General features: G+C 58.8%; 52 protein-coding genes, 1 tRNA gene and 1 pseudogene (1 of these 54 running past the window's edge). 17 read left to right on the forward strand and 37 right to left on the reverse strand.

What is annotated here, in order from left to right:
• Positions 1-146: 146 nt before the first annotated feature.
• A complete protein-coding gene (gene queD, locus AO065_RS18155) occupies positions 147-503 on the reverse strand; it encodes a 6-carboxytetrahydropterin synthase QueD (protein ID WP_004884620.1) in 357 nt (118 codons plus the stop codon).
• Positions 504-719: 216 nt separating this feature from the next.
• On the opposite strand from queD, the gene AO065_RS18160 reads away from it, so the two are divergent.
• The 6 genes from AO065_RS18160 (at position 720) to AO065_RS18185 (ending at position 6,274) form a co-directional block, all read left to right on the forward strand.
• A complete protein-coding gene (locus AO065_RS18160) occupies positions 720-1,028 on the forward strand; it encodes a PepSY domain-containing protein (protein WP_004884622.1) in 309 nt (102 codons plus the stop codon).
• Positions 1,028-1,333, forward strand: a complete 306-nt coding sequence (locus AO065_RS18165) for a PepSY domain-containing protein (RefSeq protein ID WP_004884624.1) — start codon at positions 1,028-1,030, stop codon at positions 1,331-1,333. The genes AO065_RS18160 and AO065_RS18165 overlap by 1 nt, the downstream gene beginning before the upstream one ends.
• On the forward strand, positions 1,333-2,001 hold the full coding sequence (locus AO065_RS18170) for a response regulator transcription factor (RefSeq protein ID WP_004884625.1): 669 nt from the start codon (positions 1,333-1,335) through the stop codon (positions 1,999-2,001). The genes AO065_RS18165 and AO065_RS18170 overlap by 1 nt, the downstream gene beginning before the upstream one ends.
• Positions 1,998-3,320 (forward strand): sensor histidine kinase, encoded by a 1,323-nt coding sequence (locus AO065_RS18175; RefSeq protein WP_004884631.1) that lies wholly within the window; start codon positions 1,998-2,000, stop codon positions 3,318-3,320. The genes AO065_RS18170 and AO065_RS18175 overlap by 4 nt, the downstream gene beginning before the upstream one ends.
• A gap of 114 nt (positions 3,321-3,434) precedes the next feature.
• Entirely contained in the window at positions 3,435-5,114 is a 1,680-nt protein-coding gene (locus AO065_RS18180; protein ID WP_004884633.1) for a methyl-accepting chemotaxis protein, read from the forward strand.
• A gap of 95 nt (positions 5,115-5,209) precedes the next feature.
• Positions 5,210-6,274 (forward strand): AI-2E family transporter, encoded by a 1,065-nt coding sequence (locus tag AO065_RS18185; protein WP_004884636.1) that lies wholly within the window; start codon positions 5,210-5,212, stop codon positions 6,272-6,274.
• 57 nt (positions 6,275-6,331) lie between these two features.
• On the opposite strand, the gene nuoN is transcribed toward AO065_RS18185, so the two are convergent.
• From nuoN to AO065_RS18295, 22 genes are all read right to left on the reverse strand, one after another.
• Entirely contained in the window at positions 6,332-7,801 is a 1,470-nt protein-coding gene (nuoN, locus tag AO065_RS18190; protein WP_004884637.1) for an NADH-quinone oxidoreductase subunit NuoN, read from the reverse strand.
• 7 nt (positions 7,802-7,808) lie between these two features.
• A complete protein-coding gene (nuoM, locus tag AO065_RS18195; protein WP_004884638.1) occupies positions 7,809-9,341 on the reverse strand; it encodes an NADH-quinone oxidoreductase subunit M in 1,533 nt (510 codons plus the stop codon).
• Positions 9,342-9,380: 39 nt separating this feature from the next.
• Positions 9,381-11,234, reverse strand: coding sequence for an NADH-quinone oxidoreductase subunit L (nuoL, locus tag AO065_RS18200; RefSeq protein ID WP_004884639.1), 1,854 nt, complete (start codon positions 11,232-11,234; stop codon positions 9,381-9,383).
• Positions 11,231-11,539 carry an NADH-quinone oxidoreductase subunit NuoK gene (gene nuoK / locus AO065_RS18205; RefSeq protein ID WP_002554020.1) on the reverse strand — a complete coding sequence of 103 codons (309 nt, stop codon included), beginning with the start codon at positions 11,537-11,539 and terminating at the stop codon, positions 11,231-11,233. The genes nuoL and nuoK overlap by 4 nt, the downstream gene beginning before the upstream one ends.
• A complete protein-coding gene (gene nuoJ, locus AO065_RS18210; RefSeq protein WP_004884640.1) occupies positions 11,536-12,045 on the reverse strand; it encodes an NADH-quinone oxidoreductase subunit J in 510 nt (169 codons plus the stop codon). Before nuoJ ends, nuoK begins: the two co-directional genes overlap by 4 nt.
• A gap of 10 nt (positions 12,046-12,055) precedes the next feature.
• Positions 12,056-12,604, reverse strand: a complete 549-nt coding sequence (gene nuoI, locus AO065_RS18215) for an NADH-quinone oxidoreductase subunit NuoI (RefSeq protein ID WP_004884641.1) — start codon at positions 12,602-12,604, stop codon at positions 12,056-12,058.
• Positions 12,605-12,615: 11 nt separating this feature from the next.
• Complete coding sequence (gene nuoH, locus AO065_RS18220) at positions 12,616-13,623, reverse strand: NADH-quinone oxidoreductase subunit NuoH (protein WP_004884642.1); 1,008 nt, start codon at positions 13,621-13,623, stop codon at positions 12,616-12,618.
• Positions 13,620-16,337, reverse strand: coding sequence for an NADH-quinone oxidoreductase subunit NuoG (gene nuoG, locus AO065_RS18225; RefSeq protein ID WP_004884643.1), 2,718 nt, complete (start codon positions 16,335-16,337; stop codon positions 13,620-13,622). The genes nuoH and nuoG overlap by 4 nt, the downstream gene beginning before the upstream one ends.
• A 139-nt stretch (positions 16,338-16,476) precedes the next feature.
• Positions 16,477-17,835, reverse strand: a complete 1,359-nt coding sequence (nuoF, locus tag AO065_RS18230; RefSeq protein WP_004884644.1) for an NADH-quinone oxidoreductase subunit NuoF — start codon at positions 17,833-17,835, stop codon at positions 16,477-16,479.
• A complete protein-coding gene (gene nuoE / locus AO065_RS18235) occupies positions 17,832-18,329 on the reverse strand; it encodes an NADH-quinone oxidoreductase subunit NuoE (RefSeq protein WP_004884646.1) in 498 nt (165 codons plus the stop codon). Before nuoE ends, nuoF begins: the two co-directional genes overlap by 4 nt.
• Positions 18,330-18,331: 2 nt before the next feature.
• Complete coding sequence (gene nuoC, locus AO065_RS18240) at positions 18,332-20,113, reverse strand: NADH-quinone oxidoreductase subunit C/D (RefSeq protein ID WP_004884655.1); 1,782 nt, start codon at positions 20,111-20,113, stop codon at positions 18,332-18,334.
• A gap of 74 nt (positions 20,114-20,187) precedes the next feature.
• Positions 20,188-20,862 carry a NuoB/complex I 20 kDa subunit family protein gene (locus tag AO065_RS18245; protein WP_004884656.1) on the reverse strand — a complete coding sequence of 225 codons (675 nt, stop codon included), beginning with the start codon at positions 20,860-20,862 and terminating at the stop codon, positions 20,188-20,190.
• A 10-nt stretch (positions 20,863-20,872) separates the two neighbouring features.
• Complete coding sequence (locus tag AO065_RS18250; protein WP_002554011.1) at positions 20,873-21,286, reverse strand: NADH-quinone oxidoreductase subunit A; 414 nt, start codon at positions 21,284-21,286, stop codon at positions 20,873-20,875.
• A 453-nt stretch (positions 21,287-21,739) separates the two neighbouring features.
• Positions 21,740-23,065 (reverse strand): isocitrate lyase, encoded by a 1,326-nt coding sequence (gene aceA / locus AO065_RS18255; protein ID WP_004884657.1) that lies wholly within the window; start codon positions 23,063-23,065, stop codon positions 21,740-21,742.
• Positions 23,066-23,592: 527 nt separating this feature from the next.
• The gene (locus AO065_RS18260; protein ID WP_004884661.1) at positions 23,593-24,324 is read right to left on the reverse strand and encodes a secretin N-terminal domain-containing protein; all 732 of its coding nucleotides are present in this window, start codon (positions 24,322-24,324) and stop codon (positions 23,593-23,595) included.
• 185 nt (positions 24,325-24,509) lie between these two features.
• A complete protein-coding gene (locus AO065_RS18265) occupies positions 24,510-24,932 on the reverse strand; it encodes a GNAT family N-acetyltransferase (RefSeq protein ID WP_004884663.1) in 423 nt (140 codons plus the stop codon).
• Entirely contained in the window at positions 24,925-26,091 is a 1,167-nt protein-coding gene (locus tag AO065_RS18270) for a ribosomal protein uL16 3-hydroxylase (protein WP_004884664.1), read from the reverse strand. Before AO065_RS18270 ends, AO065_RS18265 begins: the two co-directional genes overlap by 8 nt.
• Positions 26,092-26,152: 61 nt before the next feature.
• Positions 26,153-27,523: an adenylosuccinate lyase gene (purB, locus tag AO065_RS18275; protein ID WP_004884667.1), complete on the reverse strand. Its 1,371-nt coding sequence runs from the start codon at positions 27,521-27,523 to the stop codon at positions 26,153-26,155.
• A 130-nt stretch (positions 27,524-27,653) separates the two neighbouring features.
• Positions 27,654-28,274, reverse strand: coding sequence for a high frequency lysogenization protein HflD (hflD, locus tag AO065_RS18280; RefSeq protein ID WP_004884670.1), 621 nt, complete (start codon positions 28,272-28,274; stop codon positions 27,654-27,656).
• Positions 28,274-29,404 carry a tRNA 2-thiouridine(34) synthase MnmA gene (mnmA, locus tag AO065_RS18285; RefSeq protein ID WP_004884672.1) on the reverse strand — a complete coding sequence of 377 codons (1,131 nt, stop codon included), beginning with the start codon at positions 29,402-29,404 and terminating at the stop codon, positions 28,274-28,276. Before mnmA ends, hflD begins: the two co-directional genes overlap by 1 nt.
• 60 nt (positions 29,405-29,464) lie before the next feature.
• Entirely contained in the window at positions 29,465-29,911 is a 447-nt protein-coding gene (locus AO065_RS18290) for an NUDIX hydrolase (RefSeq protein WP_004884674.1), read from the reverse strand.
• A 134-nt stretch (positions 29,912-30,045) separates the two neighbouring features.
• Entirely contained in the window at positions 30,046-32,271 is a 2,226-nt protein-coding gene (locus AO065_RS18295; RefSeq protein WP_004884675.1) for an NADP-dependent isocitrate dehydrogenase, read from the reverse strand.
• Positions 32,272-32,711: 440 nt separating this feature from the next.
• Between AO065_RS18295 and AO065_RS26740 the strand changes: the two are divergent.
• Positions 32,712-33,337: pseudogene (locus AO065_RS26740) on the forward strand (isocitrate/isopropylmalate family dehydrogenase).
• 82 nt (positions 33,338-33,419) lie between these two features.
• Here AO065_RS26740 and cspD read toward each other — a convergent pair.
• The gene (gene cspD, locus AO065_RS18310) at positions 33,420-33,689 is read right to left on the reverse strand and encodes a cold shock domain-containing protein CspD (protein ID WP_004884677.1); all 270 of its coding nucleotides are present in this window, start codon (positions 33,687-33,689) and stop codon (positions 33,420-33,422) included.
• Positions 33,690-33,911: 222 nt separating this feature from the next.
• Between cspD and clpS the strand changes: the two genes are divergently transcribed.
• Together clpS and clpA are read left to right on the forward strand one after the other, a co-directional pair.
• Complete coding sequence (gene clpS, locus AO065_RS18315; RefSeq protein WP_004884680.1) at positions 33,912-34,274, forward strand: ATP-dependent Clp protease adapter ClpS; 363 nt, start codon at positions 33,912-33,914, stop codon at positions 34,272-34,274.
• Between the two features lie 30 nt (positions 34,275-34,304).
• Positions 34,305-36,578 carry an ATP-dependent Clp protease ATP-binding subunit ClpA gene (clpA, locus tag AO065_RS18320; protein ID WP_004884681.1) on the forward strand — a complete coding sequence of 758 codons (2,274 nt, stop codon included), beginning with the start codon at positions 34,305-34,307 and terminating at the stop codon, positions 36,576-36,578.
• 113 nt (positions 36,579-36,691) lie between these two features.
• Here clpA and infA read toward each other — a convergent pair whose 3' ends face one another.
• The 3 genes from infA to aat all read right to left on the reverse strand — a co-directional run bounded on the left by infA (position 36,692) and on the right by aat (position 38,458).
• Positions 36,692-36,910 (reverse strand): translation initiation factor IF-1, encoded by a 219-nt coding sequence (gene infA / locus AO065_RS18325; protein WP_002553999.1) that lies wholly within the window; start codon positions 36,908-36,910, stop codon positions 36,692-36,694.
• 101 nt (positions 36,911-37,011) lie between these two features.
• On the reverse strand, positions 37,012-37,719 hold the full coding sequence (locus AO065_RS18330; RefSeq protein WP_004884684.1) for an arginyltransferase: 708 nt from the start codon (positions 37,717-37,719) through the stop codon (positions 37,012-37,014).
• A 49-nt stretch (positions 37,720-37,768) separates the two neighbouring features.
• Entirely contained in the window at positions 37,769-38,458 is a 690-nt protein-coding gene (aat, locus tag AO065_RS18335) for a leucyl/phenylalanyl-tRNA--protein transferase (protein WP_004884686.1), read from the reverse strand.
• 479 nt (positions 38,459-38,937) lie between these two features.
• On the opposite strand from aat, the gene ftsK reads away from it, so the two are divergent.
• The 6 genes from ftsK (at position 38,938) to cysG (ending at position 46,441) form a co-directional block, all read left to right on the forward strand.
• Entirely contained in the window at positions 38,938-41,340 is a 2,403-nt protein-coding gene (ftsK, locus tag AO065_RS18340) for a DNA translocase FtsK (RefSeq protein ID WP_050562187.1), read from the forward strand.
• 69 nt (positions 41,341-41,409) lie between these two features.
• The gene (lolA, locus tag AO065_RS18345; RefSeq protein ID WP_004884692.1) at positions 41,410-42,033 is read left to right on the forward strand and encodes an outer membrane lipoprotein periplasmic chaperone LolA; all 624 of its coding nucleotides are present in this window, start codon (positions 41,410-41,412) and stop codon (positions 42,031-42,033) included.
• Positions 42,034-42,052: 19 nt separating this feature from the next.
• A complete protein-coding gene (locus tag AO065_RS18350; protein WP_004884694.1) occupies positions 42,053-43,375 on the forward strand; it encodes a replication-associated recombination protein A in 1,323 nt (440 codons plus the stop codon).
• On the forward strand, positions 43,375-43,749 hold the full coding sequence (gene crcB, locus AO065_RS18355) for a fluoride efflux transporter CrcB (protein ID WP_004884696.1): 375 nt from the start codon (positions 43,375-43,377) through the stop codon (positions 43,747-43,749). The genes AO065_RS18350 and crcB overlap by 1 nt, the downstream gene beginning before the upstream one ends.
• Positions 43,750-43,765: 16 nt before the next feature.
• Positions 43,766-45,046: a serine--tRNA ligase gene (gene serS / locus AO065_RS18360; protein ID WP_004884697.1), complete on the forward strand. Its 1,281-nt coding sequence runs from the start codon at positions 43,766-43,768 to the stop codon at positions 45,044-45,046.
• Positions 45,047-46,441 (forward strand): siroheme synthase CysG, encoded by a 1,395-nt coding sequence (cysG, locus tag AO065_RS18365; protein WP_004884698.1) that lies wholly within the window; start codon positions 45,047-45,049, stop codon positions 46,439-46,441.
• Between the two features lie 45 nt (positions 46,442-46,486).
• Here the strand turns inward: cysG and AO065_RS18370 are convergent, their stop codons facing one another.
• The 10 genes from AO065_RS18370 to AO065_RS18415 form a co-directional block, all read right to left on the reverse strand.
• Positions 46,487-47,485, reverse strand: a complete 999-nt coding sequence (locus AO065_RS18370) for a glutathione S-transferase family protein (protein WP_004884700.1) — start codon at positions 47,483-47,485, stop codon at positions 46,487-46,489.
• Positions 47,486-47,593: 108 nt separating this feature from the next.
• Complete coding sequence (locus AO065_RS18375; RefSeq protein WP_004884701.1) at positions 47,594-48,595, reverse strand: glycosyl transferase family protein; 1,002 nt, start codon at positions 48,593-48,595, stop codon at positions 47,594-47,596.
• Positions 48,592-48,927 carry a TusE/DsrC/DsvC family sulfur relay protein gene (locus AO065_RS18380; RefSeq protein WP_004884703.1) on the reverse strand — a complete coding sequence of 112 codons (336 nt, stop codon included), beginning with the start codon at positions 48,925-48,927 and terminating at the stop codon, positions 48,592-48,594. Before AO065_RS18380 ends, AO065_RS18375 begins: the two co-directional genes overlap by 4 nt.
• Complete coding sequence (gene tusB / locus AO065_RS18385; RefSeq protein ID WP_004884704.1) at positions 48,924-49,220, reverse strand: sulfurtransferase complex subunit TusB; 297 nt, start codon at positions 49,218-49,220, stop codon at positions 48,924-48,926. The genes AO065_RS18380 and tusB overlap by 4 nt, the downstream gene beginning before the upstream one ends.
• The gene (gene tusC / locus AO065_RS18390) at positions 49,220-49,582 is read right to left on the reverse strand and encodes a sulfurtransferase complex subunit TusC (protein WP_004884708.1); all 363 of its coding nucleotides are present in this window, start codon (positions 49,580-49,582) and stop codon (positions 49,220-49,222) included. The genes tusB and tusC overlap by 1 nt, the downstream gene beginning before the upstream one ends.
• A gap of 1 nt (position 49,583) precedes the next feature.
• Positions 49,584-49,976: a sulfurtransferase complex subunit TusD gene (gene tusD, locus AO065_RS18395; protein WP_004884711.1), complete on the reverse strand. Its 393-nt coding sequence runs from the start codon at positions 49,974-49,976 to the stop codon at positions 49,584-49,586.
• A gap of 142 nt (positions 49,977-50,118) precedes the next feature.
• On the reverse strand, positions 50,119-52,371 hold the full coding sequence (locus AO065_RS18400) for a DEAD/DEAH box helicase (protein WP_004884713.1): 2,253 nt from the start codon (positions 52,369-52,371) through the stop codon (positions 50,119-50,121).
• Positions 52,346-53,641, reverse strand: a complete 1,296-nt coding sequence (locus tag AO065_RS18405) for an ATP-binding protein (protein WP_032651751.1) — start codon at positions 53,639-53,641, stop codon at positions 52,346-52,348. Before AO065_RS18405 ends, AO065_RS18400 begins: the two co-directional genes overlap by 26 nt.
• A complete protein-coding gene (locus AO065_RS18410) occupies positions 53,638-56,076 on the reverse strand; it encodes a tellurite resistance TerB family protein (protein ID WP_232915192.1) in 2,439 nt (812 codons plus the stop codon). Before AO065_RS18410 ends, AO065_RS18405 begins: the two co-directional genes overlap by 4 nt.
• Positions 56,077-56,249: 173 nt before the next feature.
• Positions 56,250-56,337: transfer RNA gene (locus tag AO065_RS18415), tRNA-Ser, on the reverse strand.
• A gap of 121 nt (positions 56,338-56,458) precedes the next feature.
• Here AO065_RS18415 and AO065_RS18420 point away from each other — a divergent pair.
• Together AO065_RS18420 and AO065_RS18425 are read left to right on the forward strand one after the other, a co-directional pair.
• The gene (locus AO065_RS18420; RefSeq protein WP_004884720.1) at positions 56,459-57,130 is read left to right on the forward strand and encodes a Bax inhibitor-1/YccA family protein; all 672 of its coding nucleotides are present in this window, start codon (positions 56,459-56,461) and stop codon (positions 57,128-57,130) included.
• A gap of 496 nt (positions 57,131-57,626) precedes the next feature.
• Positions 57,627-57,671, forward strand: partial view of a serralysin family metalloprotease gene (locus AO065_RS18425; RefSeq protein ID WP_029244543.1) — the beginning only. 1,395 nt of this gene lie beyond the right edge of the window; only the first 45 of its 1,440 coding nucleotides appear in the window; it begins with the start codon at positions 57,627-57,629; its stop codon lies off the right edge, out of view.

Genomic DNA, 57,671 nt, shown 5'->3' on the forward strand with positions numbered 1-57,671 from the left:
CATGTGAGAGTAGGTCATCGTCAAGATTCAATTCCAGAACCCCTCATCGCTTACGCGGTGAGGGGTTTTGTTTTTGGGCGCTGAAATATCTCTGACGCCTCTATATTCAGGGCAAAAAAAACCACCTGTTCAAGGTGGTTTTGATATCACTCTCCGCGGTACTCACACCCGCTCGTGCAGGTTTCGTGAATACGGACCGCCGAGAGTTCAGGTAGAAGAGGCTTCAATTCATTCCAGATCCATTTCGCCAGATTCTCACTGGTCGGATTTTCAAGGCCCGGGATGTCATTGAGGTAGTTGTGATCGAGGCGCTCGTACAAAGGCTTGAAGATCGCCTTGATTTCAGAGAAGTCCCGTATCCATCCCGTGTGCGGATCTACCTTGCCTGCCAGGTGAATGCCCACGCGAAAGGAATGCCCATGCAAGCGTCCACACTTGTGGCCTTCCGGTACGTGTGGGAGGCGGTGGGCTGACTCAAATGTAAACTCTTTAAAGATTTCCAAAATGTATTAGCTCTAGGAAAATGGCGATCGCTGATGCGACAAATGCAGTACGCGAGTTTAACAGCAATGGTTTGAAACTCCATGATCGCGGAGAGGGAAGGGCGGTTTGAACGCCTTAAGGTGATGGCTCCTAGCCATAAGTGTTCAGTTTGAATTAAGTTCCCGGCGTTATGATGGTTGCCATAAAAGCATCGGCCGCCATGGAGCCTTCCAATAATGAAAATGCCGATCACATTCTTGACTGCCTTAGCGCTTTCAATGACTGCCTGTATGATCCACGCACGCAATATTGATCCCGACGAGGTCTTGCGACTGAGCAGTGCGGGGACGCTTCAGCGTTACGAACACCTTGATGCCCAGGCACTGTCCACGCATCCAGGCGCCAGGATCATCGACACAGAGCTGAAGAACCAGTACGGCAGGTATGTTTACAAAGTCGAGCTGCTGGACGCTAAAAACGTTGAGTGGGACGTCGAAATAGATGCCGTCACAGGTCACGTCTTCCGGAATCATCAGGATAATTAATGAATGTTGACAAGCCTCTCTGCGCAATCCTTGGTCTGAGCCTGGTTTGTTCCTTTGCGTATGCCAGAGACCTGAATCAGGATGAAGCCCTCAGGCTGAGACAGCAGGGCGTCATCTTGCCCCTTGAGCAGTTCATCGAGCATGCGTTGGGCCTTCACCCGGGCTCCAAGCTGCTTGAGGCTGAGCTTGAAGAGAAACACGATGTCTACGTGTACGAATTTGAATTGCTGACCCCGCAGGGCGTTGTTCGTGAGCTGAAGTTTGACGCTCGCGATAGCCGACTGCTGAAAGACGAGGAAGATTGATGCGGCTGTTACTGGTTGAAGACCACGTGCCCTTGGCGGATGAACTCATCGCTGCACTCGGGCGGCAAGGCTACGCGGTTGACTGGTTGGCCGATGGGCGTGATGCGGTTTATCAGGGTGCAAGCGAACCTTATGACCTCATCGTTCTGGACCTGGGTTTGCCCGGCATGCCCGGTCTTGAAGTACTTGAGCAATGGCGAAGCGGTGGACTTGCCATTCCGGTGCTCATACTGACTGCTCGCGGCTCCTGGTCCGAGCGCATCGAAGGGCTTAAAGCCGGTGCAGATGACTACCTGACCAAGCCCTTCCATCCTGAAGAGCTTCAACTGCGCATTCAGGCATTGTTGCGCCGCTCCCACGGGCTGGCCAACCAGCCCACGCTGGAAGCAGCAGGCCTGAAACTGGACGAGGGGCGGCAATCCGTATCGCTAGATGGTGCCGATATTCAGCTCACGTCGGCCGAGTTTCGTTTGCTGCGTTACTTCATGCTGCATCCCGAGCAGATCCTCTCCAAAAGCCATCTTTCCGAGCATTTATACGATGGTGAAAACGAGCGTGATTCCAATGTGATCGAGGTGCACGTCAACCACCTGCGTCGCAAGCTTGGGAAAGGTGTGATCGAGACGCGCCGTGGTCAGGGCTATGTATATGGTGGAGCAGGCGGTTGAAGTCCATACAGCGGCGGTTGAGCCTGGGCCTGATTGCCGTCATGGTCGTCGTGGGACTGGTCATGGCGCAGACCAGCCTCTGGCTCTTCGAACTGGGCCTGCAGCGCTATCTGGAATCGGGTCTGCGTAACGAAAGCGAGAACCTGCTCGTCGCGCTGGTTCGCGGACCGGCAGGTCTGCAACTGGATGATCATCGTCTTTCAGGTGCCTATCAGCGTCCACTGTCCGGACATTACTTCCGTATGGATCTGCCGCAAGGTCACTGGCGGTCTCGTTCGCTGTGGGATTTCGAATTGCCCGAGTCAGGCCCTGTCGGTTTGCATGCTAACTTTGAACTGGGCCAGACAGGTCAGTCGTTGCTGATGCTGACCGCGGAATACCGAAAGTTCGGTAAGAAGATCACGATCACCGTGGCTCAGGATTACACGCCGGTCAAAGCCAGTTTCCGCCGGATGCAGCAGATCGGTCTGGGGCTGGGGCTTGCCGCATTGATACTGGTTCTGGTGCTGCAGCGTGTGACTGTCTTCAGAGCGTTAAGGCCGCTGGAAACCGTTCGTGAACAGATTTCGCAACTTCAGCAAGGTCAGCGCTCCCAACTGGACGAACATGTGCCGCTGGAGCTTGAACCGCTGGTTGCCCAGATCAACCATCTGCTCGCCCATACCGAAGACAGCCTCAAACGCTCGCGCAATGCGCTGGGTAATCTGGGGCATGCGCTCAAGACCCCTTTGGCGGTGCTGCTCAGTCTTGCGTTGAGTAATCAACTCGACCACAACCCGGCGCTGCGCAAAACCCTTCAGGAACAGCTTGAAAACATTCGACTGCGTCTGGAACGCGAGCTCAACCGCGCCCGGCTTTCCGGTGACGCGCTGCCTGGCGCGCGCTTTGATTGCGACGCCGAGTTGCCCGGACTTTTCTCCACGCTAGGCATGATTCACGGCGGTCATCTGGACCTGGTCAACAAGGTGCAAGGCGGCATGTATTTGCCCTGGGACCGGGAAGACATTCTCGAGTTGCTGGGTAACCTGTTGGATAACGCCTGCAAGTGGGCGGACAGCGAGGTGCAACTGGATATCCTGCGTCAGGATCAGGGCTTCCGTTTGCTGATTGACGATGATGGTCCCGGTATTCCGGAGTCTCGACGCGCAGAGGTGTTCAGCCGGGGCGCCCGTCTGGATGAGCAGATCACCGGGCACGGTCTCGGTCTGGGTATCGTTCGTGACATCGTGGAGGCCTGGGGTGGCCAGCTCCAGTTGCTCGACAGCCCGCTGCATGGACTGCGGGTACAGATCGATCTTCCCGAGCGAACCGCCCCTTGAAGCGTCTTCAGCTCAACCTGACAGAAAATCAGGACAGGTCTTAATGTTCAGACACGGCCGCCGATAACAGAGAGGTATACCTGACTTTATAAAAATAACCATAAGGCCAATCCTATGCGTCTTAGTCTGAAAGCCAAGGTGCTGTCACTGGCGATACTGCCGGTTCTGATGTTCGGGCTGGTGATCAGTGCGACCACAGTGTTCATGTTGCACCAGCAGGCTGACCGAGAAGTCAGCGACACGCGAGAGCGCTTGCTCTCCGAGGCCAAGACCACTCTGCAAAACTACGTCGCCATTGCGATGACTGCCATCAAACCCCTTTACGAGGCGTCCGCTCCCGGTGACGAAACCGCGAGGGCCACGGCCATCAAGCTGCTCTCCGCAGTCTCCTACGGCAAGGATGGCTATCTCTTCGGTTACGATTCCCAGGTCATCCGTATTTTCAGAAGTACCAATCCCGACGGTCTGGGCAAGAGCTTCAATGACGTGCGCGATCCGAATGGGGTCTACCTCAATCGCGAACTGGTTGCCGTCGGCAAGGCGGGGACCCATTACGTGATGTATTCCTCGGCGCTGCCCGGCAAGACCGAACCAGTGCCCAAGATCGGTTACACCGAGTACCTGCCCAAATGGGACCTGGTGGTAGGCTCTGCGGTCAATCTGGACGGCATCGATGCTCAGGTTGCCGTCGTCAGGCAGAACGTTGAAGCACGCTTGCAGGAGATGCTCTACAGCATCCTCGGCATCACGTTGCTGGTCCTGGTGGTCATCAGCATCGCCGGCATGCTGCTGACCGGCACGTTGTTGCGCCCGCTACGCCTGATGAAAGACAACCTCGATGACATCGCTGCAGGCGAAGGCGATCTGACACGTCGTCTGGCGGTGACCAGTAACGATGAACTGGGTGAGCTTGCCACATCTTTCAACCGTTTCGTGGACAAGATCCATGGGATGGTTCGGCAGGTCACTGAAATGACCGGGCAGTTGAATGGGCTGGTGAGTGAAGTGTCGTCGCAGGCGCAACGTTCAGAAAGCGCAATGGAGCGTCAGCGCCACGAGACCGATCAAGTGGCCACCGCCATCAACGAGATGTCAGCCGCCGCACAAGAGGTCGCCAAGAGCGCGCAGGCTGCTTCGGTGGCTGCTCAGCAGACCGATGAGCAGGGGCGCACCGCCAAGCGTGTCGTCGACGGCAGCATTCGGCAGATCCACGCACTGGTGGACGACATCCGCAAGAGCGGTACATCGCTGGACAGCCTGCAGCAGGACGTTTCCTCGATTGTCAGCGTGCTCGGTGTGATTCGCTCCATTGCCGAGCAGACCAATCTGCTGGCCCTCAATGCCGCCATCGAGGCCGCAAGAGCAGGGGAAGCGGGTCGTGGCTTTGCCGTGGTGGCAGACGAGGTGCGAGCGCTTGCCAGCCGCACTCAGCAGAGCACGCAGGAAATTCAGGGGATGATCGACCGTCTGCAGCACGGTACACAGGAAGCCGTCTCGGCCATGCGCCGTTCCAGTGAGGCCGGTGACGGGACGTCGACCCAGGCCAACGAGGCCGGGCTATCGCTGAGCACGATAGGCGAACTGATTGCGACCATCAATTCGATGAACGCTCAAATCGCGAGTGCGGCTGAAGAGCAGACGGCCGTGGCGGAAGAAATCAATCGCAGTGTCCACCAGATCGCCGGAGCGGTCGAAAGCGTGGCAGACGAAACCCGGCAAAGTGCGCAGACGTCGCGCAGTCTTGCCGAACTGGGTTCACGTCTGGGTGGACTGGTGGGCCAATTTCGGGTTTGACCCGGCTGTCATCGTTTCCCATGGCACTCGTACGTTTGTCCGCTGACTAACAGCTAGACCGCGCGCAATGCGCGGTCTAATGACATGGACTGGACATGAACGAAACCGTACAGCAATACAAGACACTACTTCTGCTACTGGTGGGGGTGACCATCGCCTTCATCTGGATTCTGCTGCCGTTCTACGGCGCGGTATTCTGGGCCGTTATCCTCGGCATCATCTTTGCGCCGCTTCAGCGCAGGCTGTTGCTTCGATTTGGCTGGTCACGCAACCTGACATCCCTGTGCACGCTGATGATCTGTCTGGTCATCGCGATTCTGCCGGTGATCATCATCAGTGCGTTGCTGGTTCAGGAAGGCACCACGCTCTATAAAAATGTCGAGACCGGGCAACTGGATATCGCGGGCTATCTGGCTGAATTCAAGACCTTGCTGCCTCACTCGCTGCAGGCGTTGCTTGACCGGCTTGGCATGGGCGACCTTGAGGGACTGCGTGACAAGATTGCCAAGGGCGCGATGCAGGGCAGCCAGTATCTGGCGACTCAGGCCTTCAGTTTCGGGCAAGGGACCTTCGATTTTGTGGTGAGCTTTTTTATCATGCTGTACCTGCTCTATTTCTTCCTGCGAGACGGCCACGAGCTGGTCCGCAAGATGCGCAACGCGGTTCCGCTGGCCGAACAGCAGAAGCGTCGTCTGCAGCTCAAATTCACCCGTGTCGTGCGTGCCACAGTCAAAGGCAACGTGGTCGTAGCGGTGACGCAGGGCGCGCTGGGCGGGTTCATTTTCTGGGCGCTGGATATCCCGAGCGCGTTGCTCTGGGCTGTCATCATGGCCTTTCTGTCCTTGCTGCCAGCGGTGGGGGCGGGGATCGTCTGGGCGCCTGTTGCGTTGTACTTCCTGCTCAGTGGCATGATCTGGCAGGGCGTTGTACTGGGTCTTTTCGGCGTGTTTGTCATTGGCCTGGTAGACAACGTGCTGCGTCCGATTCTGGTCGGCAAGGACACCAAGATGCCGGACTACCTGATTCTGATCTCTACGCTGGGCGGGATGTCGGTATTCGGTCTGAATGGCTTTGTGATCGGTCCATTGATTGCAGCGCTGTTCATCTCCACCTGGGGCTTGTTCAGCGGTGCGAAGAAACCGGTTCGATTGCCGGGCTAGGTTTATTGAAGGCAAAAAAAACCCTGCTCGATAGCAGGGTTTTTTATGTTCAGGTAATCAGCCCGGCATGTGAATGCCCGCGTTGACCACCAGATCCAGCAACGGTTGCGGGTAAACACCCAGCACGAAGGTCAGGATCGCCACCGCCAGCAGCATCACGCCACCGGTGCGCTGCGCCCAGTTGAAGGCTGCGTCGTGACGCGGCAGCTTGGCATCGACCAGGTACATCGTGACCATGACGCGCAGGTAGTAGAACAGGCCGATGGCGCTGCCCAGTACCAATGCACCGACCAGCCACCACAGCTGGGACTCGACGCCCGTCGCGATCATGTAGAACTTGCCGATGAAGCCAGCCGTCAGCGGAATACCCGCCAGCGACAACAGCATCAGGGTCATGACAGCGGTCAGGTACGGGCGACGCCAGAACAGACCACGGTACTCAAACATCGCATCGGCATCGCGACCGCTGTAAGGCGACGACATCATGGTGATCACACCGAAGCTGCCCAGGGAGGTCAGCACGTAAGTCGCCAGATAAACGCCGATGGCTTCGACCGCCATGCCTTTGCTTGCGACCAAGGCGATCATCAGGTAACCGAAGTGCGCGATAGAGGAGTAGCCCAGCAGACGCTTGAGGTTGGTCTGAGTCAGTGCCAGCAGGTTACCGACCAGAATCGAAGCCACCGCGATGACTGCCAGCACGTCCTGCAGCACGCCACTGCTCGCGGCCGGCGAGATCTGGAACAGACGCACCAGTACGGCGAACACCGCGACCTTGCTGGCGGTGGCCAGGAACGCAGCAACCGGAGCCGGAGCACCTTCGTAGACGTCTGGCGTCCAGAGGTGGAAGGGCACGAGCGACAGCTTGAATGCCAGGCCGACCAGCATCATCGCCAGGCCCAGGCTGGCAATCGGGCTCGGCATGCCGGTCGCAGCGATGGCCTTGCCGATACCTTCGAAGCTCAGCGAGCCTGCTTCTGCGTACAGCAACGCCATACCGAACAGCAGGAAAGCCGAACCCGCAGCCGACAGCACCATGTACTTGATGCCGCCTTCCAGCGAACGCTTGTTGAAGAAGGCATAGGCCACCAGACCGTAGACCGGCACCGACAACAGCTCCAGACCGATGAACAGGCCAGCCAGATGCTGAGCGCTCACCAGAACCAGACCGCCAGCGGCTGCCAGCAGGATCAGCAGGTAGAGTTCTTCGCGGTTGCCCGGATACCCGACCTTGGCGTCGCCCAGATAGGCGTGTGCCATGGTGACGCAGGCCAGGGTAGAAGCGAGGATGATCGCCATGTACAGGCAGGCGAAGTTGTCGATCTGCAGCAGCGGTGTAACCGCCAGCGGGGCGACTTTCAAGGCCGGGTAAATGGAAAGCAGGGCCAGGTTCAGACCCGCTACCGAAAGCAGAAAGGTTTGCGAGTGATTGCGGCGCCACGCGATTGCCAGCATCACCACAACGATGGTGAGGCTGGTAATCAGCAGCGGCGCAAGCGCAATAAAGTGTTGAATCGTCAGGTCCATAGCGCTCTTACCGGGCCGAAGCGAGTTGAGTGAAGGCAGTGCCTAGCCATTGCTGCACGCCGTGCATGGTCGCTGCCGAGGTGTCGAGGATCGGCTGCGGGAAGACCCCGAGCACGATCAGCAACACGGCAAGGCCCAGCACCATGATCATTTCCCGTCCATCCATGCCCTTGAGAATCTCGTCCGATTTGGACGGGCCGAAATAGGCGCGGTGGATCATGATCAGCGAGTAGACAGAACCGAATACCAGACCGGAAGTGGCAATGGCCGTGACCCATGGCGAGCTGACAAAACTGCCCAGCAGGATCAGGAACTCACCGACGAAGTTACCGGTGCCCGGCAGACCCAGGGAGGCGGCTGCAAAGAACAGGCTGATGGCCGGCAGGTAGGCGATGCGCGACCAGAGGCCACCCATCTCGCGCATGTCACGCGTGTGCAGGCGCTCGTACAACTGACCACTGAGGATAAACAGCGCAGCGGCCGACAGACCATGCGCCAGCATCTGCACGACGACGCCTTGCAGAGCCTGCTGGCTGCCGGAGTAAATGCCGATCAGTACGAAACCCATGTGCGAGACGCTGGAAAACGCGATCAGACGCTTGATGTCGGTCTGTGCAAAAGCCAGGAAGGCACCGTAGAAGATGCCGACCAGACCGAGCGTCATTGCGATCGGCGCGAACTCTGCCGAGGCATTCGGGAACAGAGGCAGCGCGAAACGCAGCAGGCCGTAGGCCGCAGTCTTCAGCAGGATACCCGCCAGATCGACGGAACCCGCTGTCGGCGCCTGAGCGTGAGCATCCGGCAGCCAGGAATGGAACGGCACGACCGGCAGCTTCACCGCAAACGCGATGAAGAAGCCCAGCATCAGAATGTACTCGGTACCCGGTGCCAGCTTGGTTTTCAACAGGTCGGCGTAGGCGAAGGTGATCACGCCGGTCTGATTGAAGTGCACCAGCACCAGACCCAGAATCGCCACCAGCATGATCAGACCGCTGGCCTGAGTGAAGATGAAGAACTTGGTCGCAGCGTAAATACGGGTCTTCTTGCCGTCTGCCGAGCTGTGACCCCAGAGCGCGATGAGGAAGTACATCGGCACCAGCATCATTTCCCAGAAGAAGAAGAACATGAACAGGTCGATGGCGAGGAACACGCCAACCACACCGCCCAGGATCCACATCAGGTTCAGGTGGAAGAAGCCCACCTTGCGCTGAATCTCTTTCCAGGAGCAGAGCACCGACAGCACGCCGAGCAGGCCGGTCAGCAGAATCATCAGCAACGACAGGCCATCAAGCGCCAGGTGTACGTCGATGCCGAAACGGGTGATCCACGGCTGATGGAATTCCAGGGTCCAGGTCGGATCCGCGCCGGGCACCGGCGCGTAGCCGAAGTTGCCGGTGGCCCAGAGCCAGAGGCCCAGGGCCAGTTCGAGGGTCATGGTCAGCAGCGCGATCCAGCGCGGAAGGGTAGGGCCGAAGCGCTCACCCAGCCAGCACAGCAGGCCGCCGATAAAGGGGATCAGGATTAGCCAAGGCAGAATCATGACGGGCTCAATTCCTTTCGCAAATTCGCAAGGTTCATGTCAGACCGCAACCAGAATGACGGCACCGAGTACCAGAACGGCACCCACGGCAATCGAGGCAGCATACCAACGCAGCTGGCCGGTCTCGGTACGGCTCATGGTGTCATGACCGCCTTTGACCAGACGTGGGATCAAGCCGATGGTGCGGTCGAACGGATCGCTACGCAGCAGATGACTGATCGCCAGATAAGGTTTGACGAAGAGCTTGTCGTAGATCCAGTCGAAGCCCCAGGCGGCGAACCACCAGGCTGACAGGAAACGGCCGGGACCGCTGTTGGCAATGGCCGTCACCAGACGACGCTTGCCGAGGAACAGCAGTGCCGCCAGCAGGATGCCCGCCAGTGCGATGGCACCCGAGGCGATTTCCAGGCTGTGCTTGGCTTCGCCACCGGCATGGCCAACGCTTTGCGGCAGTACGCCGGCCAGCGGAGGCGTGATCAGCGCGCCGATGAAGGTCGACAGCACGATCAGCACCGACAGTGGCAGCCAGTGAGCGATGCCGTGACCCGCGTGCGCTTCGGTCTTGGCTTCACCATGGAACGCGATGAAGATCAGGCGGAAGGTGTACAGCGAGGTCATGAACGCACCGACCAGGCCAGCGTACAACAGACCGTTGTTACCGCTGGCGAACGCTTCCCAGAGGATCTCGTCCTTGGAGTAGAAACCGGCGGTCAGCAGCGGTAGGGCAGACAGAGCGGCACCACCGACAATGAAGCTGGCGTAGGCCAGTGGCAGTTTCTTCCACAGGCCGCCCATCTTGAAGATGTTCTGCTCGTGGTGGCAGGCAACGATCACGGCACCCGATGCGAGGAACAGCAGCGCCTTGAAGAACGCGTGCGTCATCAGGTGGAAGATCGCGCCTTCCCATGCGCCAACACCCAGCGCCAGGAACATGTAGCCGATCTGGCTCATGGTCGAGTAGGCGAGGATACGTTTGATATCGGTCTGTACCAGTGCTGCGAAACCCGCCAGTACCAGAGTGACGCCACCGACGATGCCAACCAGATGCAGAATGTCCGGAGCCAGAGCAAACAGGCCGTGGGTACGGGCGATCAGGTAGACACCAGCCGTTACCATGGTCGCGGCGTGGATCAGTGCGGAAACCGGGGTAGGACCGGCCATCGCGTCCGCCAGCCAGGTCTGCAGTGGCAGCTGTGCGGATTTACCGACAGCACCACCGAGCAGCATCAGCGTCGCCAATACGATCCAGAAATCGCCGACCTTGAAGTGCTCCGGCGCCCTTACCAGCAGCTCCTGAACGTTCAGCGTACCCAGTTGCTGGAACAGGATGAACAGGCCGATGGCCATGAACACGTCGCCAATACGGGTCACGATGAACGCTTTGAGGGCTGCGTTGCCGTTGTTGCGGTTGCTGTAATAGAAACCGATCAACAGGTAGCTGCACAGGCCTACGCCTTCCCAACCGAAGTAGATGAACAGCAGGTTGTCGCCCAGGATCAGGAACAACATGCTGGCAATGAACAGGTTGGTGTAGGAGAAGAAGCGCGAGTAGCCCGCTTCACCGCGCATGTACCAGGACGCGAACAGGTGGATCAGGAAACCTACGCCGACCACGACACCCAGCATCGTGACGGACAGGCCGTCCAGATACAGCGCGAAGTTGGGCTGGAAGCCATCCACGTCCATCCAGCGCCACAGCACCTGGGTGTAATGACCACCCTCCGGCGGTGCGACGTTGAACTGCCAGATGACCCAGGCCGCAACGATGGCCGAGAGCCCGATGGAGCCGACGCCGATCAGCGCTGCCAGGTTTTCCGAAATGCGGCCGCGTGAAAACGACAGCAGCAGGAAACCGATGAGGGGAAATACAAAAGTCAGAAAGAGAAGATTCATCCGCGCATCTCACTGGCAGCGTCGATATCGAGCGTGTGGAAGCGGCGATACAGTTGCATCAGGATCGCCAGGCCAATACTGGCCTCGGCGGCTGCAAGGCTGATCACCAGGATGAACATGACCTGTCCATCCGGCTGCGCCCAGCGGCTGCCGGCAACGACGAACGCCAGAGCTGAGGCGTTCATCATGATTTCGAGGCTCATCAACACGAAGAGAATGTTGCGTCGCACCATCAGGCCGACCAGGCCGAGGCAGAACAGGACACCGGCAACCGCCAGGCCGTGTTCCAGAGGGATAGCATTCATTGGCTTGGCTCCTTCGCCTCGTTGCGGCCCAGGTGGAATGCCGTGACTGCAGCTGCAAGCAGCAGCATCGAGGCAAGTTCCACGACGAGCAGATAAGGCCCGAACAGGCTGATACCGACCGCCTTGGCGTCGACCGTGGTGTGACCGATGGCAGCGCCGGTCTGGTTGGCGAACAGCACATACAGCAGCTCTGCCAGCAACAACACGCCGAGGATGACCGGACCGAGCCAGATACCCGGCTTCAGCCAGGTACGTTCCTGCTCGACCGAGGCCGGGCCAAGGTTGAGCATCATGACCACGAACACGAACAGCACCATGATAGCGCCAGCGTAGGCGATGACTTCCAGCACACCGGCGAACGGTGCGCCAAGACTGAAGAACGTCATGGCGACGGCGATCAGCGAAATGATCAGGTAGAGCAGGGCGTGCACCGGATTCGTGTTCGTGATCACCCGCAGGGTGGACACGACAGCGATACCGGATGCGAAATAGAAAGCGAATTCCATCTTTACTTCCTTAAGGCAGCAAGCTCTTGACGTTGATCGGCTCGGCTTCGTTCTGCGCGGAGCCCTTGGGCTTGCCGGCAACGGCCATGCCCGCAACGCGGTAGAAGTTGTAGTCGGGGTTCTTGCCGGGGCCGGAGATCAGCAGATCTTCCTTCTCGTACACCAGATCCTGACGTTTGAAGTCGGCCATCTCGAAGTCCGGCGTAAGCTGGATTGCGGTGGTCGGGCAGGCTTCTTCACACAGACCGCAGAAAATGCAGCGTGAGAAGTTGATGCGGAAGAAGTCCGGATACCAGCGGCCGTCCTCTTTCTCCGCCTTCTGCAACGAAATGCAGCCCACCGGGCAGGCCACGGCGCACAGGTTGCAGGCCACGCAGCGCTCTTCACCATCGGGGTCACGCGTCAGAACGATACGGCCACGGTAGCGGGGCGGCAGGTAAACCTGCTCCTCGGGGTATTGCAGGGTGTCGCGTTTGCGGAAGCCGTGACCGAACACCATCACCAGGCTGCGCAATTGGGTACCAGTACCCTTAACGATGTCGCCAATATATTTGAACATGGGTCAAATCCTCACTGAACCGAGCCTGCCGGTGTGTTCAACAACACAATCGCAGCAGTCACCAGCAAATTGATCAGGGTCAGCGGCAGACAGAATTTCCAGCTGAAGTCCATGACCTGGTCATAACGTGGGCGCGGAATGGAAGCGCGCAACAGAATGAACAGCATGATGAAGAACGCGGTTTTCAAGGCGAACCAGAAGAAGGCCAGCGATGGCAGGATATCGAACGGGCCGTGCCAGCCGCCGAAGAACAGGGTCACCAGCAACGCCGAGATCAGAATGATGCCGATGTATTCGCCAACGAAGAACATGCCCCATTTCATGCCGGCATATTCGATGTGGTAACCGTCGGCCAGTTCCTGCTCGGCTTCCGGCTGGTCGAATGGGTGACGGTGAGTCACTGCCACGCCTGCGATGAAGAACGTACAGAAGCCAAAGAACTGCGGAATGATGAACCACAGGTTCTGCGCCTGATATTCGACGATGTCGCGCATGTTGAACGAGCCGACCTGGACCACGATGCCCATCAGCGCCAGGCCCATGAACACTTCGTAGGACACGGTCTGCGCCGAGGCACGCAAGCTGCCCAGCAGGGCGAACTTGTTATTGCTCGACCAGCCAGCGAACAGCACCGCATACACCGAGAGACCGGCCATGGCGAAAAAGAACAGCAGGCCGATGTTCAGATCCGCCACGCCCCAGGTGGGAGTGATCGGGATCACGGCGAACGCGATCAGCAGGGCACTCATGGCCACGACCGGCGCCAGGGTGAAGATCACCTTGTCGGCGAACGGAGGCGTCCAGTCTTCCTTGAAGAACATTTTCAGCATGTCGGCAGCGATCTGGAACATGCCGAACGGGCCGACGCGGTTCGGACCGTAACGGTCCTGCCACCAGCCCAGCAGGCGACGTTCCACGAAACTGAGCAACGCACCGCAGACAACGACGGCCAGCAACACCACGATGGCCTTGACGACCGCGATGATTGCGTCAATCACTTCAGGGGTGAACCAGGTCATTGCGCTGCCTCCTGCAGACCGTCAACGGATTTGCCGAACACTGCCGGAGGAATGCCCGGCAGACCTGCCGGCAGTGCAACCAGACCGGCGCCGAGTTCTTCGTTGATGCGCAGCGGCAACTTCAGAGTCTGACCCGCGACATTGAGCGAGATCAGCGCGCCTTCGTTGACGCCCAGACGATCCGCTTCCGACTTGGCCAGTGCCACGTAGGCCTGTGGAATGCGCTCCTGAACCGGTGCCGCCAGAGACGAGGTTTCGTCGCTGCCGAACAGGTGGAAGAACGGCACAACCTGCCAGGTGCCACGCTCTGGTGCAAAAGCACGAGGAACGCTGGCGAACCAGGACAGGCCGTCGCCCTTGCTTTCGATCAGGCGTGTGCCCGGATCGCCAGCACGCAGATGACCACCGACTTCGTCCTGGAACTTGTTCCAGGCCTGTGGCGAGTTCCAGCCCGGAGACCAGGCGAACGGCACTTGCTGGCGCGGCTCGGCAGAACCCGAATAACCTTCCATGGAGAAGGCAAACGCGGTGTCCTTGTCTTGCGAGGTGCGCGGTTCATGAACGCTGATGTTGGCGCGCATGGAGGTACGACCGCTGTAACGCAGGGGCTCGCGAGCCAGTTTCAGGCCTTTTATGCGGAACGAAGCTGACGGTGCGGCATTGACGATACCGGCCAGTTGCGGAGAGCTGCTGGCGCAGGCTTCGGTGACATGGTCGAGTTGTGTCCAGTCCACCGGCTTGTTGAGCAGGGTCGCACGCAGTGCATGCAGCCAGCGCCAGCCCTCATGGATCATGATGCTGGCATCCAGGTAGGTTGGATCGAACACCTGGAAGAAGCGCTGGGCACGGCCTTCCTGGCTGACCAGCGTACCGTCGCCTTCGGCGAAGCTGGCAGCGGGCAGAACCAGATGGGCACGATCGGAAGTCGGCGTTTTCTGATGATCGGCAACGATCACCACTTTCGCGGCGCTCAGTGCAGCGTCAACCAGCGAGGCATCGACGCGGCGATAAAGGTCGTTTTCCAGCACCACGATCGCGTCGGCCTTGCCGGAAATGACAGCTTGCAGCGCAGCGTCAACCGACTCACCGCCGAACATGGCCAGACCCATGCTGTTGGCTTCCGGCACGATCAGGCTGATGGAGCCTTGCTTGTCGCGCAGCTTCAAGGCCTTGGCGATGTTCGCGGCGGCTTCGATCAGTGCGGTCGAACCCAGCGAGCTGCCGGAAATGATCAGTGGACGCTTGGCAGCGAGCAGGGCGTCGGCAATGCGTTGGGCCAGTTCCAGTGCTTCGCTGTCCAGGCCTTCGACGGCCGGCGCGCTGGCATCCAGTGCGTGGGCAACGGCGAAACCGATACGGGCCAGATCATCCGGCGCAGCATGCACACACTCTTCAGCCACATCGTCCAGACGGGTTTCAGCCAGGCTGGCGATAAACAGCGGGTTCAGCTCGTGCTGGCCAATGTTCTTCACGGCAGCGTCCAGCCATGGCTGGACTTTCATGGCCGCAGCCATGTCTTCCGCCTTGCCCTTGACGGCCTGACGCAGACCCAATGCCATACGGGCAGCGGTCTGGGTCAGGTCTTCGCCCAGGACAAAGATGGCGTCGTGATCTTCGATGTCACGCAGGGTAGGAACCGGCAGCGGGCTGTCGTTCAGAACCTTGAGGATCAGACGGATACGCTCCAGCTCACCGGCCTCGATGCCGCTGTAGTAGTGCTCGGCACCCACCAGTTCGCGCAGGGCATGGTTGCTTTCCAGGCTGGCGCGTGGCGAGCCGATGCCCACGATGTTGCGCCCGCGCAGCAGATCGGCCGCCTTGTCCAGTGCTTCGTCCAGGCTCAGTTTGACCTGACCGTTGGCGAGCAGTGGCTGGCGAGGACGATCCTTGCGGTTGACGTAGCCATAGCCGAAGCGGCCACGGTCGCACAGGAAATACTGGTTCACGGAACCGTTGTAGCGGTTCTCGATGCGACGCAGTTCGCCATAACGCTCGCCCGGGCTGATGTTGCAGCCGCTGGAGCAGCCATGGCAGATGCTTGGCGAGAACTGCATGTCCCACTTGCGGTTGTAGCGCTCGGAGTGGGTCTTGTCGGTGAACACACCGGTCGGACAGACCTCGGTGAGGTTGCCGGAGAATTCGCTTTCCAGCGTGCCGTCTTCAACGCGACCGAAGTAGACGTTGTCGTGTGCGCCGTAAACGCCCAGATCCGTACCGCCCGCATAGTCCTTGTAGAAACGGACGCAGCGATAGCAGGCGATGCAGCGGTTCATCTCGTGCGCGATGAACGGCCCCAGCTCCTGATTCTGGTGGGTGCGTTTGGTGAAGCGATAACGGCGCTCGTTGTGGCCCGTCATCACTGTCATATCTTGCAGGTGGCAGTGACCGCCTTCTTCGCAGACCGGGCAGTCGTGCGGGTGGTTGGTCATCAGCCATTCGACGACACTGGCGCGGAACGCCTTGGATTCATCGTCTTCGATGGAAATCCAGGTGTTGTCGGTGGCTGGCGTCATGCAGGACATCACGATACGACCACGCGTGTCGTTCTCGTCGGTGTACTGCTTGACCGCACATTGGCGACAGGCGCCAACGCTGCCCAGGGCAGGGTGCCAGCAGAAATAGGGAATATCGAGGCCCAGCGACAGGCAAGCCTGTAACAGGTTGTCTGCGCCATCGACTTCGAGGGCTTTGCCGTCTACGTGGATAGTAGCCATGGTTCAAAGATCTTCGTTGGCCCGTTGTCAGCAGGCGTGGCTAATGGAATCTCGGTAGCACCTGCAGCGTTCAGCCCGTCAGGGCGTCAGCAGGTACGAGGACGGCGGCCTTGAAAAGTCCGCCGTCCGGTGTGTCTTGTTATGCGCCGACCATGGTCGGACTTTTGCCGGGTGTCAGCGTGTCAGGTCGTGCGGGTGCGATACCGGCTTCGAACTCGGAACGGAAGTATTTGATCGCACTGCCCAGCGGTTCGACGGCTCCTGGTGCGTGTGCACAGAAGGTCTTGCCAGGGCCGAGGAAATTGACGAGACCCAGCAGGGTTTCGATATCGCCCGGCTGGCCCTGACCGTTCTCGATCGCACGCAGCATCTTCACGCTCCATGGCAGACCGTCGCGGCATGGCGTACAGAACCCGCAGGATTCCTGAGCGAAAAACTCTTCCATGTTGCGCAGCAGCGAAACCATGTTCACCGAGTCATCGACTGCCATGGCCAAACCGGTACCCATCCGCGTACCGACCTTGGCGATGCCGCCGGCGTACATCTGAGCGTCGAGGTGTTCAGGCAGCAGGAAACCGGTACCGGCGCCGCCTGGCTGCCAGCACTTGAGCTTGAAGCCGTCGCGCATGCCACCCGCATAGTCTTCGAACAGCTCGCGGGCCTGTACGCCGAATGGCAGCTCCCACAGGCCAGGATTCTTGACCTTGCCGGAGAAGCCCATCAGCTTGGTGCCGTGGTCTTCACTGCCTTCGCGGGCGAGCGATTTGTACCAGTCGTTGCCGTTGTTGACGATGGCCGGCACGTTGCACAGGGTTTCAACGTTGTTCACGCAGGTCGGCTTGCCCCAGACACCCACGGCAGCGGGGAAGGGCGGCTTGGAACGCGGGTTGGCGCGACGGCCTTCCAGGGAGTTGATCAGTGCTGTTTCTTCACCACAGATGTAGCGACCGGCACCGGTGTGCACGAACAGTTCGAAATCAAAGCCCGTGCCCAGAATGTTCTTGCCCAGCAGACCCGCTGCCTTGGCTTCGGCCACGGCGCGGTTCAGGTGCTTGGCCGCAGTAACGTATTCGCCACGCAGGAAGATGTAGCCGCGATAGGCTTTCAGTGCCTTGGCGCTGATCAGCATGCCCTCGACCAGCAGATGGGGCAGTTGCTCCATCAACATGCGGTCCTTCCAAGTGTTGGGCTCCATTTCGTCCGCGTTGCACAGCAGGTAGCGGATGTTCATGGATTCGTCTTTGGGCATCAGGCCCCACTTCACGCCAGTGGGGAAGCCTGCGCCGCCGCGACCCTTGAGGCCGGAGTCCTTGACGGACTGGACGATTTCGTCGGCTGATTGCTGGAGCAACGCCTTGCGTGCTGCTGCGTAGCCGTCTTTGGTCTGATATTCGTCAAGCCACACCGGCTCGCCGTCGTCACGCAGACGCCAGGTCAGCGGATGAGTTTCTGCGGTGCGCGCAATGCGGTTCGCAGGGCCGAAGGACGTGATGGTCATAGGTAACCCTCCAGCATCTTGGCAACGCCAGCAGGCTGTACGTCGCCGAAAGTATCGTCATCGACCATCACGGCCGGGGCCTTGTCGCAGTTGCCCAGGCAGCAAACGGGCAGCAGAGTGAAGCGGCCGTCTTCGGTGGTTTGACCCAGACCGATGCCGAGCGAAGTCTTGATCTCGTCGACCACTGACTCGTGGCCGCCGATGAAGCACACCATGCTGTTGCAGACACGGATGATGTGGCGTCCGACCGGCTGACGGAAAATCTGGCTGTAGAAAGTGGCCACGCCTTCGACGTCGCTGGCAGGAATGCCCAGCAGATCGCCAATGGCGTAGATCGCACCGTCCGGCACCCAGCCACGTTCCTTCTGAACGATCTTCAGGGCTTCGATGGACGCCGCGCGCGGGTCCTCGTAGTGATGCATTTCATGCTCGATGGCCGAGCGCTCTGTTTCGCTCAGCGCGAAACGGTCTGTCTGGATAAGCGGGCTGTTCATGCTTAGCGGTCCACGTCGGCCATAACGAAATCGATACTACCCAGGTACGCGATCAAGTCCGCGACCATGCTGCCTTTGATCACCGAAGGGATCTGCTGCAGGTGCGGGAAGCTTGGGGTGCGGATCCGGGTACGGTAGCTCATGGTGCCGCCGTCGCTCGTCAGGTAATAACTGTTGATACCCTTGGTCGCTTCGATCATCTGGAAGGATTCGTTGGCCGGCATGACCGGGCCCCACGAAACCTGCAGGAAGTGCGTGATCAGGGTTTCGATGTGCTGCAGGGTGCGCTCTTTGGGCGGCGGCGTGGTCAGCGGGTGATCCGCCTTGTACGGGCCAGCCGGCATGTTGCGCATGCACTGGTCGATGATCTTGATGCTCTGGCGCATTTCTTCCACGCGCACCATGCAGCGGTCGTAGGCATCGCCATGCACGGCCAGCGGGACTTCGAACTCGAAGTTCTCGTAACCCGAGTAAGGGCGAGCCTTGCGCAGGTCGAAGTCCAGGCCGGTGGCACGCAGGCTTGGGCCGGTAACGCCCCAGTCCAGCGCTTCTTTGGTGTTGTAGGCAGCGACGCCAACGGTACGGCCCTTGAGGATGCTGTTCTGCAATGCAGCCTTGGTGTATTCGTCGAGGCGCTTTGGCAGCCAGTCCACGAAGTCCTTGACCAGTTTTTCCCAGCCGCGTGGCAGGTCGTGTGCAACACCGCCGATGCGATACCAGGCCGGGTGCAGACGGAAACCGGTAATGGCTTCGATCACCGTGTACGCCTTCTGGCGGTCGGTGAAGGTGAAGAACACCGGGGTCATCGCGCCCACGTCCTGGATGTAGGTACCCAGGAACAGCAAGTGGCTGGTGATGCGGAAGAACTCGGCCATCATGATACGAATCACGTTGACGCGATCTGGCACGGTGATCCCGGCCAGTTTCTCGACCGAAAGCACGTACGGCAGGTTGTTCATCACCCCGCCGAGGTAGTCGATGCGGTCGGTGTAAGGGATGTAACTGTGCCATGACTGGCGTTCGCCCATCTTCTCGGCACCACGGTGGTGATAGCCGATGTCCGGGACGCAGTCGACGATTTCTTCGCCGTCCAGCTGCAGGATGATACGGAACGCACCGTGGGCCGACGGGTGGTTCGGGCCCAGGTTGAGGAACATGTAGTCCTCGTTCTTGCCGGAACGCTTCATGCCCCAGGCTTCCGGATTGAAGCGCGCGGCTTCTTCTTCCAGTTGCTGTTTGGCGAGCGTCAGGCTGTAGGGATCGAATTCGGTCGCGCGCGCGGGGAAATCCTTGCGCAGCGGGTGACCTTCCCAGGTCGGCGGCATCATGATGCGGGTCAGGTGCGGGTGGCCCGGGAAATCAATCCCGAACATGTCCCACACTTCACGCTCGTACCAGTTGGCGTTTGGCCAGATACCGGTGACGGTCGGCACGCTCAGGTCGCCTTCCGACAGCGCTACCTTGAGCATGACGTCGCTGTTACGTTCTATCGACATCAGGTGATAGAACACAGTGAAGTCGGCGCCCGGCAGTCCGCGGCGGTGAGTGCGCAGGCGCTCGTCCACGCCATGCAGGTCGTAGAGCATGGAATAGGGCTTGGACACCTGACGCAGGAACGTCAGGATTTCCACCAGTCGGGCGCGCTCGACCCACAGCACAGGCATGCCGGTGCGGGTCGTCTGCGCCGTGAAGGCCTCGGCGCCAAAACGGTTGTTCAGTTCAACGACGACGTCTTGGTCGTCAGCCTTGTAAGGCGGGATGTACAGAGCGTTGTCTGCAGTCATAGGTCTCAATCACTTCGGTCAACGTACAGAATCAACCCCGGTTCCTGTCTTTTTTATAAGAAGAACGGGCTGGATCAGACTTCGTCGGGGCTGCGCAGGTTGGTGACCTGAATACGCTGTTCGCGGCGCTGTTCCTTTTGCGACGGCATGTCGGCGCGATAGACGCCTTGATCACCGACGACCCAGGAAAGTGGGCGACGCTCCTGGCCGATGGATTCCTGCAGCAGCATCAGGCCTTGCAGGAATGCCTCGGGGCGGGGCGGGCAGCCGGGCACGTAGACATCCACGGGGAGGAACTTGTCCACACCTTGAACCACGGAATAGATGTCGTACATGCCACCGGAGTTGGCACAGGCGCCCATGGAAATGACCCACTTCGGTTCAAGCATCTGTTCGTACAGACGCTGAATGATGGGAGCCATCTTCAGGAAAGGCGTACCGGCGATTACCATGAAATCCGCCTGACGTGGCGAAGCCCGGATAACCTCGGCGCCAAAGCGCGCGATGTCGTGAGGAGCCGTGAAGGCGGTGGTCATTTCCACGTAGCAGCACGACAGGCCGAAGTTGTAAGGCCACAGGGAGTTTTTCCGCCCCCAGTTGACCGCACCGTTCAGCACGTCTTCAAGCTTGCCCATGAAAATGTTTTTGTGGACTTGATCTTCTAACGGATCGGAAACGGTTTCCCGTTTGCCGATGGGGTACTGCTCGTTAGGAGCGTCCGGGTCGATCCTTGTAAGGTTGTATTGCATCGCCAAAGCCTCATTGTTTCAGCTTCGCTTGTCGGTTACGGCGACCTTCAGGAGCCCAATCAAGTGCTCCAACCCGCCATAGGTAGACAAGACCTGCCAACAGAATTGCTATGAAAACGAGAGCTTCGACGAATCCGGTCCAGCCGCTTTCGCGGACGGACACAGACCAGGCAAAGAGAAAAAGGGCTTCAATATCAAAGATCACGAAAAGCATCGCGACCAGATAGAATTTTGCGGAAAGACGCAGACGCGCGCTGCCGGTAGGCAACATGCCGGATTCGAAAGGTTCGTTCTTGCTGCGGCCCCACGCCTTGCTTCCGAGCAGGCTGGAGAGACCGAGCATGAAGGCGCAAAGGCCGACAACACCCAAAAGGAAAATGGCGAAGCCCCAGTTGTGGGCAATCAATCCTGTCGATTCGGGCATGCTGGCAGTCCTTGTTAGAGAGCAAAGGTCTCTGTGCTTGATAAAGAGTCGAGGCAGTGACGAAATGTCGCAGAGCAGTCAACGCGATGATTTTATGTGCAAACAGTTGGCAAGTAAATTTTCTACATCAAATTTATTCAACGAATCAATCGGCTATAAGCCCTTTGAAAGGCTGTAGGGCCTGCCAGGCGGGCGTTACAGGGCTTTTCATCCATTATGTATCAATCGGTCGAAAATGAATGAAACGCAATTTGAATGATAATTGATATCATTTGAGGGGCGCTGTAAGTTCTGCTTGCCATAGTTACGCCATGAGTTGATTAAAAGCCTGCAGATTTATCGCATTACGTGCAGCGGCTTACATTGTCCCGGATCAATACCGCGCATCGATACCCCGGAATAAAAAAACCGCCCCTTGGGGCGGTTTTTTTATCGAGCGCGTTGCCGGGTGGATCAGTGGAACTGTTCTTCTTCAGTCGAGCCGGTCAGGGCGGTGACCGATGACACGCCGCCCTGGATCACGGTAGTCATGTCGTCGAAGTAGCCGGTGCCCACTTCCTGCTGGTGGGCCACGAAGGTGTAGCCCTTGGCGGCGTCAGCGAACTCCTGCTCCTGCAGTTTTACGTAGGCGGTCATGTCGTTGCGGGCGTAGTCATGCGCCAGGTTGAACATGCTGTGCCACATATTGTGGATACCCGCCAGCGTGATGAACTGGTGCTTGTAGCCCATTGCCGACAGCTCGCGCTGGAATTTCGCGATGGTCGCGTCGTCCAGGTTCTTCTTCCAGTTGAAAGAAGGTGAGCAGTTGTAGGACAGCAACTGGTCCGGGTATTCCTTCTTGATCGCCTCGGCGAAGCGACGTGCTTCGTCCAGATCCGGTTTGGCAGTCTCGCACCAGATCAGATCGGCGTATGGCGCGTAGGCCAGGCCGCGTGAGATCGCCTGATCCAGGCCGGCACGGACCTTGTAGAAACCTTCCGGTGTGCGCTGGCCGGTCACGAACTGCTTGTCGTAAGGGTCGCAGTCCGAGGTCAGCAGGTCTGCCGCGTTGGCATCCGTACGGGCCAGAATAATGGTCGGCACGCCAGCGACGTCAGCAGCCAGACGGGCAGCCACCAGCTTCTGAATGGCTTCCTGGGTGGGCACCAATACCTTGCCGCCCATGTGGCCGCATTTTTTTACCGAGGCCAACTGGTCTTCGAAGTGCACACCTGCAGCACCGGCCTCAATCATGCTTTTCATCAGCTCGTAGGCGTTCAGTACGCCGCCGAAACCGGCTTCGGCGTCTGCCACGATCGGCGCGAAGTAGTCGATATAGCCTTCATCGCCCGGGTTCTTGCCGGCTTTCCACTGGATCTGGTCGGCACGGCAAAACGAGTTGTTGATGCGCTTGACCACGGTCGGGACTGAGTCAACCGGGTACAGCGACTGGTCCGGGTACATGGATTCGGCGGAGTTGTTGTCGGCGGCAACCTGCCAGCCGGAGAGGTAGATCGCCTGAATGCCGGCCTTGACCTGTTGAACCGCCTGACCGCCAGTCAGCGCGCCCATGCAGTTGACGAAGTCCTTGTCAGGCCGGAAGGATGGCCTGGCACCTTGCGTGACCAGATTCCAGAGCTTGTCAGCGCCCATTTTTGCGAGGGTGTGTTCCGGTTGAACCGAGCCACGCAAGCGGACCACATCGGCGGCGGAGTAGGTACGGGTCACGTGTTTCCAGCGCGGATTTTCAGCCCAGTCTTTCTCGAGAGCCGCTATTTGTTGTTCGCGTGTCAGTGCCATGGAGATAAACCTCTAGAAGTAGGTCTTGTTGGAAAGTCCTGCTCCGCCAAAACGCCTTGTTTATCGAAGGCACGGTAGATGGCTGCTCGCTGACAGGAAACCCTGGATCGGGCCGCCGGTTAACGGATGGCGATGGGTGAACGATGGCTCGAGGAGAGAGCAGGGTGCCGGGCATGACTCAGTCAAGTGGACAGTCTGGCTCGTGGATGCCGTTGTGCGTCACCAAAAAGCCTTGCCGGGTTACCGTTTACGCTTCCGTCCCTCGGGACAACTTCGTTCCAGTCGCAATCTCGTCAAACTGCCTTGTGGGCGGTGCGGACACGAATCGGCTCTAGTGGGTGAGTCAGAGCGGCGATTCGAAGGCCTGTTCAGGGCCTCTGATCAGCGGGAGCGAGGCAATCATGCCTCGCGATTTTTGACCCGTCAAACAATTTGTAGTGCTTTTTAATAATCACTACATATCTGTTTGAAAGCGACCTACTGGTCATTAAAAGCCCCGCAGGTACTGGGTTTCAGGCATGCGCAGGCTATTCGAGGGTTTGCACCATCACGCGCAGTACCATGTCGTCCCGACCCTGGGTCGAATAGCGTTGAGCGACGCCGTTCTGGTCGGCCATCGACTGGTCGCTGCTGCTGGCCAGCGTGATCCATTCGCCGAGGCGACCGCTGACCTGGCTGTCAGTGCTTTGCACCTTGATGGCGTCAGGCCGCTCCTGGCTCATCCGGTCGCGGTTGGTGCTGATGTTCAGGTGCACCGTCTCGCCTGTGACGCTGGCGGTGACGTAAAACCCCTGAGTCACGTTGCGGTATTCGGTATTGCTCTGCGCGTAGCCATAGGAATCGGTTGACGAGGTGGTCAAGGGCACGCTTTGTCCGACCTGAATGAGCGCTGGCGCACCCTCGGTGGCCTGTATCTGTTGCACCCCGCCTTCACGACTGACTGTGCCGTAGTTGATGACCCGGGACCCATTGGCGCTGCGGGAGGCGTTTTCGCCGGTGTCCACGCTGATCAGCAAGCGCTTTGGTGCGGTATCGAGCTGCGAAATCAAGGTGCGAAGTTCTTCGATCTTGCGCGAATCAGCGTTGACGACAAGCTGGTTTCCATAGGCGCTGACCGTGCCGTCCTGGCCCAGAAAAGACTTGGCGACGGGCAGCAGATCGGCGCTGGTCCGGTAATTGAGCGGCACGACTTCCGTCGCCGCGAGTGTGCAGGTGCTGATTAGGATCAGCAGCGAGGCGAGCAGGGTACGTCCTGACATGTCCAGTCTCCGCAATGATTGCGTAAAGCATGAGTGTGCCATGTTGTCGGCCTGTGGCGGGCAAGCTGAATGTCCAGATGGCAAAACGCCCCGACATTTGTGTTCCAGCATAGTCCGGCTGGAACAGGAAAATCGGGGCGTCATGTTTTTGTAGTGCGCTTTTTAACGCCTACATACCTTGGTGCTCAGGCCTGGCGTACCATGTTCACGTGTGGCAGCCCTGCTTCGAGAAACTCGTCACTGACCACGGTGAAGCCAAAGCGCTCGTAAAACGCGATGGCTTGAACCTGAGCGCTGAGTTTCTGCTCCTTCAGGCCGCGCTTCTCGGCCTCATTGATCGCAGCGGTCAGTAACGCTTCGCCGACTTTCAGGCCTCGCCAGTCCTTGAGCACAGACAGCCGACCAATTTCACCATCCTGCAGGAGGCGGGCAGTGCCGATCGGGTAATCGCCCTCTGATGCCAGGAAGTGCACGGCGTCCATGTCTTCCGAGTCCCACTCAAGCTCCGGCGGAACCGATTGCTCGGCGATGAAGACCGCATCGCGGATGCGCCTGATATCGGCGTTTTTTCTCTGCCAGTCTGCAACAGATACGGTGACTTTATTCATCGGCAAATCCCAGGCTTCCTTGTTTTACGAGTTCGCAAAGCAGATTGCGTCCTTCGTCATCGGCCAACCATTGGCCAAGGTTTTCGCTGTGCAGTGCATCGGCAGCGCAGATCAGTTTGAGCAGTTCGCGCAGGTTGCCCGGCAACAGGCGGCTCTGACCACTGGCAAACAGTAGCAGATCATCGTCCACTTCCGACCAGGCCAGGCGTGCGCTCGGGTTGCGAATGAGCACTGCGCCCTGTTCCAGGCTGTCGAGCAGGTCTTCTTCGGCCAGTTCCGGGCCGGTCACCAGTTCAGGATAGCGTGGTTCGGTCATGAACTGGCCGAACCAGGTCAGCAGCAGGCGCTCGTCGCCCATGTGCTCGGCCAGTAAAGCCTTGAGACGGTCGAGTGCGTCATGCTGGATCTGATGAGGATCACTGACCGGCTGTGCGTCGGCGTCGGTATAGCGCTCTTCATCAGTGATGAATTGGCTGAGGAAGTCGGTGAAGTGGGTCAGCACTTCGGCTGCCCCAGGGGCGCGGAAGCCTACCGAGTAGGTCAGGCAGTCGTCCACGGCCACGCCGCAGTGGGCCAGACGTGGCGGCAGGTAAAGCATGTCGCCCGGCTCCAGCGTCCATTCTTCGGTCGCTTCGAAGTCGGCAAGAATGCGCAGGTCTGCATGCTGCAGAAGAGGGCTGTCGGAGTCGCACATCTGGCCGATCTGCCAGTGCCGCTTGCCGTGGCCCTGAAGCAGGAACACGTCGTAATTGTCGAAATGCGGGCCGACGCTGCCGCCGGGTGCGGCGTAGCTGATCATCACATCGTCGATACGCCAGCTTGGCAGGAACCGGAAGTGCTCCAGCAGTTCGCTGACTTCCGGAACGAACTGATCCACTGCCTGGACCAGCAGCGTCCACTCGCGCTCAGGCAGTTTGCTGAATTCGTCTTCGGCGAACGGGCCGCGACGCAGCTCCCAGGGACGCTCGCCTTTTTCGATGACCAGTCGCGACTCGACCTCTTCTTCCAGGGCCAGACCGGCCAGCTCGTCTGCATCGATCGGACTCTGGAAGTCCGGCAATGCCTGACGGATCAGCAATGGCTTTTTCTGCCAGTAATCACGCATGAAGACGCGCGCGCTGATGCCGCCCAGAAGTTGAAGAGGAATATCAGGATTCATGTGTAAGCCCTTGAAATGAAAACGCCCGGCACAGCCGGGCGTGTGCAAATTGTCTTGCGTGTCAGATGCGCTTGGCTTGAGCTGCCGCGTTGCCGATGTAATTGGCGGGGGTGAGCTTTTTCAGCTCGGCCTTCGCTTCGGCAGGCATGTCCAGGCCGTCGATGAAAGTTTGCAACGCTTCTGGGCTGATGCCCTTGCCGCGTGTCAGTTCTTTCAGCTTTTCGTACGGATTTTCGATGTTATAGCGACGCATGACCGTCTGGATCGGCTCGGCCAGGACTTCCCAGCAGGCGTCCAGATCAGCCGCGATGCGCTGTTCGTTCAGTTCCAGCTTGCCAATGCCCTTGAGGCTGGCTTCGTAGGCAATCACGCTGTGGGCAAAACCTACGCCCAGATTGCGCAACACGGTGGAGTCGGTCAGGTCGCGCTGCCAGCGGGAGATTGGCAATTTGCTGGCCAGATGCTGGAACAGTGCGTTGGCGATGCCCAGGTTGCCTTCGGAGTTCTCGAAGTCGATCGGGTTGACCTTGTGCGGCATGGTCGAAGAGCCGATCTCGCCCGCGATGGTTCGCTGCTTGAAATAACCCAGGGAGATGTAGCCCCAGATGTCGCGGTCGAAGTCGATCAGAATGGTGTTGAAGCGTGCGACGGCATCGAACAGTTCGGCGATGTAGTCATGCGGCTCGATCTGAGTGGTGTAGGGGTTGAAGCCCAGACCCAGTTCGTCTTCGATGAACGCGCGCGCGTTCGCTTCCCAATCGATATCGGCATAGGCCGACAGGTGAGCGTTGTAGTTGCCCACTGCACCGTTGATCTTGCCCAGCAATGGCACTGCCGCGATCTGTGCGATCTGGCGCTCCAGTCGGTAGACGACGTTGGCCAGTTCCTTGCCCAGCGTAGTGGGAGAGGCTGGCTGGCCGTGAGTGCGCGACAGCATTGGCACGTCGGCGAAACGGATGGCCAGTTCACGGATGGAATCGGCGATCTGGCGCATCAGCGGCAGCATGACGGTGTCGCGGCCTTCGCGCAGCATCAGGGCGTGGGACAGGTTGTTGATGTCCTCGCTGGTGCAGGCGAAATGGATGAACTCGCTGACGTTTTCCAGCTCGGGCAGCTTGGCAGCCTGTTCCTTGAGCAGGTATTCCACGGCTTTCACGTCGTGGTTGGTCGTGCGCTCGATCTCTTTGACGCGCTCGGCGTGTTCCACAGAGAAGTCTTCGGCCAGCGTGTTGAGGATGGCGTTGGCCTGCGGGGAGAATGCCGGCACTTCAGTGACCTGCGGATGAGCCGCCAGACGCTGAAGCCAGCGCACTTCGACCATCACACGAAAACGGATCAGGCCGTATTCGCTGAAAATAGGGCGCAAAGCCTGGGTTTTGCCGGCGTAGCGGCCATCAACAGGGGAAACCGCGGTGAGCGAAGAAAGCTGCATGGGGTGCTCTCGGACAGTCGGGCAACAAAAAGGGCGCGTATCATACATGAAAAATCAGTCCGACTGAGGCGGACTGACCAGCGTAGATCGCACCATGCCTGTGGTGGTGAGGGTCATTGCGGCGCGGCGGTCAGCCGTGCAGCAATGGGTAAAGTTCTTTCAATAGCTTGCGTCGATTGAATACCAGCTGCCAGCGATGACCGCCAACCTGCCGCCACAGCCGCGCCGAGCGAATCCCGGCCAGCAGCAGGGCGCGAATCTTCGATGCGTTGTTGGGTTGCTGCAGGTTGCGCATGTCGCCGTGCACCTGAATACGCTGGCGCAATGTGCTCAGCGTGTCCTGATACAGAGCGCCGGTAGCAGCGATCACGTTCTCGTGGGCCACGCCAAAGTGCTCGGCCTGCGACTGAATCACCGGGATTCGTTTGCCGATCACTTCCAGCATGTCGTCACGCTTGGCCAGTTGGCGTTCCAGGCCCAGCATGGCCAGGGCGTAGCGCAACGGCTCGCGTTGCAGTGTCGCGGGGTCGCGTTCCAGAGCGCTGACCATTGCGCGATAGCCTTCATGCAGGTTCAGATCGTCGCCGCCGTACACGTCCAGCGTGTCCTTGGGGTCGACCACCAGCAGGCTACCGATCATGCAGCTCATCGCCGCTTCGCTGACCTGACCGGTCTTGGCGATCCGGTCGACCAGTACGGCGGCCTGGAACACGCCACCCAGGGCGGTCAGTTGTTCCTGAGTCGGGGTCATCAACGCTTGTCCTTGCTGGTCCAGGGTTCGGCGACTTCGATTACGCCACCGCCCAGACAGATTTCACCCTCGTAGAACACGACGGACTGGCCGGGTGTGACCGCACGTTGCGGCTCGTCGAACGTGGCGCGATAGCCATCAGCGGTCTTTTCCAGCGTGCAATGCTGGTCGCCCTGCCGATAGCGGACCTTGGCGGTCAGCTTGCGCGGGCTGCTCAGGTCGATGGGGTTGACCCAATAGATCTCCGAGGAGACCAGCGCCCGGGAGAACAGCCATGGGTGATCATTGCCCTGGCCCACGATCAGCTCGTTATGTTCCAGGTCCTTGACCAGCACGTACCACGGATCATCGCTGGCGTCTTTCAGGCCGCCGATGCCCAGGCCCTGGCGCTGGCCGATGGTGTGGTACATCAGGCCGCTGTGGCGACCGATCACTTCACCGTCGGTGGTCTTGATCTCGCCGGGCTGGGCGGGCAGGTACTGGCGCAGGAAATCCGTGAAGCGACGCTCGCCGATGAAGCAGATCCCGGTGGAATCCTTTTTCTTGGCGGTCGCCAGGCCATGCTTTTCAGCAATGGCGCGCACTTCCGGCTTTTCCAGTTCGCCGACCGGGAACAGTGTTCTGGCGATCTGTTCGCCACCCACGGCATGCAGGAAATAGCTCTGATCCTTGTTCGGGTCCAGCCCCTTGAGCAGTTCGGTGCGGCCATCGATATCGCGGCGGCGCACATAATGGCCGGTGGCAATCAGGTCGGCACCCAGCATCAGGGCGTAGTCGAGGAAGGCCTTGAACTTGATTTCCCGGTTGCAGAGGATGTCCGGGTTGGGGGTGCGCCCGGCCTTGTATTCGTCCAGGAAGTGTTCGAACACATTGTCCCAGTACTCGGCGGCAAAGTTGGCGGTGTGCAGCTTGATGCCGATCTTGTCGCACACAGCCTGTGCGTCGGCCAGGTCTTCGCGGGCGGTGCAATATTCCGTTCCGTCGTCTTCTTCCCAGTTCTTCATGAACAAGCCTTCCACCTGATAACCCTGCTCCATGAGCAGTACGGCGGAAACGGAAGAGTCCACGCCGCCGGACATGCCGACGATCACGCGCTTCATTTCTGAGTTGGAGGGAGCTGGATCACGCATAGGGATTCAATGGGTGGCCTTGAAAAGGACGCGATTCTATCAGGCTGAGGGCGTCCAGTCTCACGCCTTGTCGCGCAGCAGGTCGAGACTGAATCGTTCGGCATTCAAATAGTCGTCCACGCAGCGCAGTACCAGTTCGCTGCGCCAGCGGTCCTGCTCGGCAAGCAGTTCGTCGCGAGTGAGCCAGATCGGGCCGACGATGCCGTCATCGAGCGCGTAGTCGGGATGATGGCGCAAAGCTTTGGCGGCAAAGCAGATACGCTGATAGGTCACGCCGTTGCTGGGCGCGGTATAGAGGTAAATCCCCACCACGCTGCTCAGTTCGACATCCCAGCCGGTCTCTTCCAGCGTTTCGCGAACAGCTGCGCGCTGCAGGCTTTCGTTCGGGTCAAGATGGCCGGCGGGCTGATTCAACACCTTGCGACCACCCTTGATCTCTTCGACGAACAGAAATCTACCCTGATCTTCGACAATCGTGGCGACGGTAACGTGGGCTTGCCAATCCATACAGGGCTCCTTCATGAGAGGAATGAAGCGCGAAGTATAGGGGCTGGAGCCCGCTCTTCGCTTGAACGAAAAAGCCCCGGCGCATGGCCGGGGCTTTCAGGGGCGACGCTGGATGGCGTCGCCCGGGTTGCCTCTTACAACGCGGCGATGGCTGCGTTCAAGGTTGCGCTTGGGCGCATGGCTTTGCTGGTCTTCTCGGCGTTGGCGTAGTAGTAGCCACCGATTTCCACTGGCTTGCCTTGAACCGCATTGAGCTCGGCAACGATTTTTTCTTCGTTGTCGGTCAGGGTTTTGGCCAGCGGAGCGAACTGCGCCTTGAGGGCTGCATCGTCATTCTGAGCGGCCAGCGCCTGTGCCCAGAACAGGGTCAGGTAGAAGTGGCTGCCACGGTTGTCGATGCCGCCGACCTTACGCGAAGGCGACTTGTTGCGGTCCAGGAACTCGCCAGTGGCCTGGTCGAGGGTCTTGGACAGAACCAGTGCTTTCGGGTTGTTGTAGGCGTTGCCCAAATGCTCCAGAGAAGCAGCCAGGGCGAGGAACTCACCCAGCGAATCCCAGCGCAGGAAGTTTTCTTCCACGAACTGCTGAACGTGCTTCGGTGCCGAGCCGCCAGCGCCGGTTTCGAACAGGCCGCCGCCATTCATCAGCGGGACGATAGACAGCATCTTGGCGCTGGTACCCAGCTCCATGATCGGGAACAGGTCGGTCAGGTAGTCGCGCAATACGTTACCGGTCACCGAGATGGTGTCCTTGCCGGCGCGGGTGCGTTCCAGAGTCAGCTTCATGGCTTCGACCGGCGACAGGATCTGGATGTCCAGGCCCGAAGTGTCGTGATCACCCAGGTACTGACGTACTTTCTCGATCATCACGCTGTCGTGCGCACGGGAGGCGTCGAGCCAGAAAATGGCTGGAGTGTTGCTTGCGCGAGCGCGGTTGACGGCCAGTTTGACCCAGTCCTGGATCGGTGCGTCCTTGGCCTGGCACATGCGCCAGATATCGCCGGTCTCGACCTTCTGCTCCATGAGCAGATTGCCCTGGCTGTCGGTCACGCGGACCACGCCGTCGGTATTGATCTGGAAGGTCTTGTCGTGCGAGCCGTACTCTTCGGCCTTCTGAGCCATCAGGCCGACGTTCGGTACGCTGCCCATGGTGGTCGGATCGAATGCGCCGTTCTTCTTGCAGTCTTCGATGACTGCCTGATAGATGGTGGCGTAGCAGCGGTCCGGGATCACGGCCTTGGCATCGTGCAACTGGCCATCGGTGCCCCACATCTTGCCGGAGTCACGGATCATGGCGGGCATGGACGCATCGACGATCACGTCGCTCGGTACGTGCAGGTTGGTGATGCCCTTGTCGGAGTTGACCATCGCCAGTTGCGGACGAACGGCGTAGACCGCAGCGATGTCAGCCTTGATTTCGGCCTGCTTGTCGGCGGGCAGGGCGCTGATGCGGTCGTACAGGTCGCCAATGCCGTTGTTCAGATTGAAGCCGATCTGCTTCAGCGTGTCGGCGTGCTTGGTCAGGGCATCCTTGTAGAACTCGTCGACGATCTGGCCGAACATGATCGGATCGGAGATCTTCATCATGGTGGCTTTCAGGTGCACCGAGAACAGTACGCCCTGCTTCTTGGCGTCTTCGATTTCAGCGGCGATGAAGCTGCGCAGTGCCTTGGCGCTCATGACCGAGCAATCGACGATCTCGCCCGCTTTCACGGCGGTTTTTTCTTTCAGGACGGTGGTGGTGCCATCCTGAGCGACCAATTCGATCTTGACGGTGTTGTCCGCTTCGATCTGGGCGGCTTTTTCGCTGCCGTAGAAGTCGCCGTTGCTCATGTGGGCAACGTGGGCCTTGGAGTCGGAAGACCAGGTGCCCATCTTGTGCGGGTGCTTGCGAGCGTAGTTCTTGACCGACAGTGGCGCGCGACGGTCGGAGTTGCCTTCACGCAGAACCGGGTTTACAGCGCTGCCCTTGATCTTGTCGTAGCGGGCGCGGGTTTCTTTTTCGGCGTCAGTGGTCGGTGCTTCAGGGTAGTCGGGAATCTTGAAACCCTGATCCTGAAGCTCCTTGATGGTCGCTTTCAACTGCGGAACCGAAGCACTGATGTTGGGCAATTTGATGATGTTGGCTTCTGGCGTGGTGGCCAGTTTGCCGAGCTCGGCGAGATGATCCGGCACTTGTTGATCGGCGCCAAGCGACTCCGGGAAGCTGGAAAGAACGCGGCCTGCCAGGGAGATATCACGCGTTTCCACGTCGATATCGGAGGAGGCGGTGAACGCTTCGATAATGGGCAGCAGCGAATAGGTGGCGAGGGCCGGAGCTTCGTCGGTGAAGGTATAGATGATCTTCGAGCGGTTGGACATTCGTATTAACTCTCTGTTTTGCTGAGCATGCACAAAATCTCGATACGCGCAGGGTATGCACTCTGCTCACAGTTCAGTCATGAGCCTGGGTCGAGGTTTATTCGCGGTGATGTTGGGTGCATCAGTCGAGCGTCAAGCTGCCGGGCCGAGCTTCAGTCCGGCGCATCTGTAAGGCTGAGAGGTCTGGTTCAGACGGGTCAGCCTTTATGACTCTGCGGTCACGGCGCGCAGTATATCAAACCCTTGGCGCCAAGCATTAATGCTATGCGTGCTATCGAATAATGAATATTCGCCGTTGGTCGAACGAAACCGCTCTGAGTCAATGTTTTCGAGGGGGTTATGAGATCTCTGTGGGGCGCTTCGGTTTGCGGGTGGCGGTGGGCATGGCTACGCTCAATGCCTGTCACGCAGTCCAAACAGACCCGAAAACGGAGTCAGTCATGGAATACCAGAGAATAAGCATTCCAGATGGTGGGTGAAAAGATAACGGTCAACCCCGATCACTCCCTGAGCGTACCCGGCACACCGATCATTCCCTATATAGAAGGTGACGGAACCGGTGTCGACATCAGTCCGGTGATGATCAAGGTCGTGGATGCGGCTGTTGAAAAGGCGTACGGCGGTCAGCGCAGGATTTCCTGGATGGAGGTCTATGCGGGAGAGAAGGCGACCCAAGTCTATGGCCCCGACACCTGGCTGTCTGATGAAGCCCTCGACACGGTCAGGGAATACGTTGTGTCCACAAGGGATCGCTGACCACGCTTGTCGGCGGCGGCATACGCTCGCTCAATGTTGAGTTGCGACGGGCACCAGGCTGTCGGACACCGTTGCGATGTTCGAGGTCGCGCGGGATACTGCTCCCGGGCAGGAGGGCAAGGACCAGGTCAATCCGGGGTCGGTGATTCTATCGGCCGAAATATGGATGTGTGGAGGCGGGGGGATCATCAAAGGCACCAACGGCGCAATCTCCGCTAAAACGGTGACCTATGACTTTGAGCAGTTGATGGAGGGCGCAACGTTGTTGTCCTCCTCAGCGTTCGGCGATGCGCTCATTGAGCACATGTAAACCGCCCCAGCTATCAGAAACAGCCGGTTCAATCACTTCAGAACCGGCTGCCTCCTATGGCTGGCGTTTGTGGTGGTTCGCCCTAGGCTGGCACATTTGAAGCTTTCTGGGTTGCATTCGAACCCTCGGTCGCAGCGCTGACGCCTGCCGTGACCGTGGTTATATTGACTGCATGCAAACCCTTCGGGCCCTGGATAATCTCAAAGCTGACCGGCTGGCCCGCCTTGAGTGTTTTGTATCCATCCATGTGGATAGCCGAATAATGAGCGAACAGATCTTCATCCCTGCCGTCGGCAAGGATAAATCCATAGCCTTTTGCATTATTGAACCACTTGACTTTACCACTGAGCATAGCCATATCCCTCTGCAAAGGACTCCGTCTGGAGTATCATCCACCTCAATCCGCCTGACCTAAAAAATTTTGGTTGACTGCGCGGACCCTTTTTACCCAATGTGGGCTCTATTGTTTGTAACACCGTTTAGCTGATAGTCAAGGTCATGCGGCAGTCCAATTCAAAACTGGTCAGATCGCGACTCAGGCTCAATCCGCCCTTTACCACGAACGTTTCTTTCCATGCATGCATTCAGCAAGATTCGACTAACATTCAATCAGGATGGTCCGCAATCACACGAGGACGACTCGGCTGGCATCGCAGTGCAGGACGCCAAGCCGACCCTGCAGGCGCCACCGATGTACAAGGTGGTTTTATTTAACGATGACTACACCCCGATGGATTTCGTCGTTGAAGTGCTCGAGGTGTTTTTTAACCTGAATCGTGAGCTGGCTACCAAGGTCATGCTGGCCGTCCATACAGAGGGACGGGCAGTCTGCGGATTGTTTACCCGCGACATCGCCGAGACCAAGGCAATGCAGGTCAATCAATACGCCAGGGAGAGCCAGCATCCACTACTCTGTGAGATCGAGAAGGACGGTTAATCGCCGACCACTTGGGTATGAGGTGAAGCTATGTTAAACCGTGAGCTCGAAGTCACCCTCAATCTGGCCTTCAAGGAAGCTCGTTCAAAACGTCATGAGTTCATGACGGTCGAGCACCTCCTGCTGGCCTTATTGGATAATGAGGCTGCAGCCACTGTCTTGCGTGCCTGCGGCGCAAACCTCGATAAGCTCAAGCATGATCTGCAGGAGTTTATCGACTCCACCACTCCACTGATCCCCGTCCACGACGAGGATCGCGAAACCCAGCCGACGTTGGGTTTTCAGCGCGTCCTGCAGCGCGCAGTCTTCCACGTACAGAGCTCCGGCAAGCGTGAAGTGACCGGTGCCAATGTGCTGGTTGCGATTTTCAGTGAGCAGGAAAGCCAGGCCGTGTTTCTGCTCAAGCAGCAGAGCGTTGCCCGGATTGATGTCGTCAATTACATCGCCCACGGTATCTCCAAGGTTCCAGGGCATGGCGAACACTCTTCTGAAGGTGAGCAAGATATGCAGGACGACGAGGGCGGTGAAGCATCTTCCTCTGGCAATCCTCTGGATGCCTATGCCAGCAATCTGAACGAACTGGCCCGTCAGGGGCGCATCGATCCGCTGGTCGGCCGCGAAAGCGAAGTCGAGCGTGTCGCACAGATCCTGGCGCGTCGTCGCAAGAACAACCCCCTGCTGGTCGGTGAAGCGGGTGTCGGCAAGACGGCAATTGCCGAAGGTCTGGCCAAGCGCATTGTCGACAATCAGGTCCCTGACCTGCTTGCCAGCAGTGTCGTCTACTCGCTCGACCTGGGTGCATTGCTGGCCGGTACCAAATACCGCGGCGATTTCGAGAAGCGCTTCAAGGCGCTGCTCAATGAATTGCGCAAGCGTCCGCATGCGATCCTGTTTATCGACGAAATCCATACCATCATTGGTGCGGGTGCGGCATCCGGCGGCGTCATGGACGCGTCGAATCTGCTCAAGCCATTGCTGTCATCGGGTGATATCCGTTGCATCGGCTCGACCACCTTCCAGGAATTTCGCGGGATTTTCGAGAAGGACCGTGCGTTGGCACGCCGCTTCCAGAAAGTCGACGTGTCCGAACCTTCGGTGGAAGACACCATTGGCATCCTGAGAGGCCTCAAGGGGCGTTTCGAGCAGCATCACAGCATCGAGTACAGTGATGAGGCGCTGCGCGCCGCTGCAGAGCTTGCATCGCGCTACATCAACGATCGTCATATGCCTGACAAGGCTATCGACGTGATCGATGAGGCGGGCGCCTACCAGCGTCTGCAGCCGGTGGAGCAGCGAGTGAAGCGTATTGACGTGCCTCAGGTCGAGGACATCGTCGCCAAGATCGCGCGTATTCCCCCGAAACACGTCAACAGCTCCGACAAGGAACTGCTGCGTAATCTGGAGCGCGACCTCAAGCTCACGGTGTTCGGCCAGGACGCCGCGATCGATTCGCTGTCCACTGCGATCAAACTGTCTCGTGCAGGCCTCAAGTCGCCGGACAAGCCAGTCGGCTCGTTCCTGTTCGCAGGTCCGACCGGTGTCGGCAAGACCGAGGCGGCTCGCCAATTGGCGAAGGCGCTGGGCGTCGAGCTGATTCGTTTCGATATGTCCGAGTACATGGAGCGGCACACCGTTTCACGTCTCATCGGCGCGCCTCCGGGTTACGTCGGGTTCGATCAGGGCGGTCTGCTGACCGAGGCCATCACGCGTCAGCCGCATTGCGTGCTGTTGCTCGATGAAATCGAGAAGGCGCACCCGGAAGTCTTCAACCTGCTGTTGCAGGTCATGGACCACGGTACGCTGACTGACAACAACGGGCGCAAGGCCGATTTCCGTAACGTGATCGTGATCATGACCACCAACGCCGGTGCCGAATCGGCTGCGAGGGCCTCGATCGGTTTCACTCACCAGGATCACTCTTCCGATGCGATGGAAGTGATCAAGAAGAGCTTCACGCCGGAATTCCGCAACCGTCTCGATACGATCATCCAGTTTGGCCGTCTCAGCCACGAAGTCATCAAGAGCGTGGTGGACAAGTTCCTCACCGAGCTTCAGGCGCAGCTGGAAGACAAGCGTGTACTGCTCGAAGTCTCCGACGCGGCCAGAAGCTGGCTGGCGCAGGGTGGCTACGATGCGGCGATGGGCGCTCGACCAATGGCTCGTCTGATTCAGGACAAGATCAAGCGGCCACTGGCTGAAGAGATCCTGTTCGGCGAATTGTCAGAGCACGGCGGTGTGGTTCACATCGACATCAAGGACGGCGAGATCACGTTCGACTACGAAACCACGGCAGAGATGGCGTGATACAGTAGGGGGTGCGCCCGGAAACGGGCGCAGTCCCGGATCTGGTCGGATTGTCCGCTATTGTCAGAAACAAAAACGCCCGGCATATGCCGGGCGTTTTTGTTGATGCCTGATTAACGAGCGCGGTAGGTGATACGCCCTTTGCTCAAGTCATAGGGCGTCAACTCTACACGCACCTTGTCACCGGTCAGAATACGGATGTAATTCTTGCGCATCTTGCCGGAGATATGCGCGGTTACGACGTGCCCGTTTTCCAACTCCACACGAAACATGGTGTTGGGCAGGGTGTCGACGACAGTGCCTTCCATTTCGAAGCTGTCTTCTTTCGACATGCAGTAAAGCCCTCGGTATACAAATGAGTGGCCCGGTGCAAGTGGCGCCAGGCAAAAGCGGCGTGCATTGTGCCCGAAAAAACCTGTTTAAGCCAAGGGGTTCAATACAGAGTGACCCATCTTTGATTGGTAAGCAGCTCGATAGGGCGATATTGCGTCTTGTAATTCATCTTTTTGCAGTTCTTTATCCAGTAGCCCAGATACACCGCATGCAACTGCAACCTCGCGGCTTCAGCGATCTGCCACAAGATTGCATAACGGCCCAGGCTGCGGCGTTCTTCTTCGGGTTCGTAGAAGGTATAGACCGCAGAAAGACCGTTGGGCAGCAGGTCAGTCACCGCCACTGCGAGAAGACGACCCTCGAGACGGAACTCATAAAAACGTGAGAACGGCAGGTCACGCACCAGAAATGTCGAAAATTGATCGCGACTCGGTGGAAACATGTCGCCGTCGGCATGCCGCTGTTCGATGTAGCGCTGGTAGAGATCGAAGTATTCCTGAGTAAAAACCGGCTTGGTACTGCGCACCTGAATGTCGGCGTTGCGCTTGAGGATGCGTTTTTGCTGGCGGTCGGGCACGAACAAATTCACGGGGATGCGTGCAGGCACGCAGGCACTGCAGTTCTGGCAGTGAGGGCGGTAAAGGTGATCGCCGCTACGCCGAAAACCCATATCGGACAGGTCGGCATAAACCTGAACATCCATGGGTTGGCTGGGGTCCAGAAACAGCGTCGTCGCCTGCTCTTCAGGCAAGTAACTGCAGGTATGGGGTTGAGTGGCATAAAACTTAAGCCGCGCCAGCTCCGTCATGATCGCCCCCTTGTCGAAAAACCTTTAATCATGAGTGTATGCCAGCCTGTCAAACTCGCCTAGGCAACCAGTCTGCGTTAGTCGGTTGATCCAGATGACGGTTCAAATAATCGGCAAAGGCTTGGCGCGGGATCGAGCGGGCGCCGAAGCTGTGCAAGTGCTGGGTCGGCATCTGGCAGTCGATCAGAACGAAGCCCCAGGCGTGCAGGCGTTCCACCAGCGTGGCGAATCCGACCTTGGAAGCGTTGTCTGCGCGGCTGAACATGGACTCCCCGAAAAACAGTTGCCCCATCGCCAGGCCATAAAGGCCACCGACCAGAACGTCGTTTTCCCAGACCTCGACGCTGTGGGCGTGTCCACGGCGATGCAGCTCAAGGTAGGCGTCCTGCATCGAACGAGTTATCCAGGTTTCATTGGCGTAACTGCGAGGCGCAGCGCAGGCTTGTATGACGGCGGCGAAGTTCTGATCGAAGGTGACGGTGTAGCGAGCCTGGCGCAGAACCTTGCCGAGGCTGCGTGAGACGTGCAGCTCTTCAGGCAGCAGCACGGTTCTCGGGTCGGGCGACCACCACAGGATGGGCTGGCCGTCCTGAAACCAGGGAAAGCAGCCGTGACGGTAGGCGCGAATCAGGCGGTCGGCAGAAAGGTCTCCACCCGCAGCGAGCAATCCGTTTGGCTCGCGAAGGGCCTTGTCCAGTGGCGGAAAATCGAGGCTGTTGCGTTGTAACCAGGTCAGCATGGGCATCACGACTTTGCGGAAGGGGAGGGCGCATGCGATACGTGTTTGCAACTCCGTGCGGCAAACGCGGTCACAAGCGGTCGTCATTATGGCGCTTGTCGGCTGCTAGCGGTAGGGCGCGCAAAGGATCGCGGGGTCATGGGCGCCGTGTTGCGGGCTGTTGGCAGAATCCTGCCATAAGCCTTTGTCACAAAAGAAAATGCGTGCTCAAATTGAACGCTGTCGACGATGCATGAGGATGGTCGACCTCTACGCAGGCTTTTTTATCAGGCATGAAACCGGTCAAGCGAGTTTTCGTACAGACCTCAAGGCCTCTAAGGCCTTACAATGCCGGCTTTGCGCATTATCATTCAAACGGTTCTCGATCAGGCCTCACAGCGGGCTGTGGCCTTTTTCATCAGGGCGCAGCCGGTGCCGGCGACAGCCGTTCAACGTCAATCAACGAGATGTTCGCGCTCCAGCGCAGGAAATAAAGCGTTTTGAAGAAATCCACACCAGCACCCAGCGCTGTTCCGCTTTGGCGACAGCAACTGCATTACCGGCTCAAGGAAGGTGCCTTGATCGCCTTCGGCGCCCTGTGCCTGTACCTGATGATGGCGTTATTGACCTACGATCAGAGCGATCCGGGCTGGAGCCATACCAGCAGCGCCGCGCAAGTGCAGAATGCTGCCGGGCGTGCCGGTGCGTTCTGTGCCGACATCCTGTTCATGGTGCTGGGTTACTTTGCCTATATCTTTCCGCTGCTGCTGGCCATCAAGGCCTGGCAGGTGTTTCGTCATCGTCACGAACCCTGGCAGTGGAGCGGCTGGCTGTTCTCCTGGCGCCTGATCGGTCTGGTGTTTCTGGTGCTGGCAGGTGCTGCGCTGGCGCACATCCATTTTCACTTCGCAGCAGGCTTTCCGGGTTCTGCCGGTGGCGTGCTGGGTGAAGTCCTGGGCGACCTGGCCAAGAAGGCACTGAACATCCAGGGCAGCACCTTGCTGTTCATCGCGCTGTTCCTGTTTGGTCTGACCGTGTTCACCGATCTGTCCTGGTTCAAGGTCATGGACGTGACCGGCAAGATCACCCTGGACCTGTTCGAGCTGTTCCAGGGCGCCGCCAACCGCTGGTGGGCTGCCCGTGTCGAGCGCAAGCAAATGGTCGCGCAATTGCGTGAAGTCGATATGCAGGTCAACGACGTGGTCGCGCCTGCGGCGTCCGATCGCCGTGAGCAGGCCAAGGCCCGAGAGCGGATCATCGAGCGCGAAGTCTCGCTGAGTAAACACATGACCGAGCGTGAAAAACACGTGCCTGCGGTCATTGCTCCGGCACCTTCGCGTCCGCCCGAGCCCAGCAAGCGCGTGCAGAAGGAAAAGCAGGCCCCGCTGTTCGTTGACAGCGCAGTCGAAGGCACCTTGCCGCCGATCTCGATTCTTGATCCGGCGGAGAAGAAGCAGCTCAATTATTCCCCCGAGTCCCTGGCGGCCGTGGGTCATCTGCTGGAAATCAAGCTCAAGGAATTCGGTGTCGAGGTCACGGTGGATTCGATTCATCCGGGTCCTGTGATTACTCGCTATGAAATCCAACCGGCTGCGGGCGTCAAGGTCAGCCGTATTTCCAACCTGGCCAAGGACCTTGCGCGCTCGCTGGCAGTGACCAGCGTACGTGTGGTCGAGGTCATCCCCGGCAAGACCACCGTGGGTATCGAGATTCCCAACGAGGACCGCCAGATCGTGCGTTTCTCCGAGGTTCTTTCGACGCCGGAATACGACAACGCCAAGTCCCCGGTGACGCTGGCGCTCGGTCACGACATCGGCGGCAAGCCGGTGATTACCGATCTGGCCAAGATGCCGCACCTGCTGGTGGCGGGTACCACCGGTTCCGGTAAGTCGGTGGGTGTGAACGCGATGATTCTGTCGATCCTGTTCAAGTCCGGCCCGGATGACGCCAAGCTGATCATGATCGACCCTAAGATGCTGGAGTTGTCGATCTACGAAGGCATTCCGCACCTGCTGTGTCCGGTGGTGACCGACATGAAGGACGCTGCCAACGCGTTGCGCTGGAGCGTGGCCGAGATGGAGCGTCGCTACAAGCTGATGGCCAAGATGGGCGTGCGTAACCTGTCGGGCTTCAACCAGAAGGTCAAGGACGCCCAGGACGCCGGCGAGCCGCTGGCGGATCCGCTGTACAAGCGTGAAAGCATTCACGACGAAGCACCACTGCTGACCAAGTTGCCAACCATCGTGGTTGTGGTGGACGAATTCGCCGACATGATGATGATCGTCGGCAAGAAGGTTGAAGAGCTCATTGCCCGTATCGCCCAGAAGGCCCGTGCTGCGGGTATTCACCTCATTCTGGCGACCCAGCGGCCGTCGGTGGATGTGATCACCGGTCTGATCAAGGCCAACATCCCGACGCGCATGGCGTTCCAGGTGTCGAGCAAGATCGACTCACGGACCATCATCGATCAGGGCGGCGCCGAGCAACTGCTGGGCCACGGTGACATGCTGTACATGCCTCCGGGCACCAGCCTGCCGATTCGTGTGCACGGTGCGTTCGTTTCCGACGAAGAGGTACACCGTGTGGTGGAAGCCTGGAAGCTTCGCGGCACCCCGGACTACAACGACGATATTCTGGCTGGCGTGGAAGAGGCCGGCAGCGGCTTCGATGGCGGTGGCGGTGAAGGCGGTGAGGACAGCGAAAGCGATGCGCTCTACGACGAAGCCGTCAAATTCGTACTCGAGAGTCGTCGTGCGTCTATCTCTGCCGTACAGCGCAAACTCAAGATTGGCTACAACCGCGCGGCGCGCATGATCGAGGCGATGGAGATGGCGGGTGTCGTGACGTCCATGAACACCAACGGCTCCCGTGAAGTCATTGCCCCCGGCCCGATGCGTGACTGATTGCAAAACTGCGTCGACAGTGAGTCCTGCTCGCTGTCGTGACATCCAATGACTGCAAAGAGGAATTCCATGCGTCTTATCCGCATGCTGCTGGCAACCGCACTGACTTTTTCCGTGATCCCCGCCCATGCAGACAGCAAGGACGTGACACGCCTGACCCAGTTGCTGGAAAACTCCCGCACCCTGACCGCACGCTTCTCCCAGTTGACGCTGGATGGTGGCGGCACCCAATTGCAGGAAACCACGGGTGAAATGGCGCTGCAACGCCCCGGCCTGTTCAACTGGCACACTGACGCACCTCAGGAACAACTGATGGTGTCCGACGGCAAGAAAGTCTCGCTCTGGGACCCGGATCTGGAGCAGGTCACCATCAAGACCCTCGATCAACGCCTGACCCAGACCCCGGCGCTGCTGCTGTCCGGTGACGTGTCGAAGATCAGCGAAAGCTTCGACATCACCGCCAAGGAAGCGGGTGGCGTGATTGACTTCGTGCTCAAGCCCAAGACCAAGGACACCCTGTTCGACAGCCTGCGCCTGTCGTTCCGTAACGGCATCATCAACGACATGCAGTTGGTCGACAGCGTCGGCCAGCGCACCAATATCCTGTTCACCGGCGTCAAGGCCAACGAACCTATCGCTGCCAGCAAGTTTCAGTTCCAGATTCCCAAGGGTGCTGATGTCATTCAAGAGTAAGAAGGCCTGATTCCGAACCATGGACCTGTTTAGCCGTGAACCCATCGCCCAGCCACTGGCCGCACGTCTGCGTGCGACCAATCTGGACGAATACGTCGGTCAGGAGCACGTGCTGGCTCATGGCAAGCCTCTGCGCGAGGCGCTGGAGCAGGGCGCGCTGCACTCCATGATCTTCTGGGGGCCGCCGGGCGTGGGCAAGACCACGCTCGCCCGGCTGCTGGCCAAGGTGTCGGACGCACACTTCGAAACGGTTTCCGCCGTATTGGCCGGGGTAAAGGAAATTCGTCAGGCCGTCGAGGTCGCCAAACAGCAGGCAGGCCAGTACGGTCGACGCACGATCCTGTTCGTTGACGAAGTGCACCGTTTCAACAAGTCGCAGCAGGATGCGTTTCTGCCGTATGTCGAAGACGGGACCCTGATTTTCATCGGTGCGACCACCGAGAACCCGTCCTTCGAACTGAACAACGCCTTGCTGTCCCGGGCACGGGTCTATGTGCTCAAGAGCCTCGACGAAACCGCACTGCGCAAGCTGGTTCATCGTGCACTGACCGAGGATCGCGGTCTGGGACAGCGCCAGCTGACCTTGAACGATGAAGGCTTTGCGATTCTCATGGCGGCCGCCGACGGTGACGGGCGTCGCATGCTCAACCTGCTCGAGAACGCTTCCGATCTTGCCGAAGATGGCAGTGAGATCGGCACCGAACTGCTGCAAAGCCTGCTGGGCGATAGCCGACGTCGTTTCGACAAGGGCGGTGAAGCGTTCTACGACCAGATATCCGCGCTGCACAAGTCGATTCGCGGGTCCAACCCGGATGCTGCCCTGTACTGGTTCGCGCGTATGATCGACGGCGGCTGTGACCCGTTGTACCTGGCGCGCCGTGTCGTGCGCATGGCCAGTGAGGATATCGGCAACGCCGATCCACGCGCCTTGCCGCTGTGCATGTCGGCCTGGGATGTTCAGGAGCGCCTCGGCAGCCCGGAAGGCGAGCTGGCGGTCGCTCAGGCCATTGTCTATCTGGCCTGCGCGCCGAAAAGCAACGCGGTGTACATGGCGTTCAAGAGCGCCATGCGCGAAGCCTCCGAGCACGGGTCGCTCGAGGTTCCGTTGCACCTGCGCAATGCACCGACCAAGCTGATGAAGCAACTCGGCTATGGCGAAGAATACCGCTACGCCCATGACGAGCCCGATGCCTACGCGGCAGGCGAAGATTACTTTCCTGACGAGCTTGAACCGCGCCAGTATTATCAGCCGGTTCCTCGTGGACTCGAACTCAAGATCGGCGAAAAGCTCAGGCACCTGAACGCGCTGGATGAAGCCAGCCCTCGCAAGCGGAGAAAGTAGTGATTCAGACCATTCTTGCGGTGTCGATCGCCGGTATCGCTGGTACATTATTGCGTTTCGCGGCAGGTACCTGGGTCAGTGCCCACTGGCCGCGCTATTTTTATACGGCGACGCTGGCGGTCAACATCGTCGGCTGCCTGATCATCGGCATACTGTACGGGCTGTTTCTGCTGCGCCCTGAAGTGCCCATCGAAATTCGAGCCGGCCTGATCGTCGGTTTTGTAGGGGGTCTGACGACCTTTTCATCCTTTTCACTGGATACGCTGCGCCTGCTGGAAAGCGGGCAACTGCCGCTGGCCCTGGGCTATGCCGGTATCAGCGTGTTCGGCGGGCTGCTCGCAACCTGGGTTGGCCTGTCCCTGACCAGACTTTGATAGACGAGAGAACGATATGCTCGATTCCAAACTGTTACGTACTCAACTTCAGGACGTAGCGGATCGCCTGGCTTCCCGTGGCTTTACACTGGACGTGGCCCGTATTGAAGCGCTGGAAGCCCAGCGCAAGGTTGTGCAGACCCGCACCGAACAGTTGCAGGCCGAGCGTAACGCCCGTTCCAAATCCATCGGTCAGGCCAAGCAACGCGGCGAAGACATTGCGCCACTGATGGCGGACGTCGAGCGCATGGGCACCGAGCTGAGCGAAGGCAAGGTCGAGCTGGATGGGATTCAGGCCGAACTGGACGCGCTGGTACTCAATATCCCGAACCTGCCACACGAATCGGTTCCGGTAGGCGCCGATGAAGACGGCAACGTCGAGGTGAGCACCTGGGGCACGCCAACCCGCTTCGATTTCGAGGTCAAGGACCACGTCGCGCTGGGCGAACAATACGGCTGGCTGGATTTCGAAACCGCCGCCAAGCTGTCTGGCGCGCGTTTTGCCCTGCTGCGTGGCCCTATCGCACGTCTGCATCGTGCGCTGGCCCAGTTCATGATCAACCTGCACATCAACGAGCATGGCTACGAAGAGGCTTACACGCCTTATCTGGTTCAGGCGCCAGCGCTGCAGGGCACCGGTCAATTGCCGAAGTTCGAAGAAGACCTGTTCAAGATTTCCCGTGAAGGCGAAGCGGATCTGTACCTGATCCCGACCGCCGAAGTGTCGCTGACCAACATCGTGTCGGGCGAGATTCTGGACGCCAAACAGCTGCCGATGAAGTTCGTCGCCCATACGCCGTGCTTCCGCAGCGAAGCGGGCGCGTCGGGTCGTGACACTCGCGGCATGATTCGCCAGCATCAGTTCGACAAGGTCGAGATGGTGCAGATCGTTGCGCCGGACGAGTCCATGGCCGCCCTTGAATCGCTGACCGGCAACGCCGAACGCGTGCTGCAACTGCTGGAGCTGCCTTACCGCAAACTGGCGCTGTGCACCGGCGACATGGGTTTCAGCGCCGTGAAGACCTACGACCTTGAAGTCTGGATTCCGAGCCAGGACAAGTACCGTGAAATCTCCTCGTGCTCCAACTGCGGGGACTTTCAGGCGCGTCGCATGCAGGCTCGCTGGCGCAACCCGGAAACCGGCAAGCCGGAACTGGTGCATACGCTGAATGGCTCCGGTCTCGCGGTAGGTCGTACGCTGGTTGCGGTGCTGGAAAACTATCAGCAGGCAGACGGTTCGATTCGTGTGCCTGACGTTCTCAAGCCCTACATGGGCGGCCTTGAGGTCATCGGTTAAATGGAATTCCTGCCGCTGTTCCATAACCTGCGTGGCAGTCGCGTGCTGGTGGTCGGCGGCGGTGAAATCGCCCTGCGCAAATCCCGGCTGATCTTCGAGGCGGGTGCCGTTATTCGCGTCGTCGCCCCGGAAATCGAAAGCCAGTTGCGCGACTTGGTCGTCCAGAGCGGCGGTGAGCTGATTCTGCGTGGCTATCACCAAGATGATCTGGACGGCTGCGTGCTGATCATTGCCGCCACCGACGACGAGCCGCTCAACGCTCAGGTTTCCCACGATGCCCGTGCGCGTTGTGTGCCGGTCAACGTGGTGGATGCGCCTGCGCTGTGCACGGTCATCTTCCCGGCCATCGTCGACCGTTCACCGCTGGTGATTGCCGTGTCCAGTGGCGGCGATGCGCCGGTGCTGGCTCGACTCATCCGTGCCAAGCTGGAAACTTGGATTCCCTCGACCTACGGCCAACTGGCCGGTCTGGCTGCGCGCTTCCGTCATCAGGTCAAAGGACTGTTTCCGAACGTCCAGCAGCGCCGTGCATTTTGGGAAGATGTTTTTCAAGGTGCCATTGCCGATCGTCAACTGGCCGGGCAGGGCGCCGAGGCCGAGCGCCTGCTGATCGCCAAGATCGCAGGTGAACCGCCAGCGGAAACCGGCGAGGTCTATCTGGTGGGCGCAGGCCCTGGCGATCCTGACTTGCTGACGTTCAAGGCCTTGCGCCTGATGCAGCAGGCGGACGTGGTGCTCTACGACCGTCTGGTGGCGCCGACCATTCTCGATCTGTGCCGCCGTGATGCGGAACGGGTCTATGTCGGCAAACGCCGTTCCGAACATGCTGTACCGCAGGATCAGATCAACAAGCAACTTGTCGATCTGGCCAAGCAGGGCAAGCGGGTGGTTCGTCTGAAAGGCGGCGATCCGTTCATCTTCGGCCGTGGTGGCGAGGAAATCGAAGAGCTGGCGGCTCACGGCATTCCGTTTCAGGTGGTTCCCGGTATTACAGCCGCCAGCGGTTGTGCGGCCTACGCCGGTATTCCGTTGACCCACCGCGATCATGCGCAATCGGTGCGTTTCATCACCGGTCACCTCAAGGATGGCTCCACCGATTTGCCATGGTCCGATCTGGTGGCTCCGGCGCAGACCCTGGTGTTCTACATGGGATTGATCGGTTTGCCGGTGATCTGCCAGGAACTGATCAGGCATGGCCGCTCTGCGGACACGCCAGCGGCGCTGGTTCAGCAGGGCACCACGACCAATCAGCGAGTGTTCACGGGCACGCTGGCCAACCTGCCGCAACTGGTGGCCGAGCACGAAGTGCATGCGCCGACGCTGGTCATCATTGGCGAAGTGGTTCAGTTGCGTGAAAAGCTGGCCTGGTTCGAAGGCAATCAGGCGACCGTCTGATGCCACTTGATGGATAGCCCGCCGGGCTATCCATTGTCATGCCGTTTACTTCTCCCAGACGCCCATGCCGGACAGCCGTTCACGATCGTGGCTGGCCTCAAGGTTCAATGCCGGGCCTTTGGGAATGATCCCGGTCGGATTGATGGTGCGATGGCTCGCGTAATAGTGGCCTTTGATGTGCTCGAAATTCACCGTCTCGGCGACACCCGGCCACTGGTACAGCTCGCGCAGCCAGTTGCTGAGGTTCGGGTAATCCGCGATACGCCGCTGGTTGCACTTGAAGTGGCTGTAATAAACCGCATCGAAGCGCACGATGGTGGTGAACAGCCTCACGTCGGCTTCGGTCAGGTGCTCGCCTGCCAGATAGCGCTTCTCGCCCAGCAGGTTTTCCAGCTCGCCCAGTTCAGCAAACACGTCATCGAATGCTTCTTCGTAGGCATGCTGCGAGGTGGCAAAGCCTGCGCGATACACGCCATTGTTGACGGCGGGGTAGATGCGTTCGTTGAGCTCGTCGATAGTGGCCTGCAGCGCTGATGGATAGAAATCCAGGCGGTTGCCGGTCAGCTCGTCAAATGCCGAGTTGAACATGCGGATGATCTCCGCCGACTCGTTGCTGACGATGCGCTTCTGCTGTTTATCCCACAGTACCGGCACGGTCACTCGGCCTGTGTACTGAGGGTCATCCGCGGTGTAGCGCTGATGCAGGAAGGTCAGGTTGTCGAGGGCATCGCCGCTGGAGCCTTTCTGCTGATCAAAGGTCCAGCCGTTTTCCAGCATCAGCCAACTGACGACCGAAACGTCGATCAGACTCTCCAGCCCCTTGAGCTTGCGCAGGATCAGCGTGCGATGCGCCCATGGGCAGGCGAGAGAAACATACAGGTGGTAGCGGCCTGCCTGTGCTTCGAAACCGCCATCGCCTGACGGTCCAGGTTTACCGTCGGCCGTGACCCAGCTACGACGCTGGGCGTTTTCGCGCTGGAAGGCGCCGTCTTTGCTGCTTTCGTACCACTGGTCCTGCCAGCGTCCTTCGACCAGAAGGCCCATGTCTGAATCCCCATTTCTGAATTAAGTACAGCTTGGAATCAGTCTAGTGACATCGGTTCGACCGAAAAACGCAAATTCTGACCGATCATTATCGATAAAGCCGATCGGTCACAGATCCTTGTTGCGGCGCTCCCAGAATGTCTGCGCCTGCACAAACGCTTCATCACGCGCCATGCCGAGGCCGCGTAACGCCAAGGCCATGGTCGAGATCAGCGCGAGTTGCGGATAACTGTCCTCAAGTTCGCCGCGCCACAAACCGACCAGTTGCGCCGGGTCGAGCGTGGCGGGTTTGACGTGACGTCGCGGCGAGAGGGCTGGCCATTCCTCATCCCAGGGCTGTCCGCCCGTCGTGCCGTACAGATGACTGATGGTGTCCGGGTTGATCTCGATCTCACCGCCATCGCCCTTGACCACGATGGCGTTGTCACCCAGCAGGCTGCTGGCATCCCGGTGAACGCTCTGATAACCCGGATGGAAAATGCTTTGCAGCCCGCAGCGCGCCTGCAACGGATTGAGAATCCGCGCCAGCGAATGAATCGGCGAGCGCAGCCCAAGCGTGTTGCGCAGGTCGATCATGCGCTGCAGTTGCGGTGCCCAGTCGGCGAGCGGCATGAACGCCAGATTGCCCTGTGCCACCGCTGTTTCGACCGACGACCAGTTGCGACACAGCGGAATATTCAGCAAACCGAGCAACTGCTCGGTGTACAGCCGACCGGCCGTATGAGCACCGCCGCCGTGCAGCAGGATCCTGATGCCGTTCTGGGACAGGCACTTGGCGGCCAGCAGATACCAGGGCAGGTGACGTTTCTTGCCTGCGTAGGTCGGCCAGTCGATGTCGATCGTGATCGGTGGCGCATTCAGGCGTTCGCGTACCGCCTCAGTGAAACCGGCAAGTTCCTCCGGGCTTTCTTCTTTATGGCGCAGCAGCATCAGAAAGGCGCCGAGCTGGGTGTCCTCGACCTTTTCATCGAGCACCATGCCCATGGCCTCGCGCGCTTCTTCGCGCGTCAGGTTGCGTGCGCCACGTTTGCCTTTGCCCAGAATGCGGACGAACTGGGCAAAAGGGTGCTCTTCGGGTGTTTCGGTGACAAGCGGGGCGTAGTCGTTCATATGCAGTTGGTCGGCTTTGGCAGGCCCGCCAGCTTGGCGGCAAGTTTGGCGGGGGTGCCGTTGAACAGGCGATTGAGGTGCATGCTGTTGCCTTTTTCGGCACCCAGTTTCAGTGCGGTGTACTTGATCAGCGGCCGGGTCGCCGGAGACAGCTGAAACTCTGCATAAAAGCCACGCAATAGTTCGAGGATCTCGACGTGTTCAGGCGTCAGCGTCAGGCCTTCTTCGCCAGCCAGTGCATGGGCGGCGTCCATCGACCAGTCGTTCAGGTCCGTGAGGAACCCGTCCTTGTCGAGTTCCAGTGTGCGCCCGGCGACGATCAACTGTTTCATAGCCAGGTGTTCACTTTGTCAAAACGGATCGACAGCTCGACGAAGCCTGCGTAATCCACGCTGACAATACCGGCTGGCAACGGGAGGTTACGGGCCTTGAGGTCTTCGTCCAGTACGAACAGCGATTGCGAACCGGCCTGCTGCAGCTTCTGCGAAACAGGGCTCGACGGCGTCAGAGCGTAGGTGGCGTCGCCAGACAGCAGAATGCCGTCGTTGTCGCCCAGCAAACGCAGGCAGCTGTCCAGACGGTTGTCGGTAAAGGGGGAATGGGAAAGAACGTGCAAAGTGCTCATCAGATCGTAATCACCTGGTCGTAGCGCTCGAACAAGGCCGACAGCTCGGTCCGGCCGGACAGCAGGCAGATGTCGTCATCCAGGCCATCGCTCGGGACGCCGCGCTCGGCAATGCTCTGCGCGCAGGCATAGAGGTCTTCAACGCCGAACATCGACAATGCCTTGAGATTGGCGGTCAGGTCTTTCTGTTGCAAGGCTGCTGCGCTCTGTTGCGGCAGCAGCTGCAGCACGCCGTCATCCAGAAACAGCAAACCGATGGGCAGATCGAACGCGCCGCCTGCCAGGACGATGTCCAGCGCTTCACGCGCGCCGGGCCCCGACCAAGGCGACTGGCGGCTGACAATCAAAAGTGACTTGGGCATTTCAAGGCCCTCCGAAACAGATCAGTCGGTCTGCCGATTGCACGGCGTCATGCAACTGACCCAGCCCCGATAAATCCCAAGGCTCCAGCAGATTGGCCGCAGGGCGCTGATAACGCTCGGCTTCCTCCTGATTCAGAACGCCGCGACGCAGCGCAGCGGCGATGCACACCACGCCATCGAGTTGGTGCTCGACGATAAAGTCGCGCCACTGACGCGGCACATCCTGTTCATCCTGAGGCGTAACGGCATTGGCCGACGCGCTGTGCACACCGTCCTGATAGAAGAACAGCCGGACAATCTCGTGTCCGCCCGCGAGTACCGCCTGGGCAAACAGCAGCCCACGCCGGGAAGACGGCGCATGGCCTGCAGAAAAAAGGGAGATGGCGAATTTCATTGTCGGCTCTGCCAGCAAAACATGCGCAATGATAAAGAATTCGAGGGCGGGGGTGTGAGTTTGCCGAGACAAAGGGGCTTTGCCGAGGCGTTAGCTAGCCCTTTTTTCGTCATGTACGCAGCTAGCATGATGCAACGCAGAGTCAGGATGAGCCGTCACTGAGCGACAACACCTTCGCAAGCTCAATTGCCCCTCCCAGATCCAGTTGGCTGGAAGCGAATGATTTGATAAGCAGTGGCAAAGGCAGCGCCCAGTCCCATTTTTCCCTGATCAGGTTTTTCACCTCTTTCAGGAGTGGTTCCACGTCGATGGCATCCAGACAGGCAATTTCGCGCAGCGCTGCCATGAGGCTTTCCTTCGGCGCGCCGATGTCCAGTACGAGCCCCGAGCACTCGCACATGACGCCTTCCCGGTTGAGCAGCAGCGAAAGTGCGTCATTGATGTAGTCGCCTTTCCAGGTTAGCAGATAGTTTCTGGATGCTGATCCGGCCAGGTGCCGTTTATCCAGCCCCAAAGAACGAAAGGTATGGCGTGCTTCTTCCAGCAGTTTCTGTGCATTGGCATCAATGAATGGGCAGGGTGCCGTTTCCACGAGTACGGATCGCATCTCCTGCCTGACATCGTCGTGAATCTTTGCACTCAGACCGTCGAATGTCGGAGGCTCGCCGCCACGCGCGGGTTTGACGACGATGACTTTCTTCTCAAGGTCTATGTCCATCACTTGCCAGCGTCTGCCGCCGAATATGATGCGCTGGCCTTGGGTGAGCGGCCGGCTGACGGGCACGGAGCCCAGAGGCTTGCCGTCGCGAATGAGCCTGAACTCCTCGTCGCTCTGGAATGCACTGTAAAACTCGTAATGATTGACCAGTCGTTCACCGATCTCTCCGGGTAACAACAGTCCGGAGCTGTCCTGTACAACGAGTTTTTGCTCGCCCAGCGCCTTGAGCATCGCCAGAAAGTCCGGCCTGGTGATGGCTGAAAACGTTCCGCTGGCAACCAGCGCGCTCCACAGCTCCGAAGCACTGGCGCCACCTTGCTGTGCAATCACGGACAGGCATTGCTGGACAAGTGTTGAGGCGTGAAGCCCATTGGCTCTGGGAGGTTCGAACCATTTGTTTATCAGCAGCCGAATCATCGCGATCGTCTGCACCAGATTTTGCCTGAGCTGATCGGACAGGTCTGAATCAGGTGTCAGGGTGCTTTCCTCGCAGTACACCCTCAAGGTCGCGGGTTCCCCCTCCCGGCGTCCCGACCGCCCCAGACGCTGACGCAGGCTTGCCACCGATGGCGGTGAATTGATTTGCGCCACTGTCCTGATGTTGCCGATGTCGATACCGAGTTCGAGGGTTGTCGTGCAGACCGCAGAGGCGGGCGGCGTACCTGCCTTGAGGGCGCGTTCTGTGTCTTCGCGCAAATCCCGTGACAGGCTTCCGTGATGCGGGAAAAATTCATTTGGAAGGCCATCCTTCTCGCAAAGATGACGCAGCCTGTCGGCGTACCACTCGACCTTGTCACGGCTGTTGGGAAAGATCAGGTTGTTACTGCCGCACAGGAATTTATAGAGGTGTGCGGCGATTGCGTGTCGGCTTCCCGACTCGTTTTCTTGCTCGTTTTCGTCGTGATCTGTTGTCTCGGCGGGTTTCTGCCCTGAGATGAGTTTGATCATGGGAGGCAGGGTATAGCCGCGTACCTGAATTTGAAGATTCTGGCCGGAGGATTTTGATTCGATCACCTCCATTCGCTGATTCTGGCCCGGTCGCAGGAACTCTCGCGCCAGCGACATTTCACCCAGCGTGGCAGAAAGGCCAACGCGGGGAAGTTGTCTGCCTGCGACGCGTTCGACGCGTTGCATCAATGACTGGAGCTGTTTGCCGCGTTCGCTGCCGATAAACGCGTGAAGTTCGTCTACCACGATGTACCGCAGTTGCTGAAACAATCCTTTAACGGCAGAGCCCCTGTTCACGAACAGGGCTTCGAGCGATTCGGGGGTAATGAGCAGGATGCCGCTGGGCGATGTGAGAAACCGGTGCTTTCTGCTTGCCGAGACGTCGCCATGCCAGGCAACCACCGGCACCTCCAGTCGCTCGCAGAGGCGGCTCAACCGATCCCATTGATCGTTGATGAGTGCTTTGAGCGGGCTTATGTAGAGAACGGCCCCGGCAGGTTGGTCGTTGACCAGCAGGTTGGTCAGGATTGGAAGGAAAGCCGCTTCGGTCTTTCCCGCCGCAGTAGAGGCCGCAATGATCACGTCACGGTCGGCATCGATCAGCGCAGGGATGGCACATTCCTGAGCATCCCTGAGCGAGGTCCAGCCCTGGGACCAGACCCAATGCTGCACATCCGGGTGCAGCCGTTCGAATGACGATGATTCAGAGCCTGAAACTGGTGAGTTCATCATCTGCCTCTACGTCGAGATCGCTTCGACCACCGTCATCCCGTGCGATTTCCACCGCGTCGAGCAGCGTACGCCAATGGGTACCAGGGTTCTGCTCGAGTACCGCCAGAAGGTTGATAAATGCTGTGATCGTGGTGCGAGGCGTACGAAAGTACGCTTCTCCAAGTCGTTGGCCGCAGTGGTCGATGAAGATCGGTAACGCTTCATCTGGAAGCAGGTATTTTTCCGGGTCGCCGCAGGCGTAGACGTTGCGCAGGTTCTGCAGCAGGACGTAGAAGTCTTCGGGGGTAAGACTGGTGAGGCGAATGACCGGCCCGGATAGATCAACATAGCCGGCTTTGGCGAAGGTGTTCTCCGCCAGTCGTGATTGCAGGGCAGGATAGCTGTACAGCCCGCGGCGGGTGTCCATAAGGAATTCCGGTGTGCCGCCGAGCACGAAGCCCAGACCGTCGGTCGAACCTTGCAGTGAGTCGTTGAGAATGCGCAGGATCTGTTCGTAGTTGGCGTTGCGTGCCTGTGTGTTCGCAAGCTTGTACAGATTCACCAGCTCATCCAGACAGACCATCAGTCCGCCGAAACCCGCCAGCCGCACGAATCGGGAGAGCAGTTTGAGCTGGTCATAGATAGACGCATCGTCAATGCAGGTTCTTACCCCGAGCGCCGCACGAGCATCGGTTTTGGTCGTGAACTCGCCTCTCAGCCAGCGAATGGCATCGGCCTTGAGTTGTTCATTGCCGTCTTCAAAGCCACGGCAATAGGCGGCTATGACTTCGGCAAAGTCATAGCCATTGACCATCTCTGTCAATTCGGCGAGGTACTGGCGAATGACGGCTTCGCTTTCGATGCCTTTGCTCTTCGCCTCGGTCTTGGCCTGGGAGATGAATTTCTCCACGATGCCTTGCAACGCGCCACCATCTGGCTTGGTACGCGTGGACATGTTCTTCGCAAGCTCGGCATACAGCGAGCGGGCCTGGCCTCCAGAGGCGTGCAGCCGCCGGTCGGGGTTGAGGTCTGCGTGCAGGGTGACAAGCTTGCGCTCCATCGCGATGCCTCTGACCAGATTGAGGAAGAAGGTCTTGCCTGCGCCGTACTCGCCAATGACGATACGGAATGCCGAGCCACCCTCCGCCAGACGGTTGATGTCTTTTATAAGGGCATCCAGCTCTCCAACCCGGCCGACCTGAATCAAGTGCTGTCCGACCCTCGGAACGACCCCTGCGCGTAATGACTGGATGACCGCGTCGCGGTCTCTGGCTCGTATCGTACTCATAACGCTAACTCGCTCAGGATGTCCGGATTGATGTCGACCGGATCATCGCCTTCGGATATCGGCATATTGAAAAGCTCAAATGCCATTTCGTTGATCTGCTCAAGCGCACCGTCGAGCATCAGTTCCATGTCTGAAGCGGTGTTTTCCAGCTCTTGCCGACTCCATTCGGTACGAGACACCAACAAGCGCAAGAACGCCGAGTGTTCGGCATCGAGTCCGTACAGACGAACGCCAGTCTCGGGGGCTGTTTGCGGAATGTCTTCTGTGATGATCGGGGGTTGTTCCTCCTGCTCATCCGTGAAAACGGTGGCCAGAAGTGCTGATACCTGAGCTGTCTCGCGTTGCAATTGCGCGACCCGAGCCATGTCCAGAACGATACCGGAGCCTGCGCGCCTGTTTGCCGGTGAAGTTGACGTTTGCTGAGCGACAGGGATGTTTGATCCCGACGCGCCAGTCACATTCGGGCCTTTGAACGAATTAGCGGCCGCCCCGTGCAGGTCGCTGTACATCGATTGAGGATCGAGTTGAAGTGCTTTATAGACACGTTCAAGCAACTTTATTTCATCAGGTGTGACGGTCCCGTCCGCCTGGGCCAGGTGTGCCAGAAAACAGACGATGGTGCGCTTGTCCTCCTGCCGCAGAGGCTCCAGCTTCTTCTTCAGGCTTGCCAGCGATGGCGGTTGTAGCAACTGAATCTGCAGGTGCGCCTTGAGACGCTTGCGATGGGCGACACACAGATGGCTCCATGAGTCGATGTGCAGCCCAAGCAATGCGACTTCGTCCTGGCTCGTTTCGCCATCTGCTGCCGCCACGGCGCTGGCCAGATCCAGCGTGACGACTGCAGCGTGATAGTCAGGGGTGGCGCGTAGCGTGCCGTCTTCCGGCTCTGCTGCAAACAACACAATGGTGTCTTCAGCCTTAGGGGTGCGGCTGCCGGACAACACGTCGGGCTCCATTCCGATATTTCGTTCCTCAAGCGCTTTTGCCAGTGCAACGACCTTATCCCGTGACAGCGTTTCGATGGAGTCGAACCGTTGAGTCAGTTCACTGAGTGTCATCAGAATTGCGTCATGCGCTACGCCTGCCTGCAAGGCGGACAGCTCCTGTTTCGCAGGGTCGGGCCATAGGGCGGTTGGCAGGCGGAGCAGACCGTCCAGAACATAAGGGTTTTCAGGATTTCGGCCCACATATCGGCTGAACGGTTCGAGTACCTGAGCGCATTTCTCCACGATGATTTGAAGCTTTTTGCGTGTACCGGAAGTCGCAGTGACATCTGGAAGATCGCCTACGGACAACTTCTGAGTGTTGATTTTGGGTGATATCGGCCAGTACGAGGCCTTGAGACGTGTCTTGTTGTTCGGCAGGGCCAGGCCGCGAGGAAACTTCGCGTCGTATTCTTCCCGGAACAAACGTTGAAACAGCTCCGGGCATCTCACGGCCGGTGTGCGCAGTGAAATATTCGGATCAGTCAGGGCCCAGGCCATGGCCCAACCGGCGTTGAGCGGGTACTGATCGGTCGCCATCTGGCCGAGCGCAACTCGCACAGAAACAGGTACTTCATGAATGCCCATCGCCGGTTCTGAAGGTTCATTCAAATACATCCGTATCGGAATGACCGACATACTCAGGTAATCCAGAAGCCTGGAAGCATGGTTATAAAAAGAGGCGTCGCTGGCATACAGCGCCCTCAATCGTTCCACTTCTGCTTTTATGACAGGTATTTCTTCACGTGCGGTCGCATCGGATGTCGCATCCACCAGCGCGCGACGCTCCAAACCGTAAAAGAACATGAATGCGTAGCCGATTTCTGCGCAAGGATCACAGCGACCACCCGCCAGCCACTGTAGATAGCCCCTACGTGCTTCTGGACTGAAGGAGACGTAAGTCGAAAGATAGAGCGCCCGCGGCGTCTGAAGATCTACAGGCGAGCTGCTGGCCGGCAAGGCGGTATCGATGAAAGAGGGCTCGATATTCCTGAGCCTTGCGTCATTCCCACCTGCGTAGATCAGGCCATCGGGCAGTGTCAGTCCAGCAACGGTGATCGATTCCCCTCGTCTGAGCCATTGGGACCTGGCTTGCAGATCAGGCGCTTTGGGAATACTGAAGGACTGTCCATGTGCTGAGTCATCTCGAACGATGAAGAACTCGGATGTGCTGTCAGCAAGCGGCTGAGTACCGCCAACCAGATTCGTGGAAGGGCGACTGAAGCGTGCATAACGCCCTATGGCGAGGTCTTCAAATGTATCCCGGGGCCCTCTGGGCTTGAACCACCCCGTCAGATGCTGTCTTTCGGGATGCTCAGGGCCTGGCTGAGGGCAAAGAGGATCGCCGTGAACAGGATGCGTGCCACCGATCAGGTTGCTTGACGGGCGACTGAAGCGTGCGTACCGCCCAATGGCGAGGTCTACTGTCATGGCTGTCGGGCTGTATGCCATTTCAGTCTTCCGTGATCGTGGGCTGGCCAGCGGGCAGTATCCACAATTCAGGAGCGCGGGCCAAGCTCCGGCATCTGTCGTGGGATCAGGACGAACACCCGACATCCGATCCTGGCGTGTAAACCCCAGAAACGACAAAGCCCTGAATGATCAGGGCTTTGCGCTACCAAATATGGCGGAGGCATAGAGATTCGAACTCTAGGACCTGTTACAGTCGGCAGTTTTCAAGACTGCTGCCTTAAACCACTCGGCCATACCTCCACTTCGTTGCGGGCGCCATAATACCGGAATGAAACAAGCTGTCAAACTCTCTGACTAGCCAGTTGCAGCGCCTCTGTTATGATCTTTGCAACTCAACATTTCATCAGTAAGGAGTTTCGCAATGCGCGAACAGGATTACGCCCTTAAAACCGGCATGCAGGCCGACCAGCTAGAGGTTAGTCGTGTCCTGCGCAATACGTATGGTCTTCTGGCCCTGACCCTCGCATTCAGCGGTGTCATGGCGTTCATGGCTCAACAGATGCGCGTCGGCTACCCGAACATTTTCGTGGTGCTGATCGGCTTCTACGGCCTTTTCTTCCTGACCAACAAACTCCGTGACTCGGTATGGGGTCTGGTTTCGACCTTCGCCCTGACAGGTTTCATGGGTTTCCTGCTGGGCCCGATCCTTAACCGTTATCTGGGTATGGCGGGCGGCGCTGAAGTGGTCAGCTCTGCGTTTGCGATGACCGCGCTGGTGTTCGGTGGTCTTTCGGCTTACGTGCTGATCACTCGCAAGGACATGAGTTTCCTGGGTGGCTTCATCACCGCAGGCTTCTTTGTTCTGCTGGGTGCGGTGCTGGCCAGCATGTTCTTCCAGATCAGTGGCCTGCAGCTGGCGATCAGCGCCGGTTTCGTACTGTTCTCGTCGGTCTGCATTCTGTTCCAGACCAGCGCCATCATTAATGGCGGCGAGCGCAACTACATCATGGCCACGGTCAGCCTGTATGTTTCGATCTACAACCTGTTCGTCAGCCTGCTGCAGATTTTCGGCATCATGAGCCGCGACGACTGATAACGGCTTGTCGCTCACAGAGGCTTGCCTCTGCTGAATGAACACAAGGTCGCCACGCAATAAACAAACGCCCCGACTTGTCGGGGCGTTTGCTTTTGTGAAATCGGAAAGTGGTCGATTGGTCCCTGCTGAAGAGCAGGGCACTCGAACCTCAAGCGCCGTGCGGAAGGGTTCAGGTCAGCCTTGATACGCTGTGAAAATCCCTGACCCTTCGATCAAAAATTCCATGACCGATCGGTCATATTTATCAAGATTGTTACAAGTCTTTCAGCGGCTTATGGCGCATTGGCATATCACTAAAATAATTATCAGGTTATTCCCCAACGCCTGTAGGCATTTTCCTGCTTTTGGCTAATTGACATCATCGCAGAGGGATAGACACAGGATTTCCGAATGTGTCAGTTTGCTTACGCTTCAAAAGCGAGTGACAGGACTCTCTCGCTACCCGAGGGAGGCTGTCGTACCAAACTGTTCAATCTGTAGACAAGGAAGTGACATGTCGAAAGTTAAAGAAAATGCTGCTCTCTCGGCCGTGCAACTG

This window comes from Pseudomonas viridiflava (genome assembly GCF_001642795.1).
GTDB lineage: Bacteria > Pseudomonadota > Gammaproteobacteria > Pseudomonadales > Pseudomonadaceae > Aquipseudomonas > Aquipseudomonas viridiflava.

Bases quoted from the DNA above. Each gene is read 5' to 3' on its own strand.
- nuoF (WP_004884644.1), bottom strand. From the start codon at position 17,835: ATGACCATCACGTCCTTCGGCCCTGCGAACCGCATTGCGCGCACCGCA.
- aceA (WP_004884657.1), bottom strand. From the start codon at position 23,065: ATGGCACTGACACGCGAACAACAAATAGCGGCTCTCGAGAAAGACTGG.
- AO065_RS18160 (WP_004884622.1), top strand. From the start codon at position 720: ATGAAAATGCCGATCACATTCTTGACTGCCTTAGCGCTTTCAATGACT.
- AO065_RS18260 (WP_004884661.1), bottom strand. From the start codon at position 24,324: ATGTCAGGACGTACCCTGCTCGCCTCGCTGCTGATCCTAATCAGCACC.
- AO065_RS18350 (WP_004884694.1), top strand. From the start codon at position 42,053: ATGGACCTGTTTAGCCGTGAACCCATCGCCCAGCCACTGGCCGCACGT.
- AO065_RS18170 (WP_004884625.1), top strand. From the start codon at position 1,333: ATGCGGCTGTTACTGGTTGAAGACCACGTGCCCTTGGCGGATGAACTC.
- tusD (WP_004884711.1), bottom strand. From the start codon at position 49,976: ATGAAATTCGCCATCTCCCTTTTTTCTGCAGGCCATGCGCCGTCTTCC.
- infA (WP_002553999.1), bottom strand. From the start codon at position 36,910: ATGTCGAAAGAAGACAGCTTCGAAATGGAAGGCACTGTCGTCGACACC.
- cysG (WP_004884698.1), top strand. From the start codon at position 45,047: ATGGAATTCCTGCCGCTGTTCCATAACCTGCGTGGCAGTCGCGTGCTG.
- tusC (WP_004884708.1), bottom strand. From the start codon at position 49,582: ATGCCCAAGTCACTTTTGATTGTCAGCCGCCAGTCGCCTTGGTCGGGG.
- lolA (WP_004884692.1), top strand. From the start codon at position 41,410: ATGCGTCTTATCCGCATGCTGCTGGCAACCGCACTGACTTTTTCCGTG.
- AO065_RS18420 (WP_004884720.1), top strand. From the start codon at position 56,459: ATGCGCGAACAGGATTACGCCCTTAAAACCGGCATGCAGGCCGACCAG.
- nuoJ (WP_004884640.1), bottom strand. From the start codon at position 12,045: ATGGAATTCGCTTTCTATTTCGCATCCGGTATCGCTGTCGTGTCCACC.
- nuoK (WP_002554020.1), bottom strand. From the start codon at position 11,539: ATGAATGCTATCCCTCTGGAACACGGCCTGGCGGTTGCCGGTGTCCTG.
- tusB (WP_004884704.1), bottom strand. From the start codon at position 49,220: ATGAGCACTTTGCACGTTCTTTCCCATTCCCCCTTTACCGACAACCGT.
- AO065_RS18380 (WP_004884703.1), bottom strand. From the start codon at position 48,927: ATGAAACAGTTGATCGTCGCCGGGCGCACACTGGAACTCGACAAGGAC.
- AO065_RS18400 (WP_004884713.1), bottom strand. From the start codon at position 52,371: ATGAACTCACCAGTTTCAGGCTCTGAATCATCGTCATTCGAACGGCTG.
- AO065_RS18245 (WP_004884656.1), bottom strand. From the start codon at position 20,862: ATGCAATACAACCTTACAAGGATCGACCCGGACGCTCCTAACGAGCAG.
- clpA (WP_004884681.1), top strand. From the start codon at position 34,305: ATGTTAAACCGTGAGCTCGAAGTCACCCTCAATCTGGCCTTCAAGGAA.
- AO065_RS18185 (WP_004884636.1), top strand. From the start codon at position 5,210: ATGAACGAAACCGTACAGCAATACAAGACACTACTTCTGCTACTGGTG.
- aat (WP_004884686.1), bottom strand. From the start codon at position 38,458: ATGCTGACCTGGTTACAACGCAACAGCCTCGATTTTCCGCCACTGGAC.
- nuoC (WP_004884655.1), bottom strand. From the start codon at position 20,113: ATGACTGCAGACAACGCTCTGTACATCCCGCCTTACAAGGCTGACGAC.
- purB (WP_004884667.1), bottom strand. From the start codon at position 27,523: ATGCAGCTTTCTTCGCTCACCGCGGTTTCCCCTGTTGATGGCCGCTAC.
- mnmA (WP_004884672.1), bottom strand. From the start codon at position 29,404: ATGCGTGATCCAGCTCCCTCCAACTCAGAAATGAAGCGCGTGATCGTC.
- AO065_RS18370 (WP_004884700.1), bottom strand. From the start codon at position 47,485: ATGGGCCTTCTGGTCGAAGGACGCTGGCAGGACCAGTGGTACGAAAGC.
- AO065_RS18405 (WP_032651751.1), bottom strand. From the start codon at position 53,641: ATGAGTACGATACGAGCCAGAGACCGCGACGCGGTCATCCAGTCATTA.
- AO065_RS18410 (WP_232915192.1), bottom strand. From the start codon at position 56,076: ATGGCATACAGCCCGACAGCCATGACAGTAGACCTCGCCATTGGGCGG.
- hflD (WP_004884670.1), bottom strand. From the start codon at position 28,274: ATGACCCCGACTCAGGAACAACTGACCGCCCTGGGTGGCGTGTTCCAG.
- AO065_RS18375 (WP_004884701.1), bottom strand. From the start codon at position 48,595: ATGAACGACTACGCCCCGCTTGTCACCGAAACACCCGAAGAGCACCCT.
- AO065_RS18290 (WP_004884674.1), bottom strand. From the start codon at position 29,911: ATGGATTGGCAAGCCCACGTTACCGTCGCCACGATTGTCGAAGATCAG.
- nuoG (WP_004884643.1), bottom strand. From the start codon at position 16,337: ATGGCTACTATCCACGTAGACGGCAAAGCCCTCGAAGTCGATGGCGCA.
- AO065_RS18165 (WP_004884624.1), top strand. From the start codon at position 1,028: ATGAATGTTGACAAGCCTCTCTGCGCAATCCTTGGTCTGAGCCTGGTT.
- nuoL (WP_004884639.1), bottom strand. From the start codon at position 11,234: ATGAATCTTCTCTTTCTGACTTTTGTATTTCCCCTCATCGGTTTCCTG.
- AO065_RS18250 (WP_002554011.1), bottom strand. From the start codon at position 21,286: ATGCCCGAATCGACAGGATTGATTGCCCACAACTGGGGCTTCGCCATT.
- AO065_RS18265 (WP_004884663.1), bottom strand. From the start codon at position 24,932: ATGAATAAAGTCACCGTATCTGTTGCAGACTGGCAGAGAAAAAACGCC.
- clpS (WP_004884680.1), top strand. From the start codon at position 33,912: ATGCATGCATTCAGCAAGATTCGACTAACATTCAATCAGGATGGTCCG.
- nuoE (WP_004884646.1), bottom strand. From the start codon at position 18,329: ATGAACAGCCCGCTTATCCAGACAGACCGTTTCGCGCTGAGCGAAACA.
- AO065_RS18330 (WP_004884684.1), bottom strand. From the start codon at position 37,719: ATGACGGAGCTGGCGCGGCTTAAGTTTTATGCCACTCAACCCCATACC.
- cspD (WP_004884677.1), bottom strand. From the start codon at position 33,689: ATGCTCAGTGGTAAAGTCAAGTGGTTCAATAATGCAAAAGGCTATGGA.
- nuoI (WP_004884641.1), bottom strand. From the start codon at position 12,604: ATGTTCAAATATATTGGCGACATCGTTAAGGGTACTGGTACCCAATTG.
- nuoH (WP_004884642.1), bottom strand. From the start codon at position 13,623: ATGACCTGGTTCACCCCTGAAGTGATTGACGCAATCATCGCGGTCGTC.
- AO065_RS18180 (WP_004884633.1), top strand. From the start codon at position 3,435: ATGCGTCTTAGTCTGAAAGCCAAGGTGCTGTCACTGGCGATACTGCCG.
- AO065_RS18295 (WP_004884675.1), bottom strand. From the start codon at position 32,271: ATGTCCAACCGCTCGAAGATCATCTATACCTTCACCGACGAAGCTCCG.
- nuoM (WP_004884638.1), bottom strand. From the start codon at position 9,341: ATGATTCTGCCTTGGCTAATCCTGATCCCCTTTATCGGCGGCCTGCTG.
- nuoN (WP_004884637.1), bottom strand. From the start codon at position 7,801: ATGGACCTGACGATTCAACACTTTATTGCGCTTGCGCCGCTGCTGATT.
- serS (WP_004884697.1), top strand. From the start codon at position 43,766: ATGCTCGATTCCAAACTGTTACGTACTCAACTTCAGGACGTAGCGGAT.
- AO065_RS18270 (WP_004884664.1), bottom strand. From the start codon at position 26,091: ATGAATCCTGATATTCCTCTTCAACTTCTGGGCGGCATCAGCGCGCGC.